Origin of the sequence: Staphylococcus simulans, assembly GCF_002994445.1 — a bacterium.
GTDB classification, from domain to species: Bacteria; Bacillota; Bacilli; order Staphylococcales; family Staphylococcaceae; genus Staphylococcus; species Staphylococcus simulans_B.
Genome location: NZ_MRZJ01000001.1, coordinates 518,167 through 575,837 on the forward strand (window position 1 = coordinate 518,167; position 57,671 = coordinate 575,837).

51 protein-coding genes (2 of these 51 only partly in view) are annotated in these 57,671 nt (G+C 37.3%); 3 read left to right on the forward strand and 48 right to left on the reverse strand.

The features are described from left to right. Positions 1-715 carry the 3' portion of a glycerophosphodiester phosphodiesterase gene (locus tag C7N65_RS02645; RefSeq protein WP_105992915.1) on the forward strand. The gene continues 254 nt to the left of window position 1, outside the view, so 715 of the gene's 969 nt are visible here — the last part of the coding sequence; its start codon lies beyond the left edge, outside the window; the stop codon is at positions 713-715. A gap of 76 nt (positions 716-791) precedes the next feature. On the opposite strand, the gene thiW is transcribed toward C7N65_RS02645, so the two are convergent. From thiW to C7N65_RS02710, 13 genes are all read right to left on the reverse strand, one after another. Then, a complete protein-coding gene (gene thiW, locus C7N65_RS02650; protein WP_105992916.1) occupies positions 792-1,289 on the reverse strand; it encodes an energy coupling factor transporter S component ThiW in 498 nt (165 codons plus the stop codon). 31 nt (positions 1,290-1,320) lie between these two features. Further along, positions 1,321-1,677, reverse strand: a complete 357-nt coding sequence (locus tag C7N65_RS02655) for a RicAFT regulatory complex protein RicA family protein (protein ID WP_105992917.1) — start codon at positions 1,675-1,677, stop codon at positions 1,321-1,323. Further along, positions 1,677-3,218 (reverse strand): tRNA (N6-isopentenyl adenosine(37)-C2)-methylthiotransferase MiaB, encoded by a 1,542-nt coding sequence (miaB, locus tag C7N65_RS02660; protein WP_105992918.1) that lies wholly within the window; start codon positions 3,216-3,218, stop codon positions 1,677-1,679. Before miaB ends, C7N65_RS02655 begins: the two co-directional genes overlap by 1 nt. A 121-nt stretch (positions 3,219-3,339) precedes the next feature. Then, entirely contained in the window at positions 3,340-4,239 is a 900-nt protein-coding gene (opp4C, locus tag C7N65_RS02665) for an oligopeptide ABC transporter permease (RefSeq protein ID WP_105992919.1), read from the reverse strand. Between the two features lie 12 nt (positions 4,240-4,251). Then, a complete protein-coding gene (gene opp4B, locus C7N65_RS02670; RefSeq protein ID WP_105992920.1) occupies positions 4,252-5,217 on the reverse strand; it encodes an oligopeptide ABC transporter permease in 966 nt (321 codons plus the stop codon). Beyond that, positions 5,214-6,200: an ABC transporter ATP-binding protein gene (locus C7N65_RS02675; RefSeq protein ID WP_105992921.1), complete on the reverse strand. Its 987-nt coding sequence runs from the start codon at positions 6,198-6,200 to the stop codon at positions 5,214-5,216. Before C7N65_RS02675 ends, opp4B begins: the two co-directional genes overlap by 4 nt. 12 nt (positions 6,201-6,212) lie before the next feature. Then, positions 6,213-7,193, reverse strand: coding sequence for an ABC transporter ATP-binding protein (locus C7N65_RS02680; protein ID WP_105992922.1), 981 nt, complete (start codon positions 7,191-7,193; stop codon positions 6,213-6,215). 68 nt (positions 7,194-7,261) lie between these two features. Continuing rightward, positions 7,262-8,983, reverse strand: a complete 1,722-nt coding sequence (gene opp4A, locus C7N65_RS02685; protein WP_105992923.1) for an oligopeptide ABC transporter substrate-binding protein — start codon at positions 8,981-8,983, stop codon at positions 7,262-7,264. Positions 8,984-9,159: 176 nt separating this feature from the next. Continuing rightward, complete coding sequence (locus C7N65_RS02690) at positions 9,160-9,450, reverse strand: MTH1187 family thiamine-binding protein (protein WP_105992924.1); 291 nt, start codon at positions 9,448-9,450, stop codon at positions 9,160-9,162. An 81-nt stretch (positions 9,451-9,531) separates the two neighbouring features. Further along, positions 9,532-10,050 (reverse strand): type II toxin-antitoxin system YoeB family toxin, encoded by a 519-nt coding sequence (locus C7N65_RS02695; RefSeq protein WP_105992925.1) that lies wholly within the window; start codon positions 10,048-10,050, stop codon positions 9,532-9,534. A 197-nt stretch (positions 10,051-10,247) separates the two neighbouring features. Beyond that, positions 10,248-11,114, reverse strand: coding sequence for a 2-oxoacid:ferredoxin oxidoreductase subunit beta (locus C7N65_RS02700; RefSeq protein WP_105992926.1), 867 nt, complete (start codon positions 11,112-11,114; stop codon positions 10,248-10,250). Next, positions 11,101-12,876 carry a 2-oxoacid:acceptor oxidoreductase subunit alpha gene (locus tag C7N65_RS02705; RefSeq protein ID WP_105992927.1) on the reverse strand — a complete coding sequence of 592 codons (1,776 nt, stop codon included), beginning with the start codon at positions 12,874-12,876 and terminating at the stop codon, positions 11,101-11,103. The genes C7N65_RS02700 and C7N65_RS02705 overlap by 14 nt, the downstream gene beginning before the upstream one ends. Positions 12,877-12,988: 112 nt before the next feature. After that, positions 12,989-13,786: a TIGR00282 family metallophosphoesterase gene (locus tag C7N65_RS02710; RefSeq protein ID WP_105992928.1), complete on the reverse strand. Its 798-nt coding sequence runs from the start codon at positions 13,784-13,786 to the stop codon at positions 12,989-12,991. Positions 13,787-14,057: 271 nt separating this feature from the next. Between C7N65_RS02710 and C7N65_RS02715 the strand changes: the two genes are divergently transcribed. Continuing rightward, positions 14,058-14,276 (forward strand): hypothetical protein, encoded by a 219-nt coding sequence (locus C7N65_RS02715; protein ID WP_105992929.1) that lies wholly within the window; start codon positions 14,058-14,060, stop codon positions 14,274-14,276. A 114-nt stretch (positions 14,277-14,390) separates the two neighbouring features. On the opposite strand, the gene C7N65_RS02720 is transcribed toward C7N65_RS02715, so the two are convergent. Continuing rightward, positions 14,391-15,221 (reverse strand): LysR family transcriptional regulator, encoded by an 831-nt coding sequence (locus tag C7N65_RS02720; protein WP_105992930.1) that lies wholly within the window; start codon positions 15,219-15,221, stop codon positions 14,391-14,393. A 123-nt stretch (positions 15,222-15,344) separates the two neighbouring features. Between C7N65_RS02720 and C7N65_RS02725 the strand changes: the two genes are divergently transcribed. Continuing rightward, positions 15,345-16,340, forward strand: coding sequence for a YeiH family protein (locus tag C7N65_RS02725; protein WP_105992931.1), 996 nt, complete (start codon positions 15,345-15,347; stop codon positions 16,338-16,340). A 273-nt stretch (positions 16,341-16,613) separates the two neighbouring features. On the opposite strand, the gene rny is transcribed toward C7N65_RS02725, so the two are convergent. From rny to C7N65_RS02895, 34 genes are all read right to left on the reverse strand, one after another. Further along, positions 16,614-18,173 carry a ribonuclease Y gene (gene rny, locus C7N65_RS02730; protein WP_105992932.1) on the reverse strand — a complete coding sequence of 520 codons (1,560 nt, stop codon included), beginning with the start codon at positions 18,171-18,173 and terminating at the stop codon, positions 16,614-16,616. A gap of 199 nt (positions 18,174-18,372) precedes the next feature. Next, a complete protein-coding gene (gene recA / locus C7N65_RS02735) occupies positions 18,373-19,434 on the reverse strand; it encodes a recombinase RecA (protein ID WP_105992933.1) in 1,062 nt (353 codons plus the stop codon). A 172-nt stretch (positions 19,435-19,606) separates the two neighbouring features. Further along, entirely contained in the window at positions 19,607-20,749 is a 1,143-nt protein-coding gene (locus tag C7N65_RS02740) for a CinA family nicotinamide mononucleotide deamidase-related protein (RefSeq protein ID WP_105992934.1), read from the reverse strand. A 134-nt stretch (positions 20,750-20,883) separates the two neighbouring features. Next, the gene (gene pgsA / locus C7N65_RS02745; protein ID WP_105992935.1) at positions 20,884-21,465 is read right to left on the reverse strand and encodes a CDP-diacylglycerol--glycerol-3-phosphate 3-phosphatidyltransferase; all 582 of its coding nucleotides are present in this window, start codon (positions 21,463-21,465) and stop codon (positions 20,884-20,886) included. Positions 21,466-21,490: 25 nt separating this feature from the next. Next, positions 21,491-21,889 carry a helix-turn-helix domain-containing protein gene (locus C7N65_RS02750; protein ID WP_105992936.1) on the reverse strand — a complete coding sequence of 133 codons (399 nt, stop codon included), beginning with the start codon at positions 21,887-21,889 and terminating at the stop codon, positions 21,491-21,493. Positions 21,890-21,910: 21 nt separating this feature from the next. After that, positions 21,911-22,750 carry a DUF3388 domain-containing protein gene (locus C7N65_RS02755; RefSeq protein ID WP_105992937.1) on the reverse strand — a complete coding sequence of 280 codons (840 nt, stop codon included), beginning with the start codon at positions 22,748-22,750 and terminating at the stop codon, positions 21,911-21,913. 132 nt (positions 22,751-22,882) lie between these two features. Beyond that, positions 22,883-23,587, reverse strand: coding sequence for an elongation factor P 5-aminopentanone reductase (ymfI, locus tag C7N65_RS02760; RefSeq protein WP_105992938.1), 705 nt, complete (start codon positions 23,585-23,587; stop codon positions 22,883-22,885). Beyond that, positions 23,588-24,874 (reverse strand): EF-P 5-aminopentanol modification-associated protein YfmH, encoded by a 1,287-nt coding sequence (yfmH, locus tag C7N65_RS02765; RefSeq protein ID WP_105992939.1) that lies wholly within the window; start codon positions 24,872-24,874, stop codon positions 23,588-23,590. Further along, positions 24,871-26,100: an EF-P 5-aminopentanol modification-associated protein YfmF gene (yfmF, locus tag C7N65_RS02770; RefSeq protein WP_105993056.1), complete on the reverse strand. Its 1,230-nt coding sequence runs from the start codon at positions 26,098-26,100 to the stop codon at positions 24,871-24,873. The genes yfmH and yfmF overlap by 4 nt, the downstream gene beginning before the upstream one ends. Before the next feature lie 57 nt (positions 26,101-26,157). Beyond that, positions 26,158-26,880 (reverse strand): GntR family transcriptional regulator, encoded by a 723-nt coding sequence (locus C7N65_RS02775; protein WP_105993057.1) that lies wholly within the window; start codon positions 26,878-26,880, stop codon positions 26,158-26,160. A 2-nt stretch (positions 26,881-26,882) separates the two neighbouring features. Beyond that, positions 26,883-29,273, reverse strand: coding sequence for a DNA translocase FtsK (locus C7N65_RS02780; RefSeq protein WP_105992940.1), 2,391 nt, complete (start codon positions 29,271-29,273; stop codon positions 26,883-26,885). Between the two features lie 226 nt (positions 29,274-29,499). Next, entirely contained in the window at positions 29,500-31,173 is a 1,674-nt protein-coding gene (gene rnjB, locus C7N65_RS02785; RefSeq protein ID WP_105992941.1) for a ribonuclease J2, read from the reverse strand. A 190-nt stretch (positions 31,174-31,363) separates the two neighbouring features. Continuing rightward, positions 31,364-33,472 (reverse strand): polyribonucleotide nucleotidyltransferase, encoded by a 2,109-nt coding sequence (gene pnp / locus C7N65_RS02790; RefSeq protein ID WP_105992942.1) that lies wholly within the window; start codon positions 33,470-33,472, stop codon positions 31,364-31,366. A 166-nt stretch (positions 33,473-33,638) separates the two neighbouring features. Beyond that, entirely contained in the window at positions 33,639-33,908 is a 270-nt protein-coding gene (gene rpsO, locus C7N65_RS02795) for a 30S ribosomal protein S15 (RefSeq protein WP_105992943.1), read from the reverse strand. Between the two features lie 117 nt (positions 33,909-34,025). Next, complete coding sequence (locus C7N65_RS02800; protein WP_105992944.1) at positions 34,026-35,000, reverse strand: bifunctional riboflavin kinase/FAD synthetase; 975 nt, start codon at positions 34,998-35,000, stop codon at positions 34,026-34,028. Positions 35,001-35,016: 16 nt separating this feature from the next. Then, positions 35,017-35,931 carry a tRNA pseudouridine(55) synthase TruB gene (gene truB, locus C7N65_RS02805; RefSeq protein WP_199790642.1) on the reverse strand — a complete coding sequence of 305 codons (915 nt, stop codon included), beginning with the start codon at positions 35,929-35,931 and terminating at the stop codon, positions 35,017-35,019. 115 nt (positions 35,932-36,046) lie between these two features. Continuing rightward, the gene (locus tag C7N65_RS02810) at positions 36,047-36,619 is read right to left on the reverse strand and encodes a PepSY domain-containing protein (RefSeq protein WP_105992946.1); all 573 of its coding nucleotides are present in this window, start codon (positions 36,617-36,619) and stop codon (positions 36,047-36,049) included. Continuing rightward, entirely contained in the window at positions 36,597-37,973 is a 1,377-nt protein-coding gene (locus C7N65_RS02815; RefSeq protein ID WP_105992947.1) for an ATP-binding protein, read from the reverse strand. Before C7N65_RS02815 ends, C7N65_RS02810 begins: the two co-directional genes overlap by 23 nt. After that, positions 37,970-38,653 (reverse strand): response regulator transcription factor, encoded by a 684-nt coding sequence (locus C7N65_RS02820; protein ID WP_105992948.1) that lies wholly within the window; start codon positions 38,651-38,653, stop codon positions 37,970-37,972. Before C7N65_RS02820 ends, C7N65_RS02815 begins: the two co-directional genes overlap by 4 nt. Positions 38,654-38,666: 13 nt before the next feature. Then, complete coding sequence (locus C7N65_RS02825) at positions 38,667-40,046, reverse strand: SLC13 family permease (protein ID WP_105992949.1); 1,380 nt, start codon at positions 40,044-40,046, stop codon at positions 38,667-38,669. After that, complete coding sequence (locus C7N65_RS02830; protein ID WP_105992950.1) at positions 40,043-41,254, reverse strand: glycerate kinase; 1,212 nt, start codon at positions 41,252-41,254, stop codon at positions 40,043-40,045. The genes C7N65_RS02825 and C7N65_RS02830 overlap by 4 nt, the downstream gene beginning before the upstream one ends. A gap of 143 nt (positions 41,255-41,397) precedes the next feature. Next, positions 41,398-41,745 carry a 30S ribosome-binding factor RbfA gene (gene rbfA / locus C7N65_RS02835; protein WP_105992951.1) on the reverse strand — a complete coding sequence of 116 codons (348 nt, stop codon included), beginning with the start codon at positions 41,743-41,745 and terminating at the stop codon, positions 41,398-41,400. Positions 41,746-42,213: 468 nt separating this feature from the next. After that, entirely contained in the window at positions 42,214-43,515 is a 1,302-nt protein-coding gene (locus C7N65_RS02840) for an MFS transporter (RefSeq protein ID WP_105992952.1), read from the reverse strand. Positions 43,516-43,517: 2 nt separating this feature from the next. Next, complete coding sequence (locus C7N65_RS02845) at positions 43,518-44,276, reverse strand: glycerophosphodiester phosphodiesterase family protein (RefSeq protein ID WP_105992953.1); 759 nt, start codon at positions 44,274-44,276, stop codon at positions 43,518-43,520. 304 nt (positions 44,277-44,580) lie between these two features. Next, positions 44,581-44,958: a VOC family protein gene (locus C7N65_RS02850; RefSeq protein WP_232167202.1), complete on the reverse strand. Its 378-nt coding sequence runs from the start codon at positions 44,956-44,958 to the stop codon at positions 44,581-44,583. Positions 44,959-45,057: 99 nt separating this feature from the next. Continuing rightward, positions 45,058-47,184: a translation initiation factor IF-2 gene (gene infB / locus C7N65_RS02855; RefSeq protein WP_105992955.1), complete on the reverse strand. Its 2,127-nt coding sequence runs from the start codon at positions 47,182-47,184 to the stop codon at positions 45,058-45,060. 16 nt (positions 47,185-47,200) lie between these two features. Beyond that, complete coding sequence (locus C7N65_RS02860; RefSeq protein WP_105992956.1) at positions 47,201-47,506, reverse strand: YlxQ family RNA-binding protein; 306 nt, start codon at positions 47,504-47,506, stop codon at positions 47,201-47,203. After that, positions 47,503-47,787, reverse strand: coding sequence for an RNase P modulator RnpM (gene rnpM, locus C7N65_RS02865; RefSeq protein ID WP_105992957.1), 285 nt, complete (start codon positions 47,785-47,787; stop codon positions 47,503-47,505). The genes C7N65_RS02860 and rnpM overlap by 4 nt, the downstream gene beginning before the upstream one ends. A gap of 18 nt (positions 47,788-47,805) precedes the next feature. After that, positions 47,806-49,035, reverse strand: coding sequence for a transcription termination factor NusA (nusA, locus tag C7N65_RS02870; RefSeq protein WP_105992958.1), 1,230 nt, complete (start codon positions 49,033-49,035; stop codon positions 47,806-47,808). A gap of 21 nt (positions 49,036-49,056) precedes the next feature. After that, positions 49,057-49,524 (reverse strand): ribosome maturation factor RimP, encoded by a 468-nt coding sequence (gene rimP, locus C7N65_RS02875; protein WP_105992959.1) that lies wholly within the window; start codon positions 49,522-49,524, stop codon positions 49,057-49,059. Positions 49,525-49,663: 139 nt separating this feature from the next. Beyond that, positions 49,664-53,971: a PolC-type DNA polymerase III gene (locus C7N65_RS02880; protein WP_105993058.1), complete on the reverse strand. Its 4,308-nt coding sequence runs from the start codon at positions 53,969-53,971 to the stop codon at positions 49,664-49,666. Between the two features lie 265 nt (positions 53,972-54,236). Further along, positions 54,237-55,937: a proline--tRNA ligase gene (locus tag C7N65_RS02885; protein WP_105992960.1), complete on the reverse strand. Its 1,701-nt coding sequence runs from the start codon at positions 55,935-55,937 to the stop codon at positions 54,237-54,239. Positions 55,938-55,958: 21 nt separating this feature from the next. Further along, entirely contained in the window at positions 55,959-57,242 is a 1,284-nt protein-coding gene (gene rseP / locus C7N65_RS02890) for an RIP metalloprotease RseP (protein ID WP_105992961.1), read from the reverse strand. 190 nt (positions 57,243-57,432) lie between these two features. Beyond that, positions 57,433-57,671, reverse strand: partial view of a phosphatidate cytidylyltransferase gene (locus C7N65_RS02895; RefSeq protein ID WP_105992962.1) — the end only. It continues 544 nt past the right edge of the window; 239 of the gene's 783 nt are visible here — the last part of the coding sequence; its start codon lies beyond the right edge, outside the window; it ends in the stop codon at positions 57,433-57,435.

Genomic DNA, 57,671 nt, shown 5'->3' on the forward strand with positions numbered 1-57,671 from the left:
TGCGGACTACATAGAGCTAGATTTGCAGATGACAAAAGATGGCAATTTAATCGCAATGCATGATGAAACTGTTGATCGTACAACAGGCGGTAAATTCCATGGACCTGTCAAAAACTACACCACTGCTCAATTGAAACAAATGGATGTTGGCACTTCATTCAATGTTGCGAATCCTCAATATGCCGACCCTAAATACAGCGGTGCTAAAATTCCTACATTAGATGAAATCTTAGACCGTTACGGCAAAAACACAAACTACTATATCGAAACAAAATCACCAGATGTGTATCCTGGTATGGAAGAAAAATTGCTTCAAACTTTAAATAAGCACGGATTGCTGACACCAAATAAGCTTCAAAACGGACAAGTCGTCGTACAATCTTTCTCACAAGAAAGTTTATTGAAAATGAAACGTCTCAATCCGAATGTACCGTTAATTCAATTGACAGATAAAGCACAATTAGGCACATACACAGATCAAGACTTAGATTATATTGCATCATATGCTAAAGGTGTCGGCCCTGAATATCATGATGCTACAGCAGCAAATGTAGAAAAAATGCACCGCCATCACCTGCTAGTACACCCTTATACTGTCAATACAGCCCCTGAAATGCAGCAATTAATCAATAACAACGTTGATGGTGCCTTCTCTAACTACATCGATCAATATGTAAAACTTAGAGACCAATCTCAAAACAAAACAGCTTACTAAGCTTAAATAAAATAGAAAAAATGAAACATCCCCATCCACTTCTTAAACAAAGAAATGAATGGGGATGTTGTATTTATCAGTCTTTTGGCAGCCATCTGGACAGCTTGCCTTTTTTAAATAAAATCATAAGCAGTACATAACTAATGGATGCACCTAAAGCACTTGATGCGATAAATGCGGCCATTAAAGGTTTAATGGCAATCCCTTGCAATCCTAAGACAAAAGCCAAAGGAATACACATAAAGCTGCCGATGAAACCTGTTCCGATGACTTCACCGATTGCGGCCATAAACAAATGTTTACGGTAACGATACAGCAAGCTCGCTAGTAATACTCCGATCATACTGCCGGGAAACGCAAATGCTGAACCTGTACCGAACATCATGCGAATGACTGAGGATAGAAATGCTTGAGCAAGTCCGAACCACGGTCCTACAAATACAGCACATAACACATTAATCATATGTTGAATCGGTGCCGCTTTAATAGGTCCGAGCGGTATAATAATCAGACTGCTTAAGACAACATTAATGGCGATGAACATAGCAGTTAAAGTAAGTTTTCTTATCTTCACAACTCAAACGCCCTTTCACTTAGATTTAAAGTTACTGCTTGTGGTGCGCTGCGTTCAAACGATCAGCCATTGTGTTAATCATCATTTGCAGCAAATCATTCGCATCAGCTTGCGATTCGCGAAATTCTGTGACGATAGGCAACGCATTGATTTTCTTTTCAAGTTCTGCTATCTCTGCTTCACTGCGCTTATAAGCTTCTATCTTGCCATAGTTCTGCAAATTCACAGATTGCTTTTGTCTTTGTTTTAAATCTGCCATCCAATCATCAATATGATGGTTGCGATGTATTTGTGTTTCAACACGCTGGTAATCTTTAACAGTATCCAAAGCTTTAATTTGCGCACTCAGCTTTTTAGCTTCTTCGATGATAGCCGTTTTATCATACATTACGCTTTCACCGTATTGCCTTCATGGACATGCAAGAATGTTCCGTTTAATGAATACTGTTTCGCTTCGTCGATTTTCACATCAACAAGTTTGCCGATGACTTCTTTAGGCCCTTTAAAGTTAACTAATTTATTTTTATCAGTGTAACCTGCTAAGACTGTGTCGTCTTTTTTACTGCTGCCTTCGCATAATACAGTCACAACTTGACCTTCATAAGCTTTAAGTGCACGTTCAGAATAGTATCCGACTTTTTTATTTAAGCGCTGCAAGCGTGCTTTTTTAACGTCAGTTGCTACGTTATCTTTCATTCGTGCTGCAGGTGTACCATCACGCTGTGAATAAAGATAAGTATAAGCATGTTCGAATTCAACTTCATCATATAATGATAATGTTTCTTCGAATTGTTCTTCTGTTTCATTCGGATAGCCGACAATAATATCAGTTGTTAAAGCAACATCAGGAATTGCGGCTTTAATACGATGAACTAAATCTAAATAGCTTTCGCGTGTATATTTGCGTCCCATAATTTTCAATACAGCATCATTACCAGATTGAACAGGTAAATGGATGTGCGGTACGATATTGCCGCCCTTAGCAATTACTTCAATCATATGATCTGTAAAGTCCCAAGGGTGGCTGGTAGTAAAACGGACACGCGGAATATCGATTTTTGAAATAGCTTCAAATAAATCGCCTAAACCATAATCCATGTCTTTTAAGTCTTTACCGTATGAGTTGACGTTTTGACCTAATAAAGTAATTTCTTTATAGCCTCTGCGAGCTAAATCGCGCACTTCATCAATAATATCTTGCGGACGGCGACTGCGCTCTTTACCGCGTGTAAACGGCACAATACAATATGTACAGAACTTATCGCAGCCATACATAATATTAACCCATGCTTTGAAATAGTCATCGCGGACTTTCGGAAGGTTCTCGATAACATCGCCTTCTTTAGACCAAACATCAATGACCATTGCTTTGGATAAATATGCTTCTTCTAAAATCTCTGGTAATTTATGAATATTGTGCGTACCGAAAATCATATCCACGTTTTGGAATGACTTCAATATTTTATTAACGACTGATTCTTCTTGCGACATACAACCGCAAACACCGATTAAGCAATCTGGACGATCGCGTTTCAAGTGTTTTAAATTACCGATTTCACTAAATACTTTGTTTTCCGCATTTTCACGAATCGCACAAGTATTTAACAAGATTACATCTGCTTTTAACATTTCATCTGCTAATGTATAACCTAAAGCTTCAAAAATACCTGCCATTACTTCAGTGTCGTGCGCATTCATTTGGCAACCATACGTTTTAATAAAGAACGTACGGCCTTTACCCATGTTTTTATATTTCTCATCTATTTGGAAATCACGATTATAATGCACTTCTTCTTTACCGCGTTTTTTAGCTTCTTTTAAACTAGGAGGCTGGTAAACTGTTTCGAAGTATTGACTATAATCTTTCTCTTTCTTGTTTCGGTGTGCAATTACGTCCAAAGAACCCGCTTTTCTTTGTTCTTCATTCACTTCGCAAAATCCTTTCTATATCCCCGATTAATCATTATTTCATTATATATGGTTTACGTTAAAAGTGCAAAATGAATCTTGTCTGAAACAGAAAAAAAGCCAGTCAAAGACCGGCTTCATTTTAGTGTTTGGATTTAGGATTCAATGCATCTTTCAATCCTTCACCAACAAAGTTGATACATAAAATTGTCATTGTAATAATAATTGCTGGTGGCATCCAAATCCAAGGTTTGCCGCTGAGTACATCTGCTTCTTGTGCATCTGAAAGCATATTCCCCCATGTCGGTGTTGTTTTCGCAATACCAAAACCAAGGAAACTCAAACCTGCTTCAGCTACAATTTGTACCGCAAATAATAAAGTTGCTTGTACAATAATGACACTTAAAATGTTCGGTAATAAATGTTTGAACATAATTTTATATACAGGTGTACCAATGGATACAGCAGCTAAGAAATATTCATTTTCTTTCTCTTGCATCACTTTACCACGCGTCAATCTCGCAATTCCGACCCATGACAGCACTATGATAACGGATGCCAAAATAATTGCTGAGCCGTATGGATTTTTGATTTTATCGCTGAAAGTCGCATTTAATACGATTGCGAATGGAATGAATGGGAACAACATTACAAACTCAGTAAAACGCATTAAAATTGTGTCGATTTTACCGCCATAATAACCAGAGATCATACCTACAATGATACCAATAATTAAAATCCCTGCTGTTGTTGTAATCCCGAATACCATTGAAACACGACCTGAATACAATAATCGACTTAAAATATCTCGACCTCCAGCATCAGTGCCCAGCCAATGTTCCGGAGACATATCCCCTTTGATATTCACGAGGTTTTGCTCGTTCGGATCAAAAGGTGCGATAAGCGGAGATAACATAGAAATCGTAAATATCGCGATGAGCACAAAAAGTGCAGTCATTGCTAATTTATTATGCGTGAAATGAATCAATGCACTTTTTAAGGGTGAATAACTCTCATTTTTAGTTTTTGATTGTTTAGCCATTGTTGCGCCTCCTTAGTTGCTCTTAATTCTAGGGTCGACGATACTATATGTGATATCAGAGATTAAGTTCGCAAGTAGTCCTAAGAATGCGAAGAATAATAGTAACGCCATCATGAGAGGATAATCTTTACCGCTGATTGCTTCAATCAGCAATTTACCGATTCCTGGATATGAGAAAATTGTTTCAATGATTACTGCACCGCCGAAAATAGACAGTACATCTCCCCCGAAGAATGTCACAATAGGGATAATTGAATTTCTTAAAATATGTTTATTGTAGATTTTATTTTCAGAAATCCCATTTGAACGTGCTGTACGCACATAATCTTTACGTGCATTTTCAATCATATCGTTACGCAAGAATTGTACATATCCGGCTGTAGACATTACACCTAAAATCAATGCCGGCAATAAAGCATGATAAAGTTTACTCATATAATATGCGAAAGTGCCTTCTTCTAATCCCATCGTTACAGACCCTTGGAATGGGAATAAATTCAATTGGAATGCGAATAAATAAATCGCAAAGACACCTGCTACAAATGAAGGCAATGCCAACAAGAAATAGTTAGCAACTTGTATCGAGTAATCCAATGGCGAATATGGTTTTCGTCCTGATAAGATACCAAGCGGAAAAGCCAAAATATACGTAAATATTAAGGTTAATGTTCCCAGTCTAATTGTATTAGGCATTCTTTCTTTGATTAAATCAATTACAGGTCTTTTAAATCGGACTGATTCGCCTAAATCTCCATGTACAATATGTTCTGCCCACTTAATATACTGCACATGAATCGGTTGGTCATAACCTAATTTCTTTCTTTGCTGTTCATAATATGCTGAAGAACTGTCAGAGGATGATGCTTGTCCTGTAAATGCATCACCCGGTTGTAATTTAGAGATACCGAAAATTATAATTGAAATCAAAAACAGTAACGGTATCATCAATAATAAACGACGAATGATTAACTGAATCATTTTTCCACCTCTTCCTCAATCAGCAAGCAAGATACAAAATGGTCTTTGCTGACTTCTTTATATTCGGGTTGATTAGTTTTGCAAGCTTCTTGTGCAATCGGACACCTTGTATGGAAAGGACATCCTGTCGGAGGATTTGCAGGTGAAGGTAAATCTCCAGTTAATAAAATTCTCGTTTTTCTTTTTGTCGGATCAATTTCTGGTATTGCTGAAATCAAAGCTTGTGTATAAGGATGTTTTGGATGATTATAAATTTCTTCTGCCGGTCCTTGCTCAACAATATGACCAAGATACATTACGCCGATATAATCACTTACATGCTTAACAACACTTAAATCATGCGCAATGAATAAGTAACTAAGATTAAATTCTTTTTGCAAATCATCTAATAAATTCAGTACTTGAGATTGTACAGAAACATCTAACGCACTTACAGGTTCGTCTAAAATAATTAATTTAGGTTTAAGTGCTAATGCACGTGCAATACCTACCCTCTGTCTTTGTCCGCCTGAAAATTCATGCGCATATTTATAATAATCCTCTGGGTGCAGTCCTACTTTTGCTAAAAGTCCTTTTACTTCTTTTTCAAGTTCTGCTTTAGACAGCTTACTATAGTTTTTTATCGGTTCGCCGACAATGTCTCCTACCATTTGCAGCGGGTTAAGCGAAGCATAAGGGTCTTGGAAAACCATTTGAAATCCCTTGCGCGCTTCTCTTAGTTTATGTCCTTTAATATTCGTAATATCTTCACCATTAAAAGTTACTGTACCGCCCGTAGGTGTCTGCAACCTCAAAATACTTCTACCTGCAGATGATTTACCGCAGCCTGATTCTCCTACCAGCCCCATAGTCTCGCCTTCATTGATTTTAAAACTGATACCGTCTACTGCTTTGACTTGTCCGACTGTTCTGCGAAAAAATCCGCCTTTAATTGGATAATATTGTTTAAGTTCATTTACTTCTAAGATTGTCTTTTTATCCATAATTTTCCTCCATTACATCTCATCATATAAATGACAAGCTACTTTATGTTTTGAATCAATCAATTTTAGAGGGACATTTTCTTTTTTACAGATATCCATGACATGCGGACATCTATTCGCAAACTTGCATCCTTGTTTCGGCATATTGACAAGAGAAGGAACACTGCCTTCGATAACTTCTAATTTTTCAGGATTTCCATCAAGTTTCGGAATAGATCTGATTAATGCTTGAGTGTATGGATGTTTAGGAGATTGGAAAATTTCATCTGTTGTTCCAGTCTCGATAATATTACCTGCATACATGACAGCTACACGATCGCATAGTTCTGAAATCACTGCTAAATCATGTGAAATGAAAATAATAGACATATTATTTTCTTTACGGATTTTTCTTAATAAATCTAATATTTGCGCCTGCACCGTTACATCTAGAGCAGTTGTAGGTTCATCTGCAATTAATAAGTCCGGATTGCACGAAATCGCTAAAGCAATCATTACACGCTGTCTCATACCGCCAGACAACTGATGCGGATAATTGTCAATGACTTCTGCAGCTCTTGGAATACCGACTTGATTTAATAAATCGATGGCTTTTTCTCTGGATTTAACTTTATCCAATTTTAAATGCAGCATGATTTTCTCAACTAATTGATTTCCAATCGTAAAAACCGGATTCAGTGCAGTCATCGGTTCTTGGAAGATCATTGAAAGTTCTTTTCCTCTGATTTTGTTATAGTCTTTTTCACTGATATTATCGATACGCTTGCCTTTAAATTTGATTTCGCCTTCTTCAACATTCGCTATTTTTTCAGGCAGCAGCTGCATCACCGATAAGCTGAGTACTGATTTCCCTGAACCCGATTCTCCTACTATTCCTAGAATTTCGCCTTCTTCTACCGATAAATTAATGTTGTTAACTGCAGAATACCATTCGTTTTTTATGTAAAAACTGGTTTTTAATTGTGTTATTTCTAATATATTTTTAACTGGCATTTTCAAACACTCCCCTGCTTTTTTACTTAGAAAAAGCCTCGAAAATAATCGAGGCTTTTAATGCAAAATTATTTTTCTACAGTCCATTCATTAGAAGGGTTAGATCCTTTGAATGATACGTTGAAGTTTTTAACTTTGTTGCTGACTAATGTAATGTCTTCAAGCTCTACAAGAGGAATAACTGGTACATCTTTATTCCAAAGTTTTTGCCATTGCAAGTAAAGGTCTTTACGTTTTTCTTTACTGTTGCCGACGATATCGTAGTCAGTTGCTTCTGCTAATAATTTGTCTGATTCTGGGTTGTTGTAACGAGATTCGTTCCATAATGCATTTGATTTATACAAGCTTGATGGATCCGGGTCTGCCCCTTGTTGCCATCCTCTGACATAAACTTCAGTATTTCCGTCAGCTTTTTCTAAATCAGCATTATATTTACTGAACTCAACCATGCTGACTTTAGTTTTCAAACCAACTTTTTCCCAATAACCTTTAAGTGCTGCAGTTCTTGGTTCAAATGTTGGGTTTGTACCTGCATAATGTTTTAAGTTGATTTCGAATTTTTTACCTTTAGGATCTTCTCTGAATCCGTCGCCGTCACGGTCTTTATAACCTGCTTCATCTAACAATTGTTTTGCTTTTTTCACATTATATTTGTAATCAGTTAAGCCTTTATTACCTTGAGAAACCCAGTGGCTTGTTGGGATTAATGAGTTAGTTGGTTTAGCATAACCATACATGAACGCTTTAATCCATTCGTCTTTGTTAATCGCATAATCCATTGCTTTTCTTAAACGGACATCTTGGTATTTAGGAAGCGGTTCGCCCACTTTCATTGCTTTTTTATCGTATTTATTTAATACGAATCCAAGAATCATGTATTGAGTTGATGGTGCTGTTAAAACTTTAATGTTATCTGCTTTAGCGTCTTTAACTTGTTTTGCCATAGGTGCAGTAGCTTCGCCAACCATATCGATATCACCATTTTGAAGTGCTTTCACCATAGCGTTTTGGTCTACTACTTTTAAGTTGATTTTGTCTAGTTTAGGTTCACCTTTCCAATAGTTTTTATTTTTTTCAAATTGAACTGATTCGCCATCTACGATTTTTTTAACTTTGAAAGCACCATAACCGATTGGGTGTTTACGTACTTGTTCTGATTTAGCCATTTGTTTAACAGGAATATCTTTAAAGATTTTTTCACTTAATAAATCGCCACCATAAATTTTCAACAAGTTATTAACTTTCTTTTCTTTAAATGTGATTTCTACATTGTAGTCATCAATTTTTTTGATACCTGAAATTGTATCAGCTTGACCGTCATGTTTCGCTTTCGCACCTTCGATACATTCTACAGTGTTGAAACGAGGACCTTCATAATCAGGACTAGCTAATGTTTCTAAAGTGAAAATCCAGTCATTAATTGTTAATGGGTTGCCATCTTGCCATTTAATACCTTTTTTCATTGTGAATTTGTATTTCTTAGCTGGTTCTAATTCTTTCCAAGAAACAATGTTTGGTTCGATTTGCAAATGATCATCCATTTTGAATAATCCGTCACTGAATAAGCCGATTACAGCTGAGTCAGATGTTGAACTTGCAAAGATACCAGAGAAGTTACCTTCTGGCGGTGCGCCAGTACCGATATTAAGTGTACCGCCTTTCGCATTACTCTTACCTGTGCTGCTTGAATCTGTCTTACCGTTATCAGCTGACTTTTTACTGCCGCATGCTGATAAAACGAGTAGAAGTGATAGTAGAACTATCGCTAGTTTAAACCATCGTTTTTTCATAAAATTCCTCCTCATGATGTTATCTCTATGCCGTTTATATGAAAATATTATATTAATATTCTGACTATTGTGTCAATGATACATTCATTAATTATTTTTCTTATAGATAAATTATTTGATATATGCAAAAAAGCACTCCTGAATATTAGGAGTGCTCAAAATTGATAAATCATAATTTAATCGTATTTAGCTGTTAAATCATCCATAGTAATACCTGTAGGCACATGGTAGAATTTCACTTGGCTGATGATACTTGGAACTTTTAATTCAACCATTCGATCATTAATATTTTGAATTAATATCAAGCATACGCTCATCGTTCCTTGTACTGTAGTTTCTAAAGGATTAACTCGAAACTCTAAGCCTGATTTTTCGATAATTGAAATTGCCTCATCAACATATGGAATAACGTCTTCGCCATTTGGTGTTTTCGGTATGACTTGAATACTCATTAAAGTGTCTTGCATGTCAAAGCCCTCTTTTCCCTTGTTATTAATTCCACTGTATCAAAAATTGTCCCATTCGCCTACTGATGCTGCTTCATAACGTTATACTGTATGATAATAACAACTGATGATGATTAAGCGATGACCGATTTCTTTATAAACGAGTCGATGTATTTCATCCAGCTTCAAAACTTTAAAGCCGCCTTCGCTGATTCTTTTTACATATAACGGAACAGGGTAATTATCTTCATCAAAAGGGATTTTGCCTTTAATTTGTTGAATCGCTCTGTTGAAGTGTGCAATCAATTGACCATTTAAGCTTTTAAAGTGGGTATGGTCGTTATTTGCGGTTTCAGTAAAATCGATTAATAGCTGGTCATTTACGAGGACTTTAACCAAGTGCCCATTGATGTAATCTCTGATACAATGTGCCAAATGGTTGCGGTTCGCTTCATTTTTCAGCAAATACATGCGTGCTTCATAACCTTTTTGTGTTTCAGTTTCGTTATTATAATGAATGGAAGGATCCACTTGCTGCCCTTCTAAATAATTATGTGCAATTTTATTTAATAATTGTTCTTGCGGCGTCGCTTTATCAACTTCTTTTTTCTCTTTCGTCATTTTGTACACCTCTTAATTACGACTTATTAAGACAATACCCTTATAAAGCGGTATACCAAACTTTTATTTTAGTTTTTAATATCTGACAACTAATTAGGTGTAAACAAAAGATAACTTTAGAAACAAAAACAAGCCTTCTTTTCTCTCATATAACGTATACCCGTTATTTCGAGGTTAAGAAGGCTTGTTTCATATTTTTAGATGAATTGTTTAGTTAATTCGTCAAATTGCGCTTGATCAATACTGATATCTTGTTTTGCTAAAGGTTCGCCGCTCATAGCTTCTACTTGAGATTCATATGAAGGTGTTTCTTTATCTTGATAAACAATTCCAGTCAGTAATGATTCGTTTTCAATGACTGCTTGTGTTGCTTTATTTTTATCTGAAGGGTCAAAATCTTCTAAGTCATCTACTGACACAAGATTTTCTTTAAACCAATCATACGTATTGACTTTATTGTATGTGACACAAGGTGAAAACACATTGACGAATGAGAAGCCGTCATGATTGATTGCTTCTTCGATTAATGATGTGAGACCTTTAATATCACTTGAGAAGCCTTGTCCGACAAACGTTGCACCAGATGATAATGCAAGTTCTAAAGGTGCTACGTTTTGTTCAATGTTGCCTTTAGGCGTTGTTTTAGTCACAAAGCCTGGTGCTGATGAAGGTGAAGTTTGGCCTTTAGTCAATCCATAGATTTGGTTATCCATAACAATATACGTAATGTTCATGTTACGGCGTAAAGCATGAATCGTATGACCCATACCAATGGCATAACCATCACCGTCACCGCCAGAACAAATCACTGTTAAATCTTTGTTCGCCATTTTAACGCCCTGTGCAATCGGCAAAGCACGACCATGAATAGCGTGCAGACCGTATGAATTGATATAACCTGATAAACGGCCGGAACAACCGATACCTGTAATTAACGCTACTTCTTCAGGTTCTAATCCGACATTCGCAGCTGCTTTTTGAATCGCTGCTTGTACTGAGAAGTCACCGCACCCTGGACACCAGTTGGGTTTCACGTTATTTCTAAAATCTTTAAATGTTGCCACCTGTAACCACTCCTTCAGTTTCTTTGGCAATTTCTAAACCTTTATCTTCAATTTCATGCGGTAAGAATGGTGTACCATCATATTTTGTTTGTTTTACAAGTTTTTGATGGACATTTACATTCATTTTCAAGATATTTGCTAGTTGACCTTGGTAGTTATGTTCAACAACTACAACTTTTTTAGCTTTATCTACCGCTTCTTGTACGATTTCTGTCGGGAATGGATGCAGTTGCTTGATTTGCAAGTGGTTGACTTTAACCCCTTCTTTTTCAAGTCTTGCTTTCCCTTCTTGAATTGCGCCTTTTGTAGAAATAAATCCGATATATAAAATATCTGCATCATCATAAGCTTGATCATCTACAACCGGTTCGCTGATTAATAAGTTTTCAGTTTTACGCATACGTTTATCCATTTGTTCTTGACGGTTTTGTGCAGACTCACTAGGTTTGCCGTCTTGGCTGTGTTCAACACCAGTTACATGATGAATACCGCCTTTAACGCCTGGGATAGGACGCGGAGAAACACCACTTGCTGTAAGCGCATAACGTTTGAAGTAAGCTTTGTCATCTTCTTCACGTTCGATATCGCCTTGCAGTAATTCGCCGCGTTTGATTTCAACGCGATTGAAATCAAGCTGTTCTACTGTTTGCTTGCCTAATGCCAGCTGCAAGTCGCTTAAAATGATAACCGGGCATTGATATTCTTCAGCTAAGTTGAAAGCTTCTACTGTTAAATAGAATGAATCTTCCGCATCTGTTGGTGCTAATACAATCTTAGGAATATCACCATGTGTACCGTAAATCATTTGCATTAAATCTGATTGTTCTTCTTTTGTTGGCAATCCTGTTGAAGGACCTCCGCGTTGTGTATTGACAATCACTAACGGTGTTTCAGTCATACCTGAAAGACCGATAGATTCCATCATCAATGAAAGACCGGGTCCAGCTGAAGCTGTGAACGCACGCACACCTGCATAGTTTGCGCCGATAGCCATGGTAGCCGCCGCAATTTCATCTTCAGTTTGAATGACTGTACCGCCGACTTTCGGCAAGTTATCAATCATATATTCCATAATTTCTGAAGCAGGTGTAATCGGATAAGCTGCCATAAATTTAGAACCTGCTGAAATAGCACCTAAACCGACAGCATCATTGCCGATCATATATAAGTGCGGTTCTGATTGGCTTGCTTCTAAATGGAAATCTCCTTCTAAGTCTGTCATTTGTTCTTTCATTGCTTTATAACCTGCATGTAAGGCTTGAATATTCATTTCAACAATACTTTCGCCTTTTTTACCGAATGTGTTGTCAATTAATGACTCAAAGGACTTAATATCTAAATCCATAATGGCACACGTTGCACCGATAGCCACCATGTTTTTCATAAGTTTTGTACCAAGTTCTTTTGCGATATCAGTAAAAGGCAGTACGATAAGTTGGGCTTTGCAATCTTCAGGTTTAGACGGTTTTGCTTTCGCATCCGCAATAATCACACTGTCGTCACGCATTTCATGATGATTGACTTCAATCGTTTCTTGATCAAACGCTACTAAAATATCTAAATCATCACTGATTGCATGCACTGGTGTATTGGATACTCTGATTTTATTATTGGTATGGCCGCCTTTAATTCGGCTTGAGAAATGTCTGTATCCGTAGAGGTAATATCCTTCACGATTCATTGCTGTGGCAAAGATTTCTCCAGTCGATTCAATTCCTTCACCTTGTTGTCCGCCAACTTTCCAAGATACTTGTGATTTCATACCTAGCTTTGCCTCCTGTAATATAGTTCATTCTAATCATATCAAAACAAACCACTGTATTACTATGATAACAGTGGTTTTAAGTGAAATTCATACTAACGGACGATACCTTTTAAATCATTTCAAAAGGATTATCTTCGTTAATTAAAATACGTTCAATATTTTTTGTTTTTCCGTTTTTATCTAAATCAATAATAACTCCGGATAATACTTCTCTGCCTTCGTCTGGTACAACATGACGCTGAGGCAGACTTGAAATAAAACGATAGATGACTTCATCACGATTAATGCCTAATATTCCATCATAATAACCAGTCATTCCTACATCTGTGATGTAGCCTGTACCGTTCGGTAAAATACGGTTATCTGACGTTTGTATATGTGTATGTGTGCCCACAACAGCACTTGCACGGCCATCTAAATACCAACCCATAGCATTTTTCTCTGACGTTGTTTCCGCATGAAAGTCCACAAAAATATAAGGCGTTTCTTTTTGTGCTGCTTCAATTAATGCATCTGCTTTCTTAAACGGGTCATCAATATCTTGCATAAACGCACGGCCTTGCAGATTAATTACCGCAAGTTTCGTATCATTGATCTGCATATAGCGCATACCGACACCCGGTGCTTCATCAGGGAAATTAGCAGGTCGCACCATACGTTTTGCATCATCGATAAATTCATAAATTTGACGTTGTCCATACGTATGGTTGCCCATCGTCATAAAGTCAACGCCCTCTCTTAATAACTGTTTATAAATCTTTTCAGTCAGACCTTTGCCGTGTGCCGCATTTTCCGCATTGACAATGGTTGCGGTCGGACGGTAATGTTTCTTTAATTTAGGCAAGTACGTAGTAATCGCATTGCGCCCTACTTTGCCTACGATGTCGCCGATAAATAATATTCTCAACGTTCCTTCATCCTCTCATATTAGTTAGTTTAATGGAAAATCCATCAATTGAAAAGTGCCTAAGCCATTTAATATCATGCAGATGCAGTAAAGTTTTTTCAAAAAAATAATTAACTTTATGTAGAGGGGGTAAAGATGAATTAAGACGCTCATACATCACAACATTATAATTGTAAAAGAGCTGTCAAATTTTCAAAGCAGTTGTTCTTTTTAATCAATTTGTTGTATGTTATGATTTGTCTATCAAATTTATAGGAGATGTAAATAGTAAATGTCAATTAATATTGATCCCGAAAAGTTTGCAGAACTTGTACTTCAATCTAACCCATCTAAAAGCGACAATCCAGAAGATGTCGCTAAAGAGGCTTTAGAGCTTTATATCAATGCATACCGTTTAGCTGAAAGATATGCACACTTATCTTCAAATGCATTTGATACATGCGAAGTACTTAAAGAAGTGAAAGAAACAGATTTACTTTTGACTAAATAAAACAATAATCTTAAATAAAAAACAATGAACAATTAGGTAATACAAACTGTTCATCCATCAGAAGTTAAGCATTCGCTTAGCTTCTTTTTTATGCTCTATACTGATAATGAACACTTATACTTCCTTCAAATGATCAATTACAATCCTTAAATTATCATCAATATACTTGTTCTTATGCGCAAACAAATAAAAGTCGCGTTGAATATCAACAGGCACCACCATTAATTTCTGATGATCATAAGGTGTGAGTGTCGTAGATGAAATAATAGAAATCCCCATTCCCCTTCTCACCATATTCTTTATCAATGTTGTATTATTCATCTCAACTAGAAAGACATCATTCAATCCTAATTTTTCAATTCCTTTTTCTTGGTAAGCTCTAGTACCTGAACCCTTTTCTCTGATAAAGAAAGTATCCGCTGATTCAAACGGTTGGCCTTTTTTACGGATTAAGACCAATTCATCATGTTCGATTTTCATTTTATTTAACGCATTATCTTGAATTTCCTTTTCTACAATTCCTAAATCAATCACATTGTTTTTTAAATGTTCAATCACATGTTCAGAGTTGTCCAATCTTACATGAATATGAAGCTGAGGATATTTTAAAGCCAAATCTGCTAAATGCTCAGCCAAGCGGTATTCTCCATACGTATAACTGCTTCCGATTGTCAGTTCACCCGAAATAGTATGCGGTGCCTGTTTTAAATCCTTGATTAAGCGTTCTTCTAAACGCCGTTTTTGAAGTGCATAATGAAACAGCTTTTCACCGTCTCTCGTCAAACGCATATTAGAATGTTTGAACTCAAATACTTTTACGTCATATTCATTTTCCAATCGCTTGATATCTCTGCTGATGGAAGGTTGAGATGTATATAAATTCTGTGCAGCTTTGGTATAACTTTTCGTTTTTACAACTTCAATTAATACTTTAAAAGGATCCATCCACAACACACCTTTTTGTTTATTCTCCTTAATTATAACAAATTCGTTATAGTCTATATACCAATTATTTATTTAACGTTATAAGAAGCCCGTGCTAAATTAAAGGTATGAGGAGGCGTTACTATGAAAGTCATCAGACAAAAATCTTTTGCATTTGGAATAATCTTCACACTGATCATAGCGCTAATCAGTATGTTATTAGCCCAATTGCCTCTGTTAGAAAATTTAGGTGCACTGACTATCGCTATCTTATTTGCGATTGTGTACCGTCATTTAAAGGGATATCCGGAAACTGTAAGATCGGGTATTGAGTTTTCAGCGAAACGCCTATTAAAAGTTGCAATTGTACTCTACGGACTCAAACTCAATATCAATGAAATTATCACACAAGGACGTACCTTATTATTAGTAGATATCGGTGTCGTAATATTCAGCATCGGATTTATCGTTTTATTAAACAAATGGATGAAAGGCGATAAACAAATCGGTCTCTTATTAGGCATCGGCACAGGTATTTGCGGTGCGGCTGCGATTGCGGCGACATCATCTATTTTAAAATCAAAAGAAAAAGACACTGCTTTAAGTGTCGGAATTATTGCTTTGATCGGAACACTGTTTTCATTAGTGTATACCGTCATCAGTTCTGTTTTTCATATCTCACCTGAACTTTATGGTGCTTGGTCAGGCAGCAGTTTGCATGAAATTGCTCATGTTGTATTAGCTGCTGGATTTGCGGGTGAAGCATCATTAAAAATCGGATTACTCGCTAAATTAGGCAGAGTCTTCTTATTAATACCAGTCAGTTTGATTTTGCTTTTTATCATGAAATTCAAATCACAAAGCTCAAACGAAAAAGCTGCTATAGAAATTCCTTACTTCTTAGTCGGATTCGTTATTGCCTCTTTAATTAATACGTATCTGCCTTTACCAGAAGTATGGATGTCATGCTTAAACTTTATTTCTACATTACTGATTATTATGGCAATGGTCGGCTTAGGCTTAAATGTCGCCCTCAAAGATATTAAAGACCGTGCAGGCAAACCGCTTATCGCAATTGTGATTGCCTCTCTATTGCTTTCAGTGCTTGTTTTTATCACTTTATCTATGCTCCACATATAAAAATGGGTTAGACCTTCTAACCCATTTCATCTGTCTTATTTCAATTTGCACTGCGTTTTAACTTTCTGCTTTGTCTTTTTCTTCTTATTGTCTCCCAATGATTTTGAACAAATTCAATGACAGTAAGAAATAAATCTGTCATCATAATCACCTCTGGTTATTTGACTGATTTTTTCTTACTATTAGATTACCCTAAGGTGCTTAGACTATACGTTCAAATAATATAAAAAGACCTTGAACCGTGATAAGTTCAAGATCTTGTCATTTCAAAAATTATTTTGCATATTCAATTGCTCTCGTCTCACGAACAACTGTCACTTTGATATGTCCTGGATACTGTAATTCATCTTCAATTTGTTTTTTGATATCTCTTGCTAAGCGATGTGCTTTCAAGTCATCGATATCATCCGGTGATACAATCACGCGAATTTCTCTTCCGGCTTGAATCGCAAATGCTTTTTCAACACCTTCATAACCTTCAGATAAAGCTTCTAAGCGTTCTAATCTGCGGATATAATTTTCTAATGTCTCTTTACGTGCACCTGGGCGTGCTGCTGATAAAGCATCTGCCGCAGCGACTAGAATAGAGATAATAGATGTTGGTTCTACATCGCCGTGATGGGAATGAATCGCATTAATCACTGTTTCATTCTCATGATATTTCTTCGCAAGTTCTACACCGATTTCTACATGGCTGCCTTCGACTTCGTGGTCTATGGCTTTACCTACGTCATGCAATAAACCAGCGCGTTTAGCCAATGTTACATCTTCTCCTAATTCAGCTGCCAGCATACCAGATAGATGTGCAACTTCAATAGAGTGTTTTAATACATTTTGGCCATAGCTTGTTCTGAATTTCAATCGACCTAATATTTTAACTAAGTCAGGATGCATGTTGTGAACGTTGATTTCAAACGTTGCTTGCTCACCAGCATCTCGGATAATATCATCTACTTCTTTACGTGCTTTCTCTACCATGTCTTCAATACGACCCGGATGAATCCGACCGTCTGAAACAAGGTTGACTAAAGCTGTGCGTGCAATTTCTCGTCGAATAGGATCAAAGCCCGATAAGATTACTGCTTCAGGTGTGTCATCTATAATTAAGTCGATACCCGTCAATGTTTCTAAAGTTCTAATATTACGGCCTTCACGACCAATAATACGGCCTTTCATTTCATCGTTAGGTAAGTTAACCACTGATACTGTTGACTCTGAAGTATGTTCAGCTGCTAAGCGCTGAACTGTAGTTGCCAATAATTCTTTTGCGGTTTTATCGACTTTTTCTTTTGCTTCAATTTCCTTTTCTTTAACAAGTACTGCAATATCTTGTGACAGTTCTTCTTCAACACGTTGAAACTGTTCTTTAATCGCTTCATCGCGTGTGAGACCGGAGATGCGTTCTAATTCTTGTTCGTGCTTCATTATTATTGATTGAACACTACTCTCTTTTGCATCTACTTGTTGTTGTTTTTCTTCAATTTTCGATTCTTTTTGCTCTAAAATCTCATCTTTTTTATCTAATAGATCAGACTTACGCTCTAAGTTATCTTCTTTTTGAAGAAGTCGGGCCTCTTGTTTTTGAAGATTTCCACGTATTTCTCGAAGTTCATTTTCTGTTTGTTCTTTTAAACGTTGATTTTCTTCTTTAGCCTCTAGTAATCTCTCTTTTTTGAGATTCTCTGCTTCTTTGTTCGCCTGATTGATTATATCATCTGCAGTTTGTTTGGCTTGCACTTGTTTCTCGTGCAAAACTTTTTGGGCTGCTATATACCCTACAACAACTCCTAGAATACAACCCAGCAAAATGAGTAGGAGGGTTAATAAATTCACACAAACACCTCCTTTTTCTAGGATTTTGTTTATTTGTATATCGATTACAATATGATTATATGAAGAAATATAAGAATCATACATAACAATTGTACTTTTTAAACAGGAGCAGTGTCAAGGCTAATAGTTTACATAACCACCATAATTACACAATGCAAAAAGAAAAACCTGGAAGCTGTTTTCCAGGTTTAAAAATCATCTATTCTTCATCGAATAAAGTTGTATTTGCGTCTTTATCCGCTTCTTTTTCTTCTTTTTCTTCAACATCTCCATCAAAGATACCTAATTTTTGTCTTAACTTGTGATCGATGTCTTCTTTGACTTCTGGATGTTCTTTCAAGTAGTTCTTAACATTTTCTTTACCTTGGCCCATACGGTCGCCGTTGTAAGAGTACCAAGCACCTGATTTATCGACAATATCATGTTCTACACCTAAGTCGATTAATTCGCCTTCTTTAGAGATACCTTGACCGTACATGATATCAACTTCAGCCACTCTGAATGGCGGTGCAACTTTGTTTTTAACGACTTTGATTTTAGTACGGTTACCCACAATTTCTTGGCCTTGCTTCAATTGTTCTGCACGACGAACTTCTAAACGCACTGAACTATAGAATTTCAATGCACGACCACCAGGAGTTGTTTCTGGATTACCGAACATAACGCCGACTTTTTCACGGATTTGGTTGATGAAGATTGCTGTACAGTTTGATTTTGAAATGGCACCTGAAAGTTTACGCAATGCTTGAGACATTAAACGCGCTTGCAAACCAACGTGTGTATCTCCCATTTCACCTTCGATTTCAGCTTTAGGTGTTAACGCAGCAACTGAGTCGACAACAATAATGTCTACTGCACCGCTTCGTACGAATGCTTCCGCAATCTCTAAACCTTGTTCCCCGTGGTCAGGTTGAGATAAATAAAGGTTGTCGATATCTACACCTAATGCTTCCGCGTATACAGGGTCTAATGCGTGCTCAGCATCAATAAATGCCGCTACGCCGCCTTGTTTTTGTACTTCCGCAATTGCATGTAAAGCAACTGTTGTTTTACCAGAACTTTCTGGCCCGTATATTTCTACAATTCTTCCTTTAGGGTAGCCGCCTACTCCTAATGCATTATCTAGTGTAACTGAACCGCTTGAAACACTTGAAACACGGCGAGCTTTGTTATCGCCCAATTTCATTACGGCACCTTTACCAAACGATTTCTCCATATTTTTAATGACAGTATCTAGCGCTTTTTGACGTTCATTATCCAATGTCTGGCCTCCTATTCGAGATGTAATCTCCAAATTATCTTAATTAATACTATACAGTGTTCCGATTTAAATTACAAGGAATAAACGAATATTTGTTCGCTTATTTTAACGATAACCTTACATTAGACCGAACACCCGTACCTATATATTTGCATTTATTACTCTTTTACCCTTAAGAAAACATATTTATTAATCGAATGTAGACATAATTCGGCGTTCTATGTTTAATTAATTTTCTTTTTTGGGTCATAGTAAATTCTTCAACTTTAAAGTCATCTTGCGTCAAGACACCAAGATAAACCTCATCTTCATGATGCAAGAGTGCAATACCGATATCTGTTTGATAAAGTTCTTTGACTTGCTGTGCACCTGATTTCAATCTTGCTTCGAAAGCTTGATCAGCATCCACAAATACCGGATCATCAATCAGCATACCTTTTAATTTATCCGTTTCGTCATCTTCTTTTAAATTGGAGTATACTTCGCCTGAAGTCACACCATCATAAATCGCAAATGTACCAGGGACTTTTTCTAAAGCTGCTTGTTCTATTGTTATATCATCAGAACCGAAATAATAATTGCCGATACGATTTAATATAGCTTCTCTGACAGGCGCAATTAATGCTTTGCACTCTGCTTCGCTGTCGCCGCTTGCAGTGACACGTATTTTCACCTCATGCGGTCCTGCCAATGGTGCAATCGTCGGATTCGATTGGTTATCGATTAAATCCAGCAATTCTGTCTCGACTCTGGACTCGCCGATACCCGCAAACTTAAGCTGTTCTGAAAATATCGTACCTTTCTCTTCCATTAACAGCGGCAGTAACTCTTCTTCTGCCATCGGTTCCATTTCTTTAGGCGGTCCAGGCATTAAGACAATGCGTTTGCCGTCTTGTTCAACTAACATTCCTGGTGCCATGCCGACTTTGTTCGGTAAGACCGTTGCACCTTCAATTACCAGTGCTTGCTGTTTATTATTTTCACTCATTTCTTGCTTTTGTTCTTTAAAATATTCTTCAATATACTCTAATGCTGTCGCATCAGTCACAAGTGATTTACCTAAAACTTTCGCAACCGTATGTTTGGTCAAGTCATCTTTTGTAGGCCCTAAACCGCCTGTCATCACGACGGTATCATTCTCTTCTAATGTTTGGCGCAATAAGCGTTCTAAACGTGCTTCATTATCACCGATTACTGCTTGTTCCACTACATTCAAACCTACACCGTTAAATAACTGTGATAAGAATTGGGCATTGGTATTGAGTATTTGACCTAATAAGAGTTCCGATCCTACTGCTACTATAGAAATTTTCATAAAACTTCCTCCGTTTATATCACGTCATGTTTTCATTTGTTATATACAAATATAAGGGTGGCACAAACACAGTTATTTGTGAACTCATATGCACTGAACGTTCAACTGTATTGCACCACCCTATATCATCAATCTTATGCTTGTTTTTTAAAGACATCTCGGCCTTTATAGAAGTATTCAATACCTGAAAGTACAGTAAAGAATACACCGATGTATAATAAAACTTGTCCGATTGGGAAACCAATCCAATTTACTAATGGTTCACCTAATAAAATCCAAACTAACGCAACCATTGTAACGGCTGTTTTGATTTTACCAAGCTGTCCTGCAGCACTGACAAAACCTTGTTCAATTTGAAGCAAACGTAAACCTGTTACCGCAAACTCACGTGCAATAATAATAATTGCTACAACTGAGTTGGTTAAATCTAATTGCACTAAAACAATTAATGCACTGGCAACTAAAAGTTTGTCAGCAAGCGGATCTAAGAATTTCCCCATATTGGTTACTAAGTTCCATTTTCTTGCTAAGTAACCATCCGCAAAGTCGCTTAATGAAGCCACAATAAAAATAATGCCGCTGATAAAGAATTCAATGCGAATGGAGTGTCCTCCGATAAATGACATTTTCCCGAAGCCGAAATCGACTAAAGCGAAAAGAATCAATAACGGAATTAAAATTACCCTGAAGATTGTTATCTGATTGGGCAGATTCATAAACATTTCCTCTTTTCTTGCTATATTATATTAAGAATATTGCTGCTACCCATATTGCCAAAGTCGCAACAATAAACCCAGACAGCCAAATCACCAGCTGTTTAGAATCACTGCTTTGTGTTTTATAATCCGGCGGATTAGAACTGCTGAATTGTTCAATCGTGTCATCATATAAGCTGTCAGTTGAACTAGGCAATTCTTCTTGGTGATTCTTAATCAGAATAGACGCATCAGTATTCACTGCTTTGGCATATTTAGAAATAATCCCTTCTGCATAATTGGGATTAGTAAGTGCATCAAAATCATTATTTTCAATAAGCGTCAAAGTTTCTCTTTTGACTTTTGTTTTTGATTCCAACTCATTTAATGTCATACCTAAGCGTTCTCTTTTTCCTTTTAACGTCTGTCCGATTGTACTGCTCATATGTTTACACTCCTTGAAACATTATTCAAAAAACCCGAATCCTCCGCCGAAATCACCAAAGTCATTTCCTAAATTCAAGTTATTTTTGCTCTTAACTGTCTGTTGTTTCATATGTTCATATTTAATCTCTTGATCTTCTGTTTCTCTTAATTCGATAATGTAATCAAAATCATCGAGCTGATAGTCGCAAGATTCCACAAATAAATCCGGATGTTCTACCACCTTGATTGCAGGCAAAGCCATTACTTCATCTACTAATTCTCGGTGTTTCGGATCATTTTCTCGTGCAGTTACTGCACCATCAATAATATATACATGTTCCGGTCCGTATTCGCCTTTTAATAACGAATTGCGTACAGTTTGTTTAATCAATGTAGAACTGATAAACAACCAGCGCTTGTGCGCACAAACACTGCCTGCCACAATCGATTCGGTTTTGCCGACACGCGGCATTCCGCGGATACCGATTAATTTATGACCATCTTCTTTAAAGATTTCTGCCATAAAATCAACCAGCAGACCTAAGTCTTCACGTTCGAATCGGAATGTTTTTTTATCATCTGCATCTTGCTTGATATAGCGGCCATGTCTGACAGCTAAGCGATCGCGCAATTCTGGTTTGCGCATTTTGGTAATTGATATTTCATCAATTTGATTAGCAATATCTTCAAAACGACGCATTTTATCTAAACTGTCTGCACGAATTAATAAACCGCGGCGATTTTGGTCGACACCATTAATCGTCACAATACTAATCCCCATCATACCTAGGAGACTTGAAACATCCCCTAAGAGTCCTGCTCTATTAAATGTAATTTCATACTCTAAATACCATTCAATTTTTCTTTCTGGTGCTATCATGTTTTACACGCCCCTTAGTTCAACAACATATAGTATTCATCAGAAACAAGGATATAACATCCGTTCTACATTATGAATGAAAGTAATTACATTATACATTATCTATGGGGATATGAATACGCATAACAATCACTAAATATACCAGCCGCCGTTTACTTTTTGAACAGTACCTGTCACACTTTGTGCCTTCTGATTATATAAATAAGCACACGTATAAGCCACTTCTTCAGGTGACACCATTCTATGCTGCGGCAGTTCATCAATGATTGCGGCTAATTCAGACGGTTCGAATGCATCAGCCATATTGCCGCTGACCATACCGGGCGTGACAGCATTGACCGTAATAGATGTCATCGCAAGCTCTTGACTCAATGCTTTTACAAAGCCGATTTGTGCCGCTTTCATTGCTGAATACACCGTTTCCATACTTGCACCCGTTTCTCCCCAAATTGATGAAATCAACAGGATACGACCGCTCTCGCTCGCTCTGAGCTGGTCAAGAAAATAACGTGTTACAAGCATCATATTCTTAACATTCAAGCGATAACAAGTATCTATGTGGTCAGGTGACATATCTTGAAACATACCATATAAACTTTGTCCTGCCGCATAAATCAAAATATCTAAATTGTGTATGAAAGAGAAATGCGCCTCGATGTCTATCTCAGAAGCTAAATCCGCCTGTACAAAAGAGACATTTTCATTTTGATACTGCTGCTTAAGTTCCATTATAGATGCCTTGTTATAATGCACAATGACTTCATGGCCATCATCCAGCAATTGACGGACAATCGCTGAACCGATGGAACCAGAACCGCCTAAAACCAATGCTTTCATTTACTTCTTAATCTCCAATCTGCTGTCCGCAATTTGATCGAAATTCAAGCTGGCTAAAGATGCTTCGTTAATACTATCTAATGTAATGCTGTCAACGATATCTAACATATTAAATAGGCTGACACCTTCAAAATATAATTTAGTATATTGATTGGCAATATATTCAGGTGAATTCAAACTAGAAATGAACTCTCCGATAAATTGTTTTTTCAATAACTCAAAAGCTTCTTCATCTGTTAAATGACCTGCTTTTGTTTTCAGTTCATCCAACAATAAACGTTTTAGCTGACTTGGGTCTGGTGTTGAACTTGTGATGAGCGAGAAACTATAAGATGGTTCCAAGACAAATTGGTAACCGAATGTATCATCAATCAAGCCGTCATTCAGCAAGTTTTGATAGAAGTCTGTTTCTTCGCCTAAGACCATTTCAAAGAAGAACGTCATTTCTAAATCACGTTTCATATACGCTTCTTGAGAGCCTTCTTTTGGAACATTTTTAAAGCCAAGCATCAATCTTGGTATTTGAATGTTCATTTCTTCCACAACCTTGCTTTGCTGAACAGCTTCAGGCTCAGCTAAATTATCTCTTACGATTTCAGGTTGTGCAGTCAGTTCTCTTTTAGCTTCATGTTCTGTTATCAATGTATTAATACTTTCAGGATCTACATTGCCGACCACAAACATGACCATGTTCGAAGGATGGTAGAATGTTTCGTAACATAAATACAAGTCATCTTTAGTGATTTTATAAATACTTTCAACACTGCCGGCAATATCCACTTTGACAGGGTGATCTGAATACATCGCACGTAATGTATTGAACATTAGTTTATAACCTGGTTGTTCTTGATACATCTTGATTTCTTCTGCGATGATTCCTTTTTCTTTTTCTACTGTCGCTTCAGAGAAATAAGGCGTTTCTACCATTTTCATTAAACGTAAAATATTGCGTTCGACGTTAGAAGTAGCGCTGAAAAGATAGCTTGTACGGTCAAAACTTGTAAACGCATTAACTTGTGCATTATCTTCTGCGAACTCTGTAAATAAGTCGCCTTCTTCTTTTTCGAATAACTTATGTTCTAAAAAGTGTGCGACTCCATCTGGAACCGTCACAAATTCATCGCTGCCTAAAGGCTTGAATTTACTGTCTAATGAACCGAATTGTGTTGTATATGTAACAAAGGTTTTCTGAAAACCCGGCTTCGGAATTATAAATACTTTCAAGCCGTTATCCATTTGCGACTCATATACTGTTTCATCGATTAATTCATAATACTGCTTCTTCATTCTGCTTCATCCTCCTTCGTCAACACATAAATCGTATCTAGGATGGCACTTTTTGCAAGTTCGATAACCTCTTCTTTAGTTACATCTTGAATTTTTTGACCATAATTACCGTTCGTTAAGTCTTCAGGAAGCAAGATTTGGTTATGTGCAATTTCTACCATACTTTTTGGTCTGTCTTGAGATTCATTACGTTGAGAAATCAGAATCTTCTTCGCAAGTTCTAATTTTTCTTCACTGAATTCACCGCGTTGGAACTTTTCAAATTCAGCCAAAATCGTATCTTTCGCAACTTCATATTTATCTGCAGCTACACCGCTTAATACAAACATATAGCCGTTTTTACCATCAATTTGCGAATGCACGGAATAGGCTAAACTTTGCTTTTCGCGGATTTCGTTGAATAACACTGATGAAGGGTCTCCGCCGAACATTGTATTCAGCACAACAAACGTATAGTAGCCTGGTTGACCATAATACGTTTTAAAACGGTAGCCGATATTCAACTTGGCCTGATCGATTTCATCGTGTTCAATAATCGTTTGAGGCAATTCGCTTTCAGAACGTTGCGCTTGAATAACAGATGAAACTTGTTTTAAAGGTTTAATATCGAATAACTGTTTGATTTTTTCTGTTACTTCTTTTGTATCAACATTACCTACTACGTAAACTGCACAATCGTCATTTTCTAGCATGGACTGGTATGTATGATATAACAATTCAGGTGTTACAGCTGGAATATGTTCAATTAAACCTGAAGCTAAATAACTATATGGCTGATCTCCAAACATATTTTTCATGAGTTTTAAAAATGCAAGTTGTGCTTTATTATCATTGATTGCTTCTAATTTCTTTTTCAATAATGTCTTTTCTTGTGTCACAAATGTTTCGTTAAAACCGTTATTTTCTACTAATGGGTGATACAAGATTTCTTGCAGTAAATCTAAGCCTTCATCAAATAACGGATCCTTATGTTTCAGATAACGCTCATTCACAAGCTCTAATGTGATGGTAATGACATGTTTATCTTTGAATTTCGTCACAAAACTATTAACATATGCACCGTACAATTCTGATAGTTTGCGGTTAAACGCCTTATCTGTCGGCCATTGTTTGGTTGCTCTAACGAGCAGTTTACTCAATAATGAGCGTGCTGTCATCGTAGTTTCATCTAAGGGTGCCATAAATTTAAAAGTGATAATTGTTGTCTTGAATTTATCTGTCGGCATTACTTTGATACGAGGTTCTGTTTTATTATTTTGTTGGCTCACACTATCACACCTTCCTTATTCTTCTTCAGTTTTGCGTATTGCTTTGAATTTGACCACTTCACTCTTGAAGTAATTAAACGAGTAAAGAATCGGTCGATTAAGATGATCGTAATGTACTTGTCTTAATAACATCAGTGCTTCATTCGGAGCTGATTCTAATGCTTCAGAAACTTTAGGTTCATAACTTACCGACTCGATTTCTGTTTCTGAATACGCAATCTTTATATCAGCAAAAGCTTTAATGGCAGTCAAGATGGACTCATCATGTTCTTGAAACGCTGCACAAGTTAAATAGCTTGTCGCAACTTTATCTAAACAATACACCACTGGACTGCCGTCAGCCGTTCTGATCCTTTCAATAATCGTCACATACTCGCCTTCATTTAAGCTGAGCGCCTTGCGATCATGTTGCGTTGCAGGCTGCTGGTCCAAGTTCATAAAAATGGTACCCGCTCTAAAGCCTTCATTTTCAATCATTTTGCTGATGCTTAATAACTTATCCAACGGATAGAAAAACGGCTGAGGCTCCTTAACGCTGGCTTGTGCTTCAAAGCTCTGCGTTAAGACTTGCTCCGTAATAAGTTCATCCACTGCATCATATACATCATCTGTTTTCGCATTCACTTCTCTAGCGATAGATAAAGTACTTGGAACAGGATCACCCGGGTTCAATCTGCCTGACTCGATTTCACTTAAAATCCATTCTTTAATTCTGTATATTGAATTCGTATTTGTCATCATTACACCTCACCATTTTCTAAATCTACTAATACTTGACGCGGCTTGCTTCCACGCTGCGGTCCGATTACTTGATTGTTTTCTAAGTCATCCATGAGACGCGATGCTCTATTATACCCGATTCTGAATTGACGTTGTAATAAAGAGGTACTCGCTTTTTGCTGTTCCACAACAAAGAGATACGCTTCATCATAAAGAGGATCCTCACTTTTCTTCTCAGTACCTTCCGGTGTCGTACCAGGTTCCATTTCCTTAACATAATTAGCTTTTTGCTGATCAATAACAAAGTTAACGACATTTTGAACTTCCTGGTCGCTTAAGAAGGCACCTTGAATACGTGTTTGAATTGAACCTCCGTTGCCGAAGTACAACATATCCCCTTTACCAAGCAATTTCTCAGCGCCGCCTCTATCGATAATTGTACGAGAGTCTGTTTGCGAGCTGACAGCAAAGGCAATTCTTGATGGAATGTTGTTTTTAATCAAACCAGTAATGACATCGACTGAAGGTCTTTGTGTTGCGATGATTAAATGAATACCAGCAGCACGTGCCATTTGTGTAATACGCTGTATTGCATTTTCCACATCTTTTCCGGCAACCATCATCAAGTCTGCCAACTCATCCACAATCACTACAATATACGGCAACAATGATTGCTTTTCATCCAGTTCTTCATTTTGGCGTTTCATGTAATCATTGTAACCTTCGATGTTTCTTGTACCTGTGTGTTGGAATAAATCATAACGGCGTTCCATTTCTGAAACAATTTTTTCTAATGCTTGTGATGCTTTATGCGGATTAGTAACTACAGGTATTAATAAATGCGGAATACCATTATATACATTCAATTCTACCATTTTTGGGTCAATAAGCATGAGTTTTACTTCATGCGGCTTCGCATTCAGTAAAATACTCGTAATTATTCCGTTGATACATACGGATTTACCACTTCCTGTAGAACCTGCCACAAGCAAGTGCGGCATCTTGTTTAATTCCACACTGATGGGTTCGCCTGATATATCTCTACCCAAACCTACTTCTAATTTATTCTTAGAAGGGAATTTCTCGTCTAGAACCTCTTTTAGCGATACTAGTGAGATTTTATCATTCGGTACTTCAATACCTACGGCTGAACGGCCTGGAATCGGTGCTTCGATACGTACGTCTTTGGCTGCTAAAGCCAGCGCAATATCATTATGCAGATTGACAATCTTGCTGACTTTGACACCTTGTGCAGGCTGTACTTCATATTGCGTAACAGCCGGTCCGATTTTAATTTGTGTGACTTTCGCATTCACATTGAAATTTTTCAATGTATTTTCTAACAAGCGGCCTTTCTTTTGAACTTCAGCACGTGATGTTGTTTTTTGTTTTGTAGGTGTGTTCAAAATAGAAAGCGGCGGTAATTGATAATCTGAGTTTTCAACTTCGCCCGCATCAGAAATAGAACCCATCGCATCAGGTGATGCTTTTGAATCAGCACTGTCATTGCTTTGTTCGACCAATTGACGTTTAGGTCGTTTTCTTGGTGCTGCCTCTGCTTGTTCTGGTTCATGATTGCTTGGTGCTTTTGGCGCGCTTGTTTTCTTATCTTTCGGCTCATCTCCAAAGATTGGAATAGCACTGTCTTGTTTTTCTTCTTCAGGTATCGGCACCTCTGTGAAATCACTGACATCTTTAACTTCTTCTTGTTGCGCTGCACGTTCTGCTGCTTGTTCTTCTTTTTGACGGCGTTTTTCTTCTTTACGTTCAGCTTGGCGTGCTTTTCTTTCTTTTCTATGTACTGCTGCTTGTTCACTGCCTGATTTCAAGTTCTCTAATAATACTTTTGCCATATCTCTATGACGGCGTTTAGATAATAAAATAAAACTTGAAATAAACAGAATGACTGTAAAGACAACTACTCCGACAATAGAAACGAGCGGTATTGAAAAATGTACTAAGTAGTAGCCTAAAATACCGCCGCCGAAGTTAGGGAAATGTGTTTTATCATATTGACGATACACATACGAAATCACAGGTTCTCTATCTCCAACTGCACCTTTTGAAAACACTAAATACAATTGTGTCGCAAATAATAATGCAAATTGCAGTACAATCGATCCTGTTAATCTTCTCGTTTTAGGCAATCTGCCGTTATAAGCTAAAAAGCCGGAAGCGAGAATGACTAAAATATATGTTAAATATCTGCTGTAACCGAATAAATAGTTGAAAAATGTATCAATCACTCTTCCTATTATTCCTAATTGGAAGGCACCTAGAACAACAAGTACTACAGTAATGATTGCTGCTATATAGCGCAATGGCGCTTCATTTTGTTTTTTCTTTGTGTTTCTCTTTTTAGCTGTAGTTTTTCTTCTTGAATTGGTTGTTCTTTTCTTTCTTTGTGCCAAAACATACACCTTCTTTTCAATAAAATATGCTCAAGTGAATATGTATCGCAAGCACGTTGAACAAATGATGCTTTGATTCAACATGGCTTACTGACTAACTTGCCATCTCTATATTTTAACATGGAACAAAATCACATTGTTAAAATTTAAATAATATGATGAAATGCTATGATACGCATAAAAGCACACCATAGCATTCTTGTATGTTAAACATGCATACTGTTCCTTAAACTTCTGAAATAATCGGAATAATCATTGGACGGCGTTTAGTGTTTTCAAATAATAATTTGCTGATTTTATCACGCATATTTTGTTTGATTTCAGACCATTCAATACGACGTTCTTGCAGACCAAGTTCTACAATTTCACGTACTTTTTCTTCCGCTTCTTTCAATAAAGCTTCACTCTCTCTGACATAAACAAATCCGCGAGATTGAATTTCCGGTCCAGCCGCAATTTGTCTATTCTTAGGATCAAGTGTAACAACCGCAATGAAGATACCGTCTTCAGCTAATAAATGACGGTCGCGCAGTACGATGTTGCCTACGTCGCCGACACCGATACCATCAATCAATACGTTGCCTGATTCTACTTTCTCGTTTAATATCATTGTTTCACCGTCAAAGTTTAAGACATCGCCTTTTTCAGCTAAGAAAATCTTTTCAGGCGCAACACCCGCTTCAGCTGCTAATTTCGCATGTGCAATCTGCATTTTGAACTCGCCTTGGACAGGGATAAAGTATTCCGGCTTCATGATGTTGATCATCATTTTAAGTTCTTCCATGCATCCATGACTTGAAGCGTGGATTTTTTTGCTGTTAGGGATAATATCTGCACCGGCACGTGCCAATTCATTTAAAGTATCCCCGATAATTACTTCCATATTTGCAGAAGCAGTCATCGCTAAGAAGACTGAGTCGCCTTCTTCGATATTCATAATTTTATGTTTTTGTCTTGCCATTTGATTCAATGCTTCTACAGGTTCGCCTTGCATACCTGTCGCAATGATTACGACTTCGTTCTTAGGATAATTTTTAACTTCATTAATCGGAATCAGCAAGTCTTTCGGAATGTCGAAATAACCCATTTTACGTGCAATATTGAAAGAAGATTCAAGTGAACGTCCTAAGAAAGAAACTTTGCGGTTTAATTTCTTAGCAATGTTCAGCACTTGCTGAATTCTGATAAAGTTCGATGCGTAGCAAGACACGATTAAACGGCCTTTTACTTTAGTAAATGCATCCAGCATATGTGATTCAATCACATTTTCAGGTGTATTGTAACCTGGTTTCTCAGCTTCAGTCGAGTCGCTGATCAACGCAAAGACACCCTCTTCGCCGATTTCAGTCATTTTCTTCAAATCAGGCGCATAGTTGCCTTGCAAGCTTTGGTCGAATTTGAATTCGCCAGTGTACACAATTGCACCGTAAGAAGTATGAATTGTTACACCTAAGCTGTCAGGAATACTGTGTGTTGTATTGAAGAATGATACATTTACATTTTTAAAACGCATCACTGATTCATTATTCACTGTATAATATCTGATTTTCTTATCGATTTTACGTTCTTTCATATATTCTTTAACTAATGCTAAAGTCAATTTTGAACCATACACTGGAGCGTCTACTTGTTCCAATACATAGCTGACTGCACCGATCGCATGTTCATGACCGTGCGATAAGAAAATACCTTTCAATCTGTCTTTATTTTCAACAACATATTGAATATCAGGAATAACAACGTCTACACCCAGCATTTCATCTTCTGGGAACATTAAGCCTGCATCCAACATGAACATTTCATCGTCAACTTCAACGATATACATATTTTTCGCAATTTCACCCACTCCGCCGAGCGGAATGATGCGTATATTTTCATTCTTTTTCTTTACTAAGTTCAATTTTTCTCCTCCTATTTATAATCCCCGACCATATAAGTATTCACTGTATATTATAAGTTAAATTCTTTTTAATGTACACTACTAAACATGTAGCGAGACTGCATTGTCTCTACCTCTTATATAAAAAAAGAATGCTCGCTCAGCAAATTCATGCCGCACAAGCATTCTTCATAATCATTTGAAATTCTGATTAGTTGTTTTCTTTGTTTAATAAGACACGGTGAGAAGCATTGACACGGCCTTTACCGTCAATTTCAGTTACTTTAACTTCGATTGTGTCGCCTAAGTTCAACACATCTTCAACTTTGTTGATGCGTTCATTCGCAATTTGAGAGATGTGCAGCAATGCATCTGTACCTGGGAATAATTCCACAAAGGCACCGTATTTTTCAATACGTTTTACTTTTGCATTGTATAATTGGCCGACTTCAGCTTCACGTGTAATTTCTTCGATAATTTCACGCGCACGGTTAATCATGTCTTGGTCTACTGCACCAATGAAGATTGTACCGTCTTGTTCAATATCCAATTTAACGCCTGTTTCATCAATGATTTCATTGATTTTCTTACCGCCAGGTCCAATGACATCTCTGATTTTGTCAGGTTTGATTGTCATTGTTTCAACTTTAGGCGCATAAGCACTTAATTCCGGACGCGGCTGATCAATCGTTTGAAGCATATGTTCTAAGATTGTTAAACGGCCGACACGTGCTTGTTCTAAAGCTTCTTCGATAATTTCTCTTGTTAAACCATCGATTTTAATATCCATTTGGATTGCTGTGATACCTTCTTTAGTACCGGCAACTTTGAAGTCCATGTCGCCTAAAGCATCTTCCATACCTTGAATATCCGTTAAAATTGTATAGTTATCATCACGTGTCACAAGTCCCATCGCAATACCGGCAACAGGTGCTTTGATTGGTACACCGGCATCCATTAAAGCAAGTGTAGAACCGCAAATAGATGCTTGTGATGATGAACCGTTAGATTCCAATACTTCACTCACAATACGTACTGTGTACGGGAAGTCTTGTGTATCTGGAATAATGTAACGCAATGCGCGTTCGCCTAATGCACCATGTCCGATTTCACGGCGTCCAGGTGCACGTACAGGGCCTGTTTCCCCTACAGAGAAGTTAGGGAAATTATAGTGATGCATGAAACGTTTTTCTTCTTCTGGTCCAAGACCGTCGATAAGCTGATATTCGCTTAAAGCGCCTAATGTCAATACTGATAACGCTTGTGTTTGACCACGCGTAAATAAACCTGAACCGTGTGCACGAGGCAATAAACCGACTTCTGATTCTAGTGGGCGGATTTCATCCGGCTTACGACCATCAGGACGTACCTTTTCATCAGCGATTTGACGACGTACTTCTTCTTTGACTAAGTCATTTAAAATCGCATTGACTTCAGAAAGTAATGCTTCGTTGTCCGGATCTTCTTCATCTTCGAACTCTGCGATGATTTCATCGCGTACTGCATCGATGTTATCTTCGCGTTCTTTTTTATCAAACGTTTGAATTGCTTCTTTCAAACCTTTTTCTTGTGTAAGTGCTGTTACTTTTTCTTCAACCTCTTGGTCGCGTTCAACAGGAACGAACTCAGATTTTTCAGGTTTCAGATATTCGATAATTTCTTCTTGGAATGCAACTAAACGTTTAATTTCTTCATGACCGAAGAAAATCGCATCTAACATTTCTTTCTCAGTGATTTCGCTTGCGCCCGCTTCTACCATGTTTACCGCATCTTTATGTCCGGCTACTTCTAAATCTAAACGTGATTGTTCTTTTTGTTCTAGTGTAGGGTTGATGACATAATTTCCGTCCACATAACCGACATTGACACCTGCAATCGGTCCTTGGAATGGAATATCAGATACGCTTAATGCCATTGATGAACCGATCATTGCTGCCATTTGCGGCGAACAATCCGGATCTGCACTCAATACGATATTCATGATTTGAACATCGTGACGGTATCCTTTAGGGAATAATGGACGAATCGGTCTGTCGATTAAGCGCGCTGTTAAAGTCGCTTCATCTGCAGGACGTCCCTCACGTTTTTTAAAGCCGCCTGGAATTTTACCAGCCGCATACATTTTTTCTTCATAGTTGACAGTTAATGGGAAGAAATCACCATCACGCGGTTCTTTTGATGCAGTTGCTGTAGATAATACGACTGTATCACCATATCTTACAAGTACCGCACCGTTCGCTTGTTTTGCCATTTGCCCAGTTTCAATTGTTAACGGACGGTTTGCCCATTCGGTCTTAAACACTTTCTTGTCTTGAGACATTAGGAATCTCCTTTCTCTTGCTACCTCTTTTACATTAATAAGTCTATCATATCATTTACATGATTATTTTTATACGAACTTTAGTATCCAAGCTATAAAAAAAGGAAAGCAACCAACGATGGTCCTTTCCTCTAACTGGTATCTGCTTAATTACTTATTAAAAAGATTAACGACGGATACCTAATGATTTGATTAATTCACGGTAACGTTGAATATCTTTTTTACGTAAGTAGTTTAATAAGTGTCTGCGACGACCTACCATTTTTAATAAACCACGACGAGAGTGGTGGTCTTTTTTGTGTGTACGTAAGTGATCGTTTAAAGCATTGATTTCTGCAGTTAATACTGCGATTTGTACTTCTGGTGATCCAGTATCAGTTTCGTGTACACGGTATTGTTTGATTAATTCGTCTTTACGTTCTTGTGAAATTGCCATAGTCAATTTCCTCCTTTTAATTTGTAGTCTCCCCAGTCTGAGCCAGGCGTCGGAGTATCGACCTGCCAAGAGTGAGGACTTTATATCATTTTGATTGCTTGAAGCAATCATTCCGACTTAAATATTATAAGATACTTCATCTCCGAAATCAACTGCTAATAGATATTTTGCTTGTTCTTTATCTTTATTCATCTGTTCAACAAGCGGATCAATCCCGTCAAATTTGATTTCAGGTCTTAAGTAATGGTGCCAAAAGACAACCACACGTTCACCATAAATATCTTCGTCAAAATCAAAGATATTCACTTCGATGACAATATGTGATTTCTTAGGGTCATGGAATGTCGGTTTGACACCCACATTACATACACCTCTGTATATACGGTGTTCAGCACCGATTTCCAAGCTGACCGCATATACACCTTTTTTCGGCAGTACATAGTCATCGCTCGGTTCAATGTTCGCAGTTGGGAAACCGATAGTTCTGCCGCGTTTCTCACCTTGAACGACTGTTCCTTTAATGCGGTAGCGATAACCTAATTCGTCATTTGCTTTTTGTAAATTGCCTTCTTTTAATGCTTTTCTAATTTCAGTTGTTGATATTTTCTCAGAGAACATTTCTTGTTTACTCACAATCGTTGTATTAAAGTTTGCCTTATATTCTTGGAGTACAGACATATTGCCTTTGCCGTGTTTGCCGAAAGTGAAATCAAAGCCGGCAATGACTTCTTTGACATGATTTGCGACTAAATAGTTATTCACAAACTCTTCAATCGAAACATCCGCAAATTTTGATGTGAAATTGACAATAATTACATAATCAATATCATAGGATTCTAAAATATCGATTTTATCTGTTAAAGGTGTTAAATAATCTGTTCTCTTTTGTTTAGGATTCAACACCACTGAAGGATGCGGATCAAAAGTCATGACTGCTTTTTTCAAATTATTTTTTTGTGCGATGTCATTTAAAGCATGAAAGACTTGTGCATGACCTTTATGCAAGCCGTCAAAAAATCCCAATGCCATAGCAACGTCTTCTTGTATATATTGCTCAGGTTGTATCGGATGTGTAACTTCAATTACTTTCATTTTTCGCGATGCTCCTTTAATTAAATACCTTTTTCGGTTTGATTTCATTTGGTTTTTCAGCATGCGGTATATAGAGGGCAAGTGCCTTGTTGGTTTCACTGTCTTCCATGACCGTAACTGAATCAATCACTTCAGAAAATTCATTTTTATAGAATTTCTGTCCATTTAAGATACGTTGTTTGATTGATGGGTCGTCAATTTGAATATGAGGCAACCCTTTCAAACCATATTCTATCGGAAATAGCTTTTCCTGTAACGCGTCTTGCTTATATAATGCATCAATCTCCTCCAAAGTTAAACTATCTTCAATAGAAAATCCGCCGCTTTCAATACGTGTCAATTGCGACATATGCGCAGGATAACCTAAGCTTGCTCCGATATCTGTCGCAAGTGTTCTGATGTAAGTTCCTTTGCCGCAGCGGATCAACAAGTCAAAAGTACATATTCCTTGTTCATAATGCACTTTTGAATTTCGTTCGATTTCATAAATATGAACCTTTCGTTTCGGACGCTCAACCGTTTCATTATTTCTCGCATACTCATAGAGTTTTCGTCCATTCACTTTTACAGAAGAATACATCGGCGGAATCTGTTCGATTTCACCTTTAAATTCCGCAATCGCTTGATCAATCTGTTCCTTTGTCAATTCCTCTGTCACTGTTTTTTGTTCTAATACATCGCCGGTTTGATCTTCTGTAGTAGTACTGAATCCTATCGTCACTGTGGCTTGATAGGCTTTGCCCATCTCCATGATATAATCGCTGACTTTTGTTGCGCCTCCGACACATATCGGCAATACTCCATTCACTTCTGGATCCAGCGTACCCGTGTGTCCCACTTTTCTCGTATGTAAAATTTTACGTAATTTAAAGACCACATCATGGCTGGTTAAACCGCGTTCTTTAAATACTGGTAAAATACCTTCCATCAACAACACCTCATCTCTGTTTCATACCTCATCTATTTTACATGAAATCCGCTCTGAATTATAGACCGAGAAAAATGCGATAAATGAAAGTACATTGCCTTCACTTATCGCATCTATATTAATCCATATCATCATCGTCATCCTCTATTTCAAACCATGAAACTGAAACAACGCTCTTATTGAGTGCATTGATTTTAACGATTGCACCTTCATCATCATCTACCACTTGCTGAATTACATATAACGGCGGTTTGACATCTTTCTCTAAGTTAATATAGATGAATTGCCCCGGCACTTCTCTTTGCGCAATAGCTTTCGCTTCATTTTCGCTAATGTAAGGCGGTGAATCAGATGATTTGCGCGAAGTTTCTTTTTTATCAGGTTTAGATTTTGATTTGGATTCTTTTTTTATTTTTTCTGTATGCACATTTTTAATTGTGCCGTTTTTCTTATCTACCTCTAAGTCATAATGCAAACCTTCATCCAGCAGCTTAATCTTATAAGCAGTTTTATCTCGATTCAAACTCGATGACAGTATTTTGCCGTCATAACGTTCATCCGCAATTCTTTCTGCTTCTTGCTTTGAAATATCAGTTTGTCCCGACTTGAAATAAATAATGGCACCTAAAATCACGATTAATAAACAGATAATCACAACCAAAAGTATTTTAATCATCTTTTTGATTATCATCTGGTGTCACCTTTTTCATTTTCAAAATAAACGTTGTTCCAACATCCAACTCGCTTTCAACTTCAATATCAATAGCATTACGTTTGGCTAACTCATAGGCAATATATAAACCTAAGCCAGAACCTCCTGATTCTCTTGCTCTGGCTTTATCTACACGATAAAACTTTGTGAAAATCTGTTCTAAATCCGCTTGTGGTATTCCAATACCTTTGTCTTTGATTTGGACATGAATTTCATCTGACTGCGTTTTAGCTGTTATCTCTACTTCTGCTTGACTATACTTAATCGCATTGTCTAAAAAGATAGTAATGAGTTGTTTGAATTGCTCCTCATTGACAAAAGCATATGTTTGGTTATCAGATTTAAAAGTAATATCACGCTGATAAGCTTTAGATAAACGTATAGCTTTTTGTTCCAGCACAGCATTAATATCGACTGCTGTTCGTTCAGACGGGTGGCTGTTGCGTTCTACTTTTGCTAAGTCCAACATTTGTTCAGTTAAATATTTCATACGTTGTGCTTCACTGCTGATGGCTTCGATACTTTCATTTAAAATATCTTCTCTTGTCTTGCCGAACCGCTTCAGCATTTTACTATAAGAATTAATTACTGTTATCGGTGTTTTCAATTCATGAGAAGCATTCAAAATAAAAGTTTGCTGCTTCTCATCATGTTCTCGCAAATTTTTCATCATTTCATTATAAGTTTTAGTCAGCGCTTGCAATTCTTTCGTGTCTTTTTTATTAATATCCATAATCACATAATTGTTCGTATCAATCGTCTTCTTCATCTTTTCAATCAACTGATTAATCGGCTGCAGAATAATTTGTGTCAATAAACGATTAAGCAAGAACACAATTAATAAGATAAATAAAGTCGACAGTGTCAATACAATCTTCAAAATATCGTATTTGCTGTATTTGAAATCGATATTCTCAAAGATTTGCAGATTGCTGACCTCGCCATCTTTCCAAATTACAGGGATACTCACCACTACAAAGTGATGTCCCCTTTTTTCAACGGCTTTCTTATATTGCTTGTTTTTATAAGGTTCGCTTAAGTCTTTGTATTTAGTATTAGAAGTGACTTGGAATTTATTTTCATTGTCTTGTCCGACAATTGCGATATAACCATCTGTTAAAATCAAACTTTGCAAGACACTCTCTTTATCAGTATTATTCTCTTTTGCTTTTCGCAACTCTTTCATCGTACTGACTGCTTTATCTTCAAGTTGATCTGTTTCAGCGTTTAAAGAAGTCGTCCGATAAATGAAATAAATTGTGAAATTCGTAATAATTACCACAATCGCAATCATTAAAGTGATATAAATTTGAAGTTGTGTACCTAACTTCATGACTCATCTCTCATCATATAACCTACACCTCTGACACTAGAAATAATAGAAGTATCCGTAGTATCTAATTTCTTTCTGAGATATCTGACATAGACATCGACAATATTCGTATCTCCAACAAAGTCATAACCCCAAACATATTCAAGTATTTGTGCACGCTCTAAGGCGATGTTCTTATTAGCCATAAAGTAATACAAAAGATTGTATTCTTTTTGTGTCAGCTCAACTAATGTCTGGTTTAAATAGACTTCTCGTGATTGCGGATGCAGCTCTATGTCTCTGAATTTTAAAGTTTCATCTGGTTGTGGCTGATTTAGTTGCTGCTGTTTCAGATGTGCTCTGATACGTGCTAATAATTCCTCAATTTCAAAAGGCTTAGTAATATAATCATTCGCACCAGAGTCTAATCCGCTCACTTTGTCCATTACCGCATCTCTCGCTGTAAGCATAATAATGACAACGTGTGCATCTTCATTTCTGATACGTCTTAACACCTCTAGTCCATTCAATTCAGGAATCATAACATCAAGCAAAACGGCATCTATTTCATGCTCATGATAAAGCTTTAGTGCCTCTTTGCCTGTATAAGCAATATGCACGTCATATCCCTCATAAGTGAGTTCTAATTCAATGACACGTGCAATTTTTTCATCATCTTCAACAATCAATACGGTCTCCACTCTTTATTCACTCCTACTTCAGCGCAAGTCCAACATGCTGCCAAAAGACATAATACATTACAATCATTGCGATCATGTACAATGGCATCAACCACATGCTTAAATGCATCAGCTGTTTAATTGTAAATGCCTTCTCTTTATTTTCATAAAACAATAGTAAAGCTTTGGAACTGACAGGAAATGTTAAGCAATAGTTCATACCGATTAATGCCATAAATACAACTGCCGTTAAATTCAATCCGAACATTTTGCCGAATACAATCAATAACGGAATAAACACAACTGCACGTGAAGTATGGCTCGTAATATATAAATGAGATGTTACTGAAATTACTACAATCAATACTAACGGCACAAACGTATTTGTCAGTTCTAAATGATGCATCACTTTAAATAAATTATGCTGAATAACATCCAGCACTTTATATTTCGCTAAAAGATTACCAAGTGCTGTAGCACCTGCCACAAAGAATATCAAACTCCATGATACTCTGTTGAATGCTTCTCGCCATCCGATCAAATCAATTTTAGGCAGCATCATAATCAAACTCATCAATATTGTAATAAAGGCAATATCAAATTGGTGTACAGGTTCAGTAATCCAAAGCAGAACAGTTAAACCAATCAATACCAGTGCTTTTTTCTCTTTAGTCGAAAAAGGCTGCTTTTCATGCACAGGTTCATTTGTTGTTTCTGTTACTTCTGCTTCAATCGGCTTCATATAAATCTTTTTTATCATAAGCAGACTGATAATGCCAATCACAATACCAAAAGGCAAGCCCCAAATTAAAAATTGCAAATAAGTAATAGACTGGTCTGCTTGATTTTCTAATAAACCGATACCAATCAAATGACTTCCTGCACCGATTAGAGATAAGTTTGTCCCCATCAATACTAAAATCGGCATTAATAAACCAAGATATCGGCGATTGGCACTAAAGCGATTCGTAAAAGCTTGATAAACTGGCAATAGTGCAGCGGCACGTCCGGAAGTTGACGGAATAATCAAAGATAAAATCTGAATGAATATAAAGACTAAAACATTCAATCTTTTTTCAGATGTGCATTTGATTTCTATCCATCGGATTAAACGATCCAGCAAGCCACTTGTTTCTACGACACCACCAATAATAAACGCACCAATCATCAGCCAAATAACATGCTCTTCTAACGATTCATATAAAATCGATTCAGGCAGCCCAAGCAACACGCCTAAACACACTACCAGCATGGCTGATAAGCCTGCCGGCATTTTGCTGAAAATAAAAAGTCCTAAAGATAAAACAAATAATGCTACACTCAATTGTCCGAGATAAGACATATTGGTTTCTAAAAAGAGCCAAATTGTAAAAATAAGATAAAGGAGTGTAACGATTAACTTTGAATTACTCATTGCTGCATCACGAAATGATGGCTTGTTGTAATGCTGGGACCTTGTTCATGTTGCGCTTGGTTTATTTTTGCACCGATTTGAATAGCTTTGAAGATATTACGTGCACACTCTTCAAGCCATTGTTCAGCGTATTCAATTGATACATCTAATGATGAAGGTGCTTTGATAATGCTGTGGAATGCATCAATGCCGCTTTGATAATTGAATTCTGCTTGTTTGCCGATTGTACCTGCTAAAGCAATCACCGGTTTATCATATTGTTCCGCAATGCGTGCAACTTCTGCTGGAATTTTACCATTCGGTGTTTGATAATCTAAACAGCCTTCAGCGGTAATAATCAAGTCGGCTTGTGCAATCACGGGTTCAATATGCAAGTATTGCTGAATCAAATCAAAACGCGGGTGCAGCGTCGCATGCGCAAATGCCATTAAACCTGCGCCTAATCCGCCTGATGCACCTGAACCATTTTTATAAGCAACTTTTTGTCCTGTTGTCTGTTTGATGCGTTCTGCTAAATGTTCTAAATTGTTTGCTAAGTGTTCTACTTCGTCCGGACTTGCACCTTTTTGCGGTCCGAATACTCTCGCAACACCTTTTGGTCCGCATAAAATATTAGACCAATTCACTGCCACATCTATTTGTGTTTCTAAGATACGCGGATCTACTTGTGAGACATCAATTTGATCAATATGATGAATTGCACCGCCGCCATGAACATGAATATTTCGTCCTTGTTTATCTTTAAAACGCACACCGATAGCTTGTGCCATACCAACGCCACCGTCTGATGTACCAGAATCACCACAGCCGATTAAGATACGTTCTGCGCCATGGTCAAGTGCGTGTAGCATTGCTTCTCCTACACCGTAAGTAGAAGTGTGAAGCGGATTTCTTTGGTGCATAGGCACATGTCTTAATCCTGCGATGGCTGCCATTTCTATTACCGCTACCTTTTGTTTATTCTCATAAAACATTCCATAATGCGTTTTACGTTTTTGACCTAACGGATCTTGTACATGGATAGTATATAATTGTCCATTTTTAATTTGAGTGATGGTTTGTGCGAAACCTTCTCCGCCATCTACCATTGGAATCACCTTTACATTCAGACTCTCATCTGCCGAATGCAAACCATTTTTAATTGCTTTTCCTACCTCTGCTGAGCTTAAGCTTTCTTTAAAGCCTGAGGGAATTACTGCTATTTTCATAAATTCAGCCTCCTTGAAATACGATTAACATTTATATTAAGGAGGTTAAATTTGTAAAGAATTAGAGAATTATTAGAATTCGATTAAAAAAATAGCCGGACACTTAATTATGTGCCCGGCTGTTTCATTCATCCTCCATCAACTTAGTCGTTTTTATGAAGGTCTTGTATCATTTTTTCGATTTTATTTCCGTATTCAATAGAATGATCATATTCAAAGAATAATTCAGGAACCATTCTTAAACGTATTCTTGAACCTAATTCGGATTTAATAAAGCCTTTCGCTTTTTCTAAAGCTTTGAAAGTATCGTCTACTTCTTTTTCTTTGCCTAGAACAGTTAAGTAGACTTTTGCTTGAGATAAATCATTTGTAACTTGTACGTCAGTGATCGTTAAAAATCCGATTCTCGGGTCTTTAACTTTCGTGTTAATGATATCCATTAACTCTTGTTTCATTTGTTCACCAACGCGTTCAGCTCTCATTTTACTCATGTGTATTTCACCTCTTTATTTGAACAATGAACGATTCAGTTCAATCCAAGATTATAAACTAAAATCGCTCCTTTGACAAAGGTTTTCCCTTTCTTTCAAATGATTAATCTCTTTCTCCTCCACCTATAATGTAAACAAACAGTTAAGCATGTTAATTTTGCGTAAATGTAATGGAGACCATTTCAAAATAAACTTAACGTTTCATTTACATTCCGAAAGTGTCTTTTCAAAATATTGCTGGTAAACACCTCAAAACATGATACCTAAAGCGTTTTTTTATCATCTTCATTTCCTAATACAACAAACTCAAATGCCGAAGTGTCAATAAAAGCGCTTTAATGGAGTTGGAAGTTCATTTCATTTTTAAAATTCATTTCAAAAATTAACGTCTAATGAAACGAAAAGGATTCCTCTTTGTTTCATCAAATAAATGATTAAAGAGGAATCTTTTCAATTACAATGTTTAATTTATGATTGTGCTGCTTTCAAACGTTCTTTTCGTTTTTCTTTATTCATCAAAATCACTAAAATCAACGCTGCTAAACTACCTGCTGCTGATACTGCAATACCAATTTTGAAAATCATTTGGTAGGCTTCAAATTCATGCCCTTTGAATTCATCTAATAACTGACCATTCATCGTATACACCCAGAAAATCGGCGCATAAGCCATAAATGAGCCGACACTCATTGCGGAACCTGAATATTTCTCAGGAAGCTTGAATTCAGATATCGGCGCCAAAATAACACTTTTAGACAAGAATGTCGTCAATGAGAAAGTAAATAATAAAATCATGCTGAGGACTAATCCTGTTTTAAAGAAGACCACTATTAACAACACGATAGATGACAAGAATAATGCCACAAAGATCATTTTAGTCGTAGATTTAAAGACATAGTCAGAAATTACACCTGTAATTACACCCGCTAATACCCCTACAAAACCGGTATTCAATACACCGAACACTGCAGTTTGTGCAGTTGACAGATGATATTGATTTTGTAAGTAAGGTACACTATATACTAAAATAATGTAACCCCAGTAAATAGACATCGCCGCAATGGCTGCTAACCATACTTTAGGTTGAATTAATACATAGAATAAACCTTTTAAGGCATCTAATGATTTTTCTCCTAAATGCTCATGCTCGATTTTTTCAGCTGAGATACCATTTTTCGGAATGTATTTCCAAATTAAGAATATCATCGGCAGAATCAATAAGTTGTACGTAAACATCGCACCTTTAAATACAACTAAGCCGCTGATTAATGCCATGACTGCTACAACAAGCAAGCTCATAACCACTTCTTCTAAACGGTGAATCGCTTCTAACAAACCAAATCCTAAACCGCGGTGCTGTTTATCCGTAAAGAAGATGACACCGTTTAAGACTGCCGGCCAAAAGAACGCATCTGTTAAACCCCAAATGACCGCAATCACTTTTAATGTTTCAAATCCAGGCGCAAATAAAATAATATAAGTCATTGTCACAAAACGAATCAATAAACCTGTGATTAAAATCGAACGAATTGAAAAACGGTTGTTGATCCATCCGCCAGGAATATAGAAAAACATAGAAATCCCGATTAAACTGAATACTGCACCTAATTGCGCATTAGATAAATGCAGCACTTGAAGCAACGTATTATAAAATGAACCTTTGAATGCCTCAAATCCTGAATAAATCAATTGTCCTGCTGTTACAACTGTTAAATAACCGATTAATGCTTTATTATCTTTCATTCCTAATTTATTAAGTAGCCAATGCATGATTATTCCTCACTTTCCATATCTTGTAAATGAACAAGTTTTTGAGGAACATCACTAAAGACACCATCTACACCAAAGTTAAACAATTGGTTGACACGATCAATGTCATTGACAGTATATACATTCAACGTATAACCTTCTGATTTCACTTGACTGACAAAAGCTGACGTTAAACCTTTGTCTTCAAGATGCAGAATTTTAGTATCCGCAAATGCCAAGACAGTACGCCAATCTTCATAAAATGCACAAGTTTCATACAATACTGCACGCGGATATTGCGGCAGCTGTTCTTGTACTGCTTTTAATAACGGAAGGTTAAAACTAGAGAAAAGAATTTCAATATCAGCGTCGAATTGCGCCATTTTCTCCGGTAACTGACGCATCAAAGCTTCCATTAATTTCGGTCCGTTTTTACCTGTAATCCCTTTTAACTCAATATTGACATTCAACTTTGCTTGGTTAATGAATTGGATAAATTCATCAAACGTCAATACTTTTTCATCTTTGAATCTTGTACCGAACCAGTAACCGGCACTTGCTTCTTTGATGCGAGCATAAGGCGTTTCACTGACCTCTCCTGCAATAGAAGTTGTACGTGCTAAGTAGTCGTCATGGATTAAAATTAATTGCTCATCGGAAGTAATCGCAATATCTACTTCAATCCATTGTAATTCTGGAATCTCTGCCGCTGCTTCATAAGCGGCTAATGTGTTCTCCGGTGCAACACTCGGAACACCTCTGTGTCCAAATATTGTTTTCATAGTTGTTCACCTACTTAAATGTTTAATACATTAATGCTCAATGGCTCGGTATTGTTTCTCTCTTTTCACAATCCGTACCATCAACTGATTAACTTGAGATAATCATATGCGCTCTAAAAGAATTACGCAATCTTTTTTATATTTTATCATTTATAATTTACATACAATTAACATTGCAAGTAAGTAAGCGTTTTAAAATTTACATAAATGAAACATTGAAAGGTATAAGCAATCAAAAAATCCAACCTGATTTCAGTGCTTCACTGTTATCAGATTGGATAGATTGACAGAAAATCTTTATTTTTTATTCAGACATCACGATGATATTAAAGAAATGGCCATCGATATCTTCGAAAGTGAACCCGTAAAAACCGTTGCGTTTTTTCGGCTGATCAATGACTTTTCCACCGGCTTTTTGAACTTCTTTTGCCAATGCGTCTGCTTCTTCATTAGAATCTGTTGATAATGAAATCAAGGCATCATTTCCATGTGGTATGCGATGAATATATTTTTCAAATTGTTGTGCAGCGACGACCATAATCGGTGAACCTTTATCAGCTTTTATCCCAAACATGATCCCTTCTTGTTCTGGTCGTTCCATGATTTCAAATCCGATTGCTTTATAGAAGACTTTGCTTCTTTCTAAGTCTTCACTATGCAAATTAAACCATAAATTGTTCATAACATTCATAACCTCCCCGCTGATTAATAGAATACTTTACCCTTATTTCACATGAAAAAGCACTCCCTATTGGAAGTGCTTTTCATTAAAGTAACAAGCTTATCTTTCGATTTCAACCATTTCATATGCTTCAATGATGTCATCTACTTTTAAGTCATTGTATTTTTCAATTGTAATACCGCACTCATAACCTTGTGCGACTTCTTTAACGTCATCTTTGTAACGTTTTAATGTGTCTAATTGACCTTCGAAAGTAACGATGCCGTCACGGATAACACGCACACCTGCGTTACGTGTGATTTTACCGTCAGTCACATAACAGCCCGCGATTGTGCCGACTTTAGAAACTTTGAATGTTTGACGTACTTCTGCTTGTCCGATTACTTTTTCTTCGTATTCAGGGTCAAGCATACCTTTCATCGCAGATTCGATTTCTTCGATAACGTTGTAGATGACACGGTGTAAACGCAAGTCAACATTTTCTTGTTCAGCTGCACGTTTCGCACCTGCATCTGGTCGAACGTTGAAACCGATGATGATACCGTTAGAGGCATTCGCAAGTGTTACGTCTGATTCGTTAATCGCACCTACTGCTGTGTGGATGATACGAACGTTAACACCTTCTACATCGATTTTCATTAATGATGCGGCTAATGCTTCTACAGAACCTTGTACGTCACCTTTGATAATAACGTTAAGGTCTTTCATTTCGCCTTGTTTCATTTGTTCGAATAAGTTGTCTAATGTTACGTTTTTGCTTTCTTGACGTTGTTGAAGAATGCTTTCTTCATGACGTGCTTCACCGATACGGCGTGCTTGTTTTTCATCTGAGAATGTTACGAAGCGGTCACCTGCTTGAGGTACATCATTAATACCAGTAATTTCAACTGGTGTAGATGGTCCAGCAGATTTAATACGTTTACCTAAATCATTCACCATTGCACGTACACGGCCAAATGTATTACCTACTACAATCGCATCTCCGACATGTAATGTACCGTTTTGAACTAATAATGATGCGGCTGGTCCGCGTGATTTATCTAATTCTGCTTCAATCACTGTACCTACTGCACGTTTATCAGGGTTAGCTTTTAATTCTTGTACTTCAGAAACTAATACAATCATTTCTAACAAGTCTTCGATACCGTCACCGCTTAACGCTGAAAGCGGTACGAAGATTGTGTCGCCGCCCCAATCTTCAGGGAATAAACCATGTTCAGTCAATTCTTGCATTACACGATCAGGGTTTGCTGTCGGTTTATCTACTTTGTTGACTGCTACGATAATCGGCACATCTGCTTCTTTAGCATGGTTGATTGCTTCAATTGTTTGAGGCATTACACCGTCATCTGCCGCTACAACTAATACAGTGATATCTGTCACTTGCGCACCGCGTGCACGCATTGTTGTGAACGCTGCGTGTCCTGGTGTATCTAAGAAAGTAATTTTCTTACCGTCGTTAGTGATTTGATAAGCACCAATATGTTGTGTGATACCGCCTGCTTCACCTTCAGTCACGTGTGTGTTTCTGATAGAGTCAAGCAATGTTGTTTTACCATGGTCAACGTGTCCCATGATTGTCACAACTGCAGGACGCTCTACTGCATCCGGATCTTCTTCTTCATCATCGAAGTAGATATCTAAATCTTCTTCATCAATAACAACTTCTTTTTCAACTTCTACACCGTAATCATCAGCGATTAATTCGATTGTTTCATCATCTAATGATTGGTTAATGTTAGCCATGATACCAAGCAAGAATAATTTTTTCACAATGCTTGATGATTCAATATTCATTTTATCTGCTAACTCGCCAACAGTAATACCTTCTAAATAAGTGATTTTTTCAGGTATCTCCTTAACTGGTTCCGGTTTTGGTGCTTGTTTTTGATTATTATTGCGTTTATTTTTATTGTTTTTATGGTTATTTTTGTTGTTTTGGTTCTTGTTGCCTTTTTTATTATTCTTTTTAGCATTTCCGCTATTATTATTGTTTTTATCTTTATTGTTTTGATGTTTTTTGTGATTATTTTGAGCAGCTTTATTGTCTTGCTTATCTTGAGATGAACCCGGTTTGAACTTTTTGTCCAAGGCTTTGATTTCATTTGGTTCTAACGCTTGCATGTGGTTAGACACCTCAACGTTCATCTTTTTCAATTCATCAATAACATCTTTACTTTTTAATTTTAAATCTTTTGCATACTCGTAAATTCTCTTTTTACTCATATAATCACTCCTTACGTTATTCATCTATCATTGATAATAGCTTTTTGGCAAAACCGTTATCCATTATAGCTATATTCACGCGAGAAGATTTGCCAAGTGCTTGGCCCAATTCTTCTCTGGTACCGAATATACGCAACGGAACGTGGTAACTTTCGCATTTTTGGCTGATATCTTTAGTTGTTCTGTCAGAAGCATCTTCAGACAAAATCACTAAAGGTACTTTTTTCTTCTTAATTTCTGCTAAGATGACTGATTCACCTGATTTGACTTTACCAGCCCGCATTGCCAATCCTAAAAAATTCAAGATGTTGCTCTTATTCATTTTGGAATCTCTTCTCTATAGATGAGACGTATGATTTCTTTATAGACAGGCGCTAAAGTTTCAGCATCAGCTTTAAAGAACTTTTCTAAAACGCCTTTTTGCTGAGCCTTTTCTACTAATGCGACATCTTTAGAAACATAAGCACCGCGGCCTGGTTTCTTGCCTGTCGCATCGGCAGAAATCTCTCCCTCTTTATTAATTACCACACGAATCATATCATTTTTCGGACGCATTTCATTTGAAAGTATACACTTTCTCATTGGAATCTTCTTTTTCTTCATAAAGGCATTCACTCCAAATTATTCTTCTACGTCTTTTTTATCGTCTTGTTCTTCTGTTTCAGCTTCTTCTGAGTTGTCATCTTGTACTACAACTTCATCTTCTTCTGAAACTTCAGGTACTTCTTCTACTTGTGCTACTACAACTTCTTCAGAAAGATCTTCTTCCGCAGCATCTTCTGTTTCGTCTTGTTCCGGTACTGGATAAATACCAGCTTCTCGTGCATCTGTTTCAGATTTGATATCAATTTTCCAACCTGTAAGTTTTGCGGCTAAACGTGCGTTTTGACCGCGTTTACCGATTGCTAATGATAATTGATAGTCCGGCACAACAACAGTTGTAGATTGATTGTCTTCGTCTACGATTACTTCAAGCACTTGTGATGGGCTTAACGCATTTTTAACAAATACTTTAGGATTTTCGTCCCATTGTACGATGTCGATTTTTTCTCCGCCTAATTCTTCAACGATAGCTTCAACACGTACACCTTTTGCACCTACACATGCACCTACTGCATCGATATCATCATTTTCTGAGAACACACTGATTTTTGAACGGTCGCCCGCTTCGCGTGCTACTGATTTAATCACTACCACACCATCATAGATTTCCGGAACTTCTTGTTCGAAAAGACGTTTCAGTAATCCAGGATGACTGCGTGATACATAGATTTGAGGACCTTTTGTTGTTTGTTCAACTTTGTTGACATACACTTTGATGCGTTCGTTAGGAATGTAGCTTTCATTCGGACTTCTTTCAGCTTCAGATAATACTGCTTCAGTACGTCCTAAGTTGACATACACATAACGATGGTCGACTCTGTCGATGATACCAGTTACGATGTCTTCTTCTTTATCGATGAATTCATCATAAAGAATTTCTCTTTCAGCATCGCGCAAACGCTGCATCACAGCTTGTTTTGCTGCTTGTGCACCTACACGGCCGAAGTCTTTAGGTGTAACATCTTCTTCGTAAATATCGCCGATTTCATATGCAGGGTTTTTCACCAATGCAGTACTGATATCAACTTCATCGCGATCATCAAAAACTTCTTCTACAACTTCTTTTCTTGCGATGACTTTAAAAGTACCTTCATCCATATTTAATTCTACACGTGCATTACGTGAAGATTCATAATTCTTTTTATAAGCAGTAATCAATGCAGCTTCAATGGCATCGATTAACACTTCTCTAGGAATTTTCTTTTCTTTTTCTAAATACTCTACTGCTAGTAATAATTCATTTGACACGGTTAAATCCTCCTACTCAGGTTAAATCAAAACTGCATGACGTGCTTTAGCAATTTTATTTCTTGGGATTTCAACTTCCTTTTTCTTTTCTTTCACTTGTACTTGCATAACAATGTGATCGTCGTCTACAGATTTCAAGACGCCCAACCATTCTTTTTCTCCTTCAATCGGGGCATAAAGTGAAACAAACACAGGTTGATCAACTGCATTGCGAAACGCCTTATCGTCTTTGATAGGACGTTCAGCACCTGGCGACGCTACGTCTAAATAATACATTTGTTCAATCGGATCTACTTCATCCATCGCTTCGCTGATTTTTTCAGATGCAAGTGTGCAGTCATTCAAATCAACACCGCCCTCTTTATCAATTGAGATGCGAAGGAAGCGATCTTTACCCTCTTTTGCGAATTCAATATCTACAAGTTCAAAATTCAAATCATCTAATACCGGTTGAATAATTTCTTCGATTTGTTCAGTGATTTTACTCATGCTGACCTCCTTTTAAGCAAATAGAAAAGAGCGGGTAAACCCCACTCTTTGTGACTAAAGTTCATTTTTTACGCACTATGATTATAACACAGAGCGTATTGAAATGCCAATTGAAGCCCAATTAACACTTTCTTGGTCATTACATATCAAAAATAGACAATTGTGCTTTATCAGGTAAACCTGGCAATGAACCAAGTTCATCTAAATAATCAATGACTTTTTGAGATAAGCCTGCTTTTTTATTCAAGTCCTCTTTTGAAAGGAACGGCCCTTCATTACGCGCTTCAACAATACGTTTTGCTACGTTCTCACCTAATCCTGGTACTGAGATGAACGGCGGGATTAATGTATCCCCTTCAATAATAAATTCAAAAGCTTGGCTTTTTTCTAAACTGATCGGCTGCATGCGGAAACCGCGATGCGCCATTTCATTCATGATTTCAAGCACAGTCAAGACGTCTTTTTCTTTCTTGCCCAGTTCCATATATTTAGAATACATATCTTTAACAGTCGCTTTAATACCTTCTTTATCTTTAATCATCGTTAATAAATCAAAGTCAGAAGCACGGACTGTAAAGTATGACGCATAATAATACAATGGATAGTGCACTTTGAAATAAGCGATACGTACTGCCATTAATACATAGGCTGCCGCATGGGCTTTAGGGAACATGTATTTGATTTTCTTACATGAATCCAAATACCAATCCGGTACATCATTGGCTTTCATAATTTCTTCCCATTCTTCTTGCAAGCCTTTACCTTTACGAACTGCCTCCATAATCTTGAAGGCAAGCGATGGTTCTAATCCTGCATACATCAAGTACACCATAATATCGTCACGACAACCGATAACACCTGACAAGTCGCATGTACCTGAACGAACTAATTCTTGCGCATTGCCTAACCATACGTCAGTACCATGTGATAATCCAGAGATTTGAACCAACTCTGAGAACGTTGTCGGTTTTGTATCTTCCAACATTTGACGTACGAAAGCTGTACCGAACTCAGGTACACCGAACGTACCTGTTTTACACATAATATCCTCTTCGCTGACACCTAACGATTCTGGCGTACTGAAAATACGCATCGTTTCTTTATCATCAACTGGTACTGTTTTAGGATCGATACCGGATAAGTCTTGAAGCATTCTGATCATTGTCGGATCATCGTGTCCTAGTATATCGAGTTTAAGTACGTTATCGTGAATCGAGTGGAAGTCGAAGTGTGTTGTCATCCATGCTGAAGATTGATCATCAGCCGGATATTGAATCGGTGTGAAATCGTAAATATCCATATAGTCAGGAACTACAATGATACCGCCTGGGTGCTGTCCGGTTGTACGTTTAACACCTGTACAGCCTTTAACTAAGCGGTCTACTTCAGCACCGCGTTTATGAATACCTTGGTCATTTAAATATCCTTTAACATAACCGAAAGCTGTTTTTTCAGCAACCGTACCGATTGTACCTGCACGGAATACTTTATCCTCACCAAACAGTACTTTCGTATAGTTATGTGCCTCTGGCTGATATTCCCCGCTGAAGTTCAAGTCGATATCAGGTACTTTATCCCCTTTAAATCCTAAGAACGTTTCGAACGGAATATCTTGGCCTTCCTTAATCATTTCAGCGCCGCATTCGCATTTTTTATCTGGTAAGTCGAATCCGGAACCGACAGACCCGTCATTAAAGAATTCGCTTTTTTTACACTTAGGACAAATATAATGCGGCGGTAATGGATTTACTTCTGTAATCTCAGTCATCGTCGCAACGAAACTAGATCCTACAGACCCACGAGAACCTACTAAGTAGCCGTCATTTAGTGATTTTTTAACTAAACGCTGCGAAATCAAATAGATAACAGAGAATCCGTTACCGATGATACTTTCCAATTCTTTTTCAAGTCGGTCAATTACAATTTGCGGTAAATCGTCACCGTATAATTTACGGGCATTGTTATAACTCATTTCACGAATCTCTTCATTCGCACCTTCCATACGCGGTGTATACAATTTATCTTTAATCGGTACAACACGCTCAATCATATCCGCAATTTTATGAGTATTATCGACTACGATTTCTTTTGCTTTTTCTTCTCCTAAGAAATGAAACGCATCTAACATTTCATCTGTTGTTCTGAAATGCGCTTCTGGTAACGTAGAACGATTCAACGGGTTACCTGGTTGAGAGGCAATCAAAATTTTACGTGCAATACCGTCATGTTCATTTAAGTAGTGCACATTCCCTGTCGCAACGACTGGAATATTAACCGCTTCTCCTGCCTTTAACAAACGTTGGTATATCTCTTCCATTGTTTCATTATCGCGGATTAATTCTCTATCAATTAAATCTTGATACAACGCAGGCGGCTGCACTTCAATATAATCATAGTATTTCGCAATACGTTCCACTTGAGATTGGTCTTTCTGCATTACTGCAGTAAAGACTTCACCTTCATCGCACGCAGATCCGATTAATAAACCTTCGCGGTATTCGTCTAATAACGAACGCGGAATTCTCGGTGTACGATAGTAATAAGTGACTAAAGACTCGCTGACAATTTTGAATAAGTTCTTAAGTCCTTGCTGGTTTTGAACTAAAATCGTCACGTGGCTTGGTCGTGCACGTTTATAAGCATCTTCATTAGAGAGTGATTGGTTGATATCTTGATGATTCTTAACGCCTAATTCATCTACTTGTTTCAACATCTTCATAAAGATATAAGCAGTTGCTTCAGTATCATAAATGGCACGGTGATGTTGTGTCAGTTCTACCCCGTATTTCTTAGCTAAGAAATTCAAGCCGTGTTTACCGAATTCTGTATTAATCGTACGAGACAATTCTAAAGTATCAATAACACCGTTCGTATAATTACCAAGTCCTGCACGTTCATAACCTGTATCAATAAAGCCCATATCGAACGAAGCATTATGCGCAACAAAGATTGCATCTCCGACCCATTCTTTAAATTCTGTCAGTACATCATCTATTTCAGGCGCATCGACAAGCATTTCATCAGAGATATGCGTTAAATTCTTAATCGTTTCAGATAAACGTTCATGCGGATTACTGAAACGTTCAAACTTATCAATGATTTCTCCGTCATGTACTTTGACCGCAGCTAACTCGATGATTTTATCGTATTGGTTAGAAAGTCCAGTTGTTTCGACGTCGAATACAACATACGTTGCTTCTTTTAAATTGCGGTCTGTCGGATTATAAGCAATCGGTACTCCGTCATCGACAAGCATACCTTCCATACCGTAAATCATTTTAATGCCGTTCTTTTCTGCGGCACTGAATGCATCCGGATAAGCTTGTACTACGTTATGGTCAGTTACCGCAATTGCTGGATGACCCCATTTTGCAGCTTGTGTTACATAATCACCGATTTGGTTAATTCCATCCATTTGACTCATCGCAGAATGCAGATGCAGCTCTACACGTTTTTCATCTGCTTTATCTTGTTTAGGTGTCTTTTTGATTTCTTCAATATCAGACATCATCATTACTAAGTCGCGAACGAATGTATCCTCTTCAATACGGCCTTGTGCACGTACCCATTTGCCGACACTCAACGCTTTGAAATGATCTAAATCGTCTTTGTTTTTACGCGTAAACATCTTCAACACAAGCGAGTCGGTATAGTCAGTTACTTTCAATTCCACAATATGGCGTCCGCTTTTTAATTCTTTGATATTCATATCAAAGATAACACCTTCGATTGCGACTTTGAATTCTTCTTCAATAATCGAATCAATCGAACGGACATTGTCCACTTGGATTGGTTTTCCGATTTGACATTTGTCCACTGAGCTTTCGTTATTATCTTGTTGTTTAGCTTTTTCAGCTTTCATTTTCTCTAGTTTTTCTGTCGCTTCTTTGGCACTTTGCTGATCTTCTTCTTGAATATAAGCTTCAAGCGATGCCAATTCATTATCATGATCAGCGATATCTGTTTCAAAGACAATTTTATTAACGTCAAAGCCGCATTGTCTGTATGCTTTGACTAAGCTGCCGTTGCAAGCTTTATGGAAATAATCACGTTCAATATCATTTGAAACCATAACTTTTAATACATTGCCTGACATAATTAAACGTTTTTGTTTTAATTGTCCTTTTACTTTTGGAGACAAGCGTGTTTGATCAATACAATGATTGAAATATTTCATCGCAAATTCATCTTGGTTTTGTGTATCTTCAACCACAAATTGCCAATCAATCGTTGCGATTTCTTTAAATTCTTCAATCAATGCGTGTGTAAATAACATGTAGTCTTCATAAGAGAGGAAACGAGGCAGTGTAATTTGAAAGAGCCATGTGCGTTCTTTTTGCGACACATCAATGCGGTTCAATTCACTTTTTTCTAATATATCTGTCTCCAGCTGATTTGCTATTTTAATCTGATCAGCCAGCACTTTAAATTTTTCTTGATTCGTCATTGCCAAGACAATTACCACCTTAGTTATTATTACATCTTTCATAGGATTCAGGGCTGCAGCTTTGTCAGGGTGTGTACGCATGACACCCATGTTAAACGAAAAATTTGAACCACGTTCTAAAAACGCGGTTGAATTTTCTTACGTTCTGAAGTTCTAAAATATTATACCAAATTTTCATCCATTCTTAAAATCTATGAACTGTTTTGCTAAGTATATAACAAAAAAGCCGAAGTACTTATGTACCTCGACCCTTTTATCAATGCAATTAGATTTGTGTATATAAATCTTTAACATAATCAAGCAATTCTGATGCAGCAACTTCGTCGCTGTCGCCTGTATCGCGGCGCTTCACTTCTACAATACCTTCAGCAGCACGTTTACCTACAACAACACGAACTGGAATACCGATAAGGTCTGCATCGTTGAATTTAACGCCTGCACGTTCTTTACGATCGTCATATAACACATCAAAAGAAGATTGCAATTCGCTGTAAAGCTGATCGCCTAATTCACGTTGGTCCTCTTTTTTAGGATTGATAGTGATTAAGTGGACATCAAATGGTGTTACTGATTTAGGCCAGATAATACCATTGTCATCATTGTTTTGTTCAACGACTGCACTTAATGTTCTTGAAACACCAATGCCGTAGCAGCCCATGATTAATGGTTGTGCTTTACCTTGGTTGTCTAAGAATGTCGCATTCATTGCTTCTGAGTATTTCGTGCCTAGTTTGAACACTTGGCCGACTTCGATACCTTCTGCGAATTTCGCAGCGCCTGAGCCGTCGCTTAATGCTTCGCCTTCTAAGATGAAGCGGAAATCTCCGAATGCTTCTACGTTAAAGTCGCGTTCAGGATTTGCATTAATGAAGTGGTAACCATCTTCATTCGCACCGACAACTAAGTTAGAAATTTCTTGGATGAAATTATCCGCATAAATTTTAATGCCTTTTTCTTGGATCGGTCCGATTGAACCCGGGTTAGCACCAACAAGATTAACAATCTCATCTTGGCTAGCAAGTTCAATGTTGTCTGTACCGAAGTATGCTTTTAATTTCACATCGTTGATTTCATGATGGCCGCGTACTAAAACAATAATAAATTCTCCATCTACTTTGAAGACCATAGATTTCGCAATTTGATCAAGCGGACGATTAAGCAGATCCGCTACTTCTTGTGCAGTATGCGCATTAGGCGTTTCCACTTTTTCCAACTCAAGCAATGCTTCTTGATCATTGTTCGGCTCGTAAACCACTTCTGCTTTTTCAATGTTTGCGGCATAGTCGCTGTTTTCACTGTAGACAATCGTATCTTCACCGATTTCACTCAGTGCCATAAATTCATGTGTATGGCTGCCTCCGATTGCGCCTGAATCTGCGACTACCGGACGTGCATTGATACCTACACGTTTGAAGATTCTGCCGTATGCATCATACATTTTGTGGTATGTTTCATCTAATGATGCTTCATCAGCATGGAATGAGTACGCATCTTTCATGATGAATTCGCGGCCGCGCAATAAACCGAATCTCGGACGTTTTTCATCTCTGAATTTAGATTGAATTTGGAACAATGTTAATGGCAACTGCTTATAAGATTTTAATTCATCACGTACGATAGAAGTGACAACTTCTTCGTGTGTTGGTCCTAATGCGAATTGGCGGCCGTTACGGTCTGTCAAACGCATTAATTCACTGCCATAAGCATCCCAACGACCTGATTCTTCCCATAATTCTGAAGGCTGTAATGCGGGCATTAAAATTTCTACCGCATCAATCTTTTCCATTTCTTCTCTGATAATTGATGTAATATTGTTCAGTACACGTGTTGCCAGCAGCAAGTAACTGTAAATCCCGCTTGTACTTTGTTTGATTAATCCTGCTTTCAGCAATAATTGATGACTTAAAGCTTCAGCTTCTGCCGGCACTTCTCTCATCGTTGGTATAAATACTTTTGACTGTCTCATAAAACTAAGGTCCTCCGTTTCTTATAAGAAATAACGTTGTATGTCATTCCATGTTACTAATATCATAATAATAATCACAAAAATTGCCCCTGCACCGATAATATAAGTTTCGGCCTTTTTGTTTACAGGTCTTCTGAAGATTGCTTCATATAATACAAAGAGTATTCTTCCGCCATCTAACGCAGGTATCGGCAATAAGTTCATTAATCCTAAGTTGACACTTAATAAGGCTGTCCATCCTATCAAGTTAATGATACCAGTTTTTACGACAGTATCAACATTATGATAGATACCTACTGGTCCATTTAACATGTCAAAGGAGAAGCCGCCTGTAAAGATACTTGCTATCATACCGACGATTGCTGTAAAGATTAATGTTCCTGCTTTAAAGAATTGTTCAACTCCAGATACAAGCGGTGCTGTTAGCGAAGAATGTTCTTTATCAGGTTGGAAACCTAAAATATAAAAGGTTTCAGATGTCGTTTTAGAAGTTTTTTGTGTGACTTTTTTCGGTTTGAATTCAGCCTTATGCTGCTTACCATCACGTTCATAAGCAATTGTTATTTTTTTGCCTTTATTTTCATCTAAAGCATTTTTAATGTCTTTGAACTTCTCGATTTTATGATCACCGAGCTGCTTGATTTTATCCCCGGGTTTTAATCCTATTTCTTGTGCAGGCGTATGATCTCCAACAGTTTTAATCACATTATTCGGTGTACCTTGATAATAAGCTAAACCGATAAAAATCACGATTGCTAATAAGAAGTTGAATAATGGTCCAGCAAAAAGTGTTAAAAACTTCTGTAATGGATTCTTATGCATAAATTGACGGTTTCTCGGCGCAATTTGAATCAAACTGCCGTGTTCCACAAAATAAGCTTCTTTCGCTATATGGAAGCGATGACGTTCATCGTCATAAGATGTAATACCTTCAACATACATTTCATCTTTGAAATCAATTTTCTTCACTTCAATAACTTCTGCTTGTTGGAATTTATGCTGATCATCTAACAGAATATGTGTAATTTCATCTTTGTCGTTTAATTTGATTTTGACAGACATGCCTGGTTCAACAGGCGCTTCTTCCAGTCCGTCTCCTGCCATGCGGACATAACCGCCGACCGGCAATAGTCGAATAGTATATAACGTTTCATTTTTTCTAAAACTGAATATTTTAGGTCCCATGCCAATCGCAAATTCGGGACACATAATTCCTGCACGTTTCGCAAAGAACATGTGACCATACTCATGGACTGAGACAATAACACCGAATACGATAATAAAAGATAATAATGTTATTAGCAAAGTTGGCCACTCCTACTTAATAAATTGGTACATTTTCTATGTAACCTTTTTGGTCTTGTTTCTATAGTTTCATAAAATCATTTTAATCAAATTCATCCGAACATACAATGAATAAACGGCATGAAACAGAAAAGAGGCATGCCTCAAGCAAACGATGTAAGATTGTTTGCACTGTCGCATGCCTCACTTTTTAATTTTGCAATAATAGAATATTTAATAATGGTAAGACGAACATAAAACTGTCGAAGCGATCAAGAATACCGCCGTGACCCGGTAAAATTCTTCCTGAGTCCTTCACACCGAAGTGGCGTTTGAAACCAGATTCTACAAGGTCGCCCAGTTGTCCGAACATACTTAATACGATTGTGATTGCCAGCATCAGCACAATATTAACCGGGAAATCGATAAACATCTGCATGATAACAGGGA

Coding starts and splice junctions, on each gene's coding strand:
- ymfI (WP_105992938.1), bottom strand. CDS start 23,587: ATGAAAGCATTGGTTTTAGGCGGTTCTGGTTCCATCGGTTCAGCGATT.
- C7N65_RS02740 (WP_105992934.1), bottom strand. CDS start 20,749: ATGAAAATTTCTATAGTAGCAGTAGGATCGGAACTCTTATTAGGTCAA.
- opp4C (WP_105992919.1), bottom strand. CDS start 4,239: ATGGCTAAACAATCAAAAACTAAAAATGAGAGTTATTCACCCTTAAAA.
- C7N65_RS02675 (WP_105992921.1), bottom strand. CDS start 6,200: ATGGATAAAAAGACAATCTTAGAAGTAAATGAACTTAAACAATATTAT.
- yfmH (WP_105992939.1), bottom strand. CDS start 24,874: ATGAAGAAGCAGTATTATGAATTAATCGATGAAACAGTATATGAGTCG.
- rnpM (WP_105992957.1), bottom strand. CDS start 47,787: ATGAAGAAAAAGAAGATTCCAATGAGAAAGTGTATACTTTCAAATGAA.
- C7N65_RS02690 (WP_105992924.1), bottom strand. CDS start 9,450: ATGCAAGACACTTTAATGAGTATTCAAGTCATACCGAAAACACCAAAT.
- rbfA (WP_105992951.1), bottom strand. CDS start 41,745: ATGAGTAAAATGAGAGCTGAACGCGTTGGTGAACAAATGAAACAAGAG.
- C7N65_RS02720 (WP_105992930.1), bottom strand. CDS start 15,221: ATGGATCCTTTTAAAGTATTAATTGAAGTTGTAAAAACGAAAAGTTAT.
- opp4A (WP_105992923.1), bottom strand. CDS start 8,983: ATGAAAAAACGATGGTTTAAACTAGCGATAGTTCTACTATCACTTCTA.
- C7N65_RS02825 (WP_105992949.1), bottom strand. CDS start 40,046: ATGAGTAATTCAAAGTTAATCGTTACACTCCTTTATCTTATTTTTACA.
- C7N65_RS02815 (WP_105992947.1), bottom strand. CDS start 37,973: ATGAAGTTAGGTACACAACTTCAAATTTATATCACTTTAATGATTGCG.
- C7N65_RS02810 (WP_105992946.1), bottom strand. CDS start 36,619: ATGATAATCAAAAAGATGATTAAAATACTTTTGGTTGTGATTATCTGT.
- C7N65_RS02775 (WP_105993057.1), bottom strand. CDS start 26,880: ATGACAAATACGAATTCAATATACAGAATTAAAGAATGGATTTTAAGT.
- pnp (WP_105992942.1), bottom strand. CDS start 33,472: ATGTCTCAAGACAAGAAAGTGTTTAAGACCGAATGGGCAAACCGTCCG.
- C7N65_RS02750 (WP_105992936.1), bottom strand. CDS start 21,889: ATGAGCAGTACAATCGGACAGACGTTAAAAGGAAAAAGAGAACGCTTA.
- C7N65_RS02860 (WP_105992956.1), bottom strand. CDS start 47,506: ATGAATAAGAGCAACATCTTGAATTTTTTAGGATTGGCAATGCGGGCT.
- C7N65_RS02885 (WP_105992960.1), bottom strand. CDS start 55,937: ATGAGACAGTCAAAAGTATTTATACCAACGATGAGAGAAGTGCCGGCA.
- C7N65_RS02755 (WP_105992937.1), bottom strand. CDS start 22,750: ATGATAGCACCAGAAAGAAAAATTGAATGGTATTTAGAGTATGAAATT.
- pgsA (WP_105992935.1), bottom strand. CDS start 21,465: ATGAATCTGCCCAATCAGATAACAATCTTCAGGGTAATTTTAATTCCG.
- C7N65_RS02705 (WP_105992927.1), bottom strand. CDS start 12,876: ATGAAATCACAAGTATCTTGGAAAGTTGGCGGACAACAAGGTGAAGGA.
- rpsO (WP_105992943.1), bottom strand. CDS start 33,908: ATGGCAATTTCACAAGAACGTAAAGACGAATTAATCAAACAATACCGT.
- C7N65_RS02845 (WP_105992953.1), bottom strand. CDS start 44,276: ATGAAAACAATATTTGGACACAGAGGTGTTCCGAGTGTTGCACCGGAG.
- C7N65_RS02680 (WP_105992922.1), bottom strand. CDS start 7,193: ATGCCAGTTAAAAATATATTAGAAATAACACAATTAAAAACCAGTTTT.
- rimP (WP_105992959.1), bottom strand. CDS start 49,524: ATGAGTAAAATCACTGAACAAATCGAAGAAATTATTCAACCGGTATTA.
- opp4B (WP_105992920.1), bottom strand. CDS start 5,217: ATGATTCAGTTAATCATTCGTCGTTTATTATTGATGATACCGTTACTG.
- C7N65_RS02725 (WP_105992931.1), top strand. CDS start 15,345: ATGAAAGTCATCAGACAAAAATCTTTTGCATTTGGAATAATCTTCACA.
- C7N65_RS02715 (WP_105992929.1), top strand. CDS start 14,058: ATGTCAATTAATATTGATCCCGAAAAGTTTGCAGAACTTGTACTTCAA.
- infB (WP_105992955.1), bottom strand. CDS start 47,184: ATGAGTAAAAAGAGAATTTACGAGTATGCAAAAGATTTAAAATTAAAA.
- yfmF (WP_105993056.1), bottom strand. CDS start 26,100: ATGCCGACAGATAAATTCAAGACAACAATTATCACTTTTAAATTTATG.
- C7N65_RS02880 (WP_105993058.1), bottom strand. CDS start 53,971: ATGACGAATCAAGAAAAATTTAAAGTGCTGGCTGATCAGATTAAAATA.
- C7N65_RS02695 (WP_105992925.1), bottom strand. CDS start 10,050: ATGACGAAAGAGAAAAAAGAAGTTGATAAAGCGACGCCGCAAGAACAA.
- C7N65_RS02850 (WP_232167202.1), bottom strand. CDS start 44,958: ATGAACAATTTATGGTTTAATTTGCATAGTGAAGACTTAGAAAGAAGC.
- C7N65_RS02800 (WP_105992944.1), bottom strand. CDS start 35,000: ATGAAAGTAATTGAAGTTACACATCCGATACAACCTGAGCAATATATA.
- C7N65_RS02840 (WP_105992952.1), bottom strand. CDS start 43,515: ATGCATTGGCTACTTAATAAATTAGGAATGAAAGATAATAAAGCATTA.
- C7N65_RS02655 (WP_105992917.1), bottom strand. CDS start 1,677: ATGTATGATAAAACGGCTATCATCGAAGAAGCTAAAAAGCTGAGTGCG.
- C7N65_RS02830 (WP_105992950.1), bottom strand. CDS start 41,254: ATGAAAATAGCAGTAATTCCCTCAGGCTTTAAAGAAAGCTTAAGCTCA.